The following is a 54,970-nucleotide window of genomic DNA, read 5'->3' as shown; positions in this document are numbered from 1 at the left end:
ATGGTGCTTCATCACGCCCGGCACCTCGTGCGTGACGTTGTGCAGCCATTGCTGGCCCAGCAGGAAGGCCTGCGCCAGCATCGAAAAGGGCGGTCGTTGCCAGCCTTCGTGGCGAAAGCGGGCGTCGCCCGGCAACGGGCGGATCGCAGGGGGCGTCTTCGGGTCGATGGCCGTGGACAGAAGCCACGTCATAAGCCGCCCGGTCTTGCGCCCCGCCTTCCACAGAAGCTCGGCCCGCTTGCCCGGCGCCTGGGCCAGGTGGAAGGCCCAGTCAAAACCCGCAAGCGCCAGCGATCCCGGAGAAATGCCGCCCGTCAGCTGCCCGCCAAGCGCCTCTCGCATCCGGTCCATCGCCTGGAACGCCGCAAGGCCCAGCGACGCGTCCTGATCGACCGGGGGCATCACCGCAGGCATGGCAATGGAGTCGGTCTGGTCGGGCATCTCGGTCCTTGGTGGGTCGGGGTCTGCGGGTTATCCTTACGGGGTCCAGCATCGGGTGATCTTGACCTGAGTCAAGGTTCGCTGCCGGATCATGGCCTTACCATCCAGATTTCATCAGACAGGATCACGGACATGAAAGACGACAAGATCGCGAAGCCGGAAACGGCCGTTCTGCCGGATTCTCCCGGAATGAACCTGCCCCACGTTCTTCTCTGGCCGTTGCGGATGCAGGAAATGCTGTGGCGGGAAACGCTTCTGACGATGGCGCGGATGGCAGAACTGCGGGCCGAATGCCTGCGCAGCATGGCCCAGGTCAGCCTGCCCATGGATGCCGCCGCCATCCAGAGCGACTATGCCCGAAAGCTGATGGAGGTTGCCGGGGAGGAAGGCAACCGCCTTGCCCGCGCCATGAAGGCCGCCGTGCCGGCAATGCACAAGGCCGCCTGATCCGCAGGCCGAAATGCCCGTGCGGCCCCTTGCCGGGGTTCATCGCGGGTGGTCCCTGAGCCGGCCCCCGCGCCCTGCAAGGAACGACAAAAGCCCGATGCCCGACCCGAGCGCCCTTGACGACGCCCATGCCCGTCCCGCTTCCGAAGTCCTGACCGTCCTGGATGCCACCGCCACCGGGCTGACCGCATCCGAGGCTGCGGCCCGCCTGTCCCGCCACGGCCCCAACAGCCTGCCCGGCGCCAGGCCGCGCCCGTCGATCCTGCGTTTCCTGGCCCAGTTCAACAACGCGCTGATCTATTTCCTGCTGGCCGGGGCGGGGGCCGCCGCCGCCCTGGGCCATTTCGTCGATGCCGGCGTGATCCTGGCCGTGGTGATCGTGAACGCGGTCGTGGGCTTCCTGCAGGAAGGCAAGGCCGAAAGCGCGCTGAACGCCATCCGCAGCATGATCGCGCCCAAGGCCAGCGTGCTGCGGGACGGGCGGCGAATCAGCGTCGGCATGGCCGACCTGGTCCCCGGCGACGTGGTCCTGATCGAGGCGGGCGACCGCGTGCCCGCCGACCTGCGCCTGATCGCCGCGCGCAACCTGCTGGTGGACGAGGCGATCCTGACGGGGGAATCCGTGGCATCGACCAAGGAAGTCGATCCCGTTGAGGCAGGGGCGGCCCTGGGCGACCGCCGGTCCATGGCCTTTTCCGGCACGCTTGTCGCGGCGGGCCAGGGCAGCGGCGTGGTAACGGCAACCGGCACCGCGACCCAGATCGGCCGCATCAGCACCCTCCTGCGCGAGGTCGAGACGCTGACGACGCCGCTGCTGCGCCAGATCAACGCCTTTGCCCGTCGCTTCACGCTGCTGGCGTTCGTCGGCGCGGCGCTGATCTTCGCCTTTGCCGTCTCGCTGCGCGGCTATGCCTGGGACGAGGCGCTGATGGCGGTGGTGGCGCTTGCCGTGGGGCTTATCCCCGAAGGGCTGCCCGCCGTCATCACCATCACGCTGGCCATCGGCGTGCAGCGCATGGCCGCCCGCCGCGCGGTGATCCGTCGGCTGCCCGCGGTGGAAACACTGGGTGCCACATCCATCATCTGCTCCGACAAGACCGGCACCTTGACCCGGAACGAGATGACCGTGGGCCGGGTGGTGACGGCCGACGGCGTGACTGTGGTTCAGGGCGCGGGCTATGACCCAAAAGGCCATGATTTCAACCCTGTCCCTGCCGTGCGCGATCTGTTGCGGGCGGGCTTGCTGTGCAATGATGCCGAACTCCATCCCGGCACCTGGAAGGTGGAAGGCGACCCGATGGAGGGCGCGCTGATCGCCGCCGCGATGAAGGCAGGGCTGGATCCGGCGACCGAACGCGCGGCCCGGCGGCTGGACGCAATCCCGTTCGATGCCCAGCATCGCTTCATGGCGACGCTGCACGACGTGCCGGGGCGGAACCGGGTGATGCTGGTCAAGGGCGCGCCGGAACGGATCCTGGCGATGTGCACGGACCAGGCCTCGGGTGCGGGCGCGCAGCCGTTGGATCACGCCTATTGGACCAACCGCATCGCCGAAACCGGACGCGAGGGCGAGCGCGTGCTGGGTTACGCGACCAAGCCCATGCCCGACGGCACCGCCAGGATCGACTTTCCCGACGTGCGGGACGGACTGACCTTCCTGGGCATCACCGGCTTCATCGACCCACCGCGCCCCGAGGCCATCGCCGCAATCGCCGAATGCCACGGCGCGGGCATCGACGTGCGCATGATCACCGGCGACCATGCCGAGACCGCCACGGCCATCGCCCGCCAACTGGGCCTGGCGCCCGACCCGCAGGTGCTGACCGGCAAGGATCTGGACGCGATCCCCGATGCCGATCTTGCCGGGGCCGTCGCCCGCACCCAGGTCTTCGCCCGCACCAGTCCCGAACACAAGCTGCGCATCGTCCGCGCGCTGCAATCCCAAGGCAACGTGGTCGCGATGACCGGCGACGGAGTGAACGACGCGCCCTCGCTGAAGCAGGCGGATGTCGGCATCGCAATGGGCATCAAGGGCACCGAGGCCGCCAAGGAAGCGGCCGAGATCGTGCTGATGGACGACAACTTCGCCTCGATCGTGGCGGCGGTGCGGGAAGGGCGCACCGTCCACGACAACATCCGCAAGGTCATCGCCTGGACCCTGCCCACCAATGGCGGCGAGGCGCTGACTGTGGTCACCGCGATCCTGCTGAACTTCGCGCTGCCGATGACGCCAGTGCAGATCCTGTGGGTCAACCTGATCCTTGCCGCGACGCTGGGCCTTGTCCTGGCCTTCGAGCCGTCCGAGCCCGGCGTCATGGCGCGCGCGCCCCGCAAGGCCGATGCGGGGCTGCTGACGCCCTTCATGGTCTGGCGCATCGTCTTCGTGTCGCTGCTGTTCACAGCCATCTCACTGGCGGTCTTCTTCTGGGCCCTGAACCAGGGCCGCGACATCGCCGAGGCCCGGACGGTGGTGGTGAACACGCTGGTGGTGCTGGAAATCTTCTATCTGTTCAACATCCGCTATCTGCACATGACCTCGTTCACGCTGACGGGGGTCAAGGGCACCGGGCCGGTGCTGGCGGCCATCGCCCTGGTGGTGACGGGGCAACTGGCCTTCACCTATCTGCCGGTGATGCACAGGATTTTCGATTCCCGCCCGCTGGGCCTTCTGGACGGCCTCGCGATCATCCTGATCGGCGCGATGACCCTGGGCGTGCTGGAGATCGAGAAGCACCTGCTGCGCGACCGCTTCGGCCCGGCATGACGCGCGGCGGCAGGAACGCGGGCGGCGATGACGAATGCCCGTCCCGGACGTCTGCCTTGGCTGTCACAGCGAACAGATCGCCGGACTTTTCGGCCTCTGCCCCGGCGGCAGCCACGGCTGCATCACAGATCCTTGCAGAAGGCGTCGTAGAGGGCGGCCATCAGCACCTCGAGGTCGGGATCGCTGATGCGGTAGAAGATGGTCTGGCTTTCGCGGCGGGTGTCCACCATCTGGGCCTCGCGCAGCTTGGCCAGGTGCTGGCTCAGCGCGGATTGGCTGAGGCCGACCGCCTGCTGCAGCGCGCCGACCGAGCGCTCGCCCTTGGTCAGCTCGCACAGGATCAGCAGGCGCTTGGCATTGGCGACAAGCGCCAGCCGCCCGGCCACGTGATCGGCGCGGTCCTGCAGGGCGCGGGTCGCCTTGTCCCCGTCTTGTATATTAGCATTGACTGATTTAGACATGGTTAATATATAGACCTGGCGGGCGGATCAAGCAAGCGTCGCCGCAAGTCACGGAGGAAGTGCATGGAGATCGGGATCGAGACCGCGTTCACGCCCTTGGCTTCGCTGCTGGGCGGGGTGCTGATCGGGCTGAGCGCGGTGATGGTGATGGGGCTGTTCGGCCGCATCGCAGGCATCGCCGGCATTGCCCAGGGGGCGATGGCGCTGTCCGGCGCGGCGAAGGACCGCGACTGGCGGTGGGCCTTTCTGGCCGGGCTGATCGTCGCGCCGCTGGCGGTGATGGCCGGGGGCGGGACGGTGGCGCAGACCGTCCCCGACAATCTGCCGGGCATGGCCCTCGCCGGGCTGCTGGTGGGCACGGGCACGGCGCTTGGTTCGGGCTGCACCTCGGGACACGGGGTCTGCGGGCTGGCGCGGCTGTCGGGCCGGTCGCTGGCGGCGGTCGCGACCTTCATGGCGGCGGGCTTTGCCACCGTCTTCGTGCTGCGCCATATCTGGGGGGCTGCGTGATGCGGGTGCTGTGGGGCTTTCTGTCGGGGCTGGTCTTCGGGCTGGGGCTGGTGATCTCGGGCATGGCCAACCCGGCCAAGGTGCTGAACTTCCTGGACCTGACCGGGACCTGGGACCCCAGCCTGGCCTTCGTGATGGGCGGGGCGACGCTGAGCGCCTTTGTGGGCTACAGGCTGGTCTGGCGGCGCAGCGCGCCGGTCCTGGACCGGGCCTTCGACATTCCCAAGACCCGCGCCATCGATCGGCCGCTGCTGGTGGGGGCAACGCTGTTCGGGATCGGCTGGGGGATCGGCGGCTTCTGCCCCGGCCCGGCCTTCACCGCCCTGCCCCTTCTGGCGCCGGGCACGCTGGTCTTTCTGCCGGCGATGCTGGCAGGCCTGTGGCTGGGCGCGCGGATCAAGACAGGCGGCCATCTGCAAGCCAAAGGAGCGACGTCATGAGCACATCCAGGCTGAAGGAGCGGGTCGTCCGCCACTCGCCCTCGACGGGCGCGGGCAGCCCCGATGTCTGGGGCATCTATGAACCCGACACCGGATCGATCCAGTATGTCTGCGCCGATCCCGCGACGAAACAGGCCGCGCTGATCGACGTGGTCTGGAACCTCGACACCCACAACTATCGCTTCTCGACCGAAAGCATGGATCAGGTGCTGGACCTCGTGCGGCAGAACGGGCTGACGGTGCAGTGGATCCTCGACACCCATCCCCATGCCGACCACGTGATGGCCTCGGCGCATCTGAAGAAGCGCACCGGCGCGCCCGCAGCCATCGGCGACAAGGTGCGCGATATCGCCCGCCTCTGGGCCGGGCTTTACAACCTGCCGGGTGCCTTCGACCCCGCCCGCGACTTCGACCGCCTGTTCGCAGACGGCGAGACCTTCCGCATCGGCGATCTGGAAGCGCGGGTGATGCTGTCGCCCGGCCACACGCTGGGTTCGGTCACCTATGTCTGCGGCGACGCGGCCTTTACCCATGACACGCTGATGCAGCCCGATGTCGGCACCTCGCGCGCCGATTTCCCGGGGGGCGACACCGCCGAACTGTGGGATTCGATCCAGGCGATCCTGGCCCTGCCAGGGGACACGCGGCTGTTCGTGGGCCACGACTACGGCACCGAGACTCGCGACGAGCCGCAGTGGGAGGCGACGGTGGATGAACATCGCGCGGGCAACAGGCACGTCAAGGACGGCACCCGGCGCGAGGACTGGATCGCCCTGCGCGACAAACGCGATGCCACCCTGCCCCTGCCCGACCGGATCCTTGCCGCGCTGCAGATCAACCTGCGCGGCGGCCGCCTGCCCGCCCCCGAGGACGACGGCCACAGCTACCTGAAGATCCCGATCAACAGGTTCCCCGACACCGCAAAGCCATGAGGGATCCGGCCGCCGAGGCGCAGGGTCGCGTGCCGACCGCCCTGCCCGGGCAGGACGCACCGACCCGTGATCAGCCGCGGCGTCGGCTTCCTATGCGTGTTCGACCTCGACGCCGATGACCGCCACGCAGTCGCCGGGCTTGACGATTCCAGGAAAATGCCGCGCCATCATCAGGCCGGATCGACGCGCACAAACCGTGACGGGCGGCAGGCCGGTGCGGGTCACGGGAAAGATGCGGGCGACAGGCTGGCCGCAGGTGACGCCATCCCCCAGGTCGGCCAGGAACTCGATCAGCCCGCCATCTTCGGCGAAGGTGAAGCAATCCTCGTCCGGCATGTCCAGCCATTGTGTAGGTTGGAGCTCTATCTCACCTTTCATCACGCCCGCCGCGACCAGCATGTTGCGCAAGCCGCGCTTGGCGATACCCGCGGTGCGCGCCGTCGCCGTGCCGCCGCCGCCCAGTTCGGTCGTGACGAAGGTCTTGCCCATGTCCTCGGCAGCGGTGTCGTACATGCCAACGGCGTCGATCTCGAGCATTCTTACCGACCAGGGGGCGCCAAAAGCGCGGACCAGATCGAAGGACTGTGCCTCCTGCCGCTTGTCAGGCAAGACGTGGGCCGCGCAATAGGGAAGGAAATCCAAGGTCTTGCCGCCCGAATGGAAATCCAGAACCACGTCCGCCATGGGCAGCAGCACACGCTGGAAATAGTCCGCGATCTTCTGTGTCACCGTGCCGTCCGGGCGGCCCGGAAAGCTGCGGTTCAGGTTGCCCTTGTCGATGGGCGATGTCCGCGTCCCCGCGCCGAAAGCCGGATAGTTCATCGCGGGCACGATGATGATGCGGCCGGTTACCTGATCGGCCCTGATGGTCGAGGCCAGATCGAACAGCGCGATCGGGCCTTCGTATTCGTCGCCGTGGTTCGCGCCCGTCAGCAGCGCGGTTGGCCCCTCGCCGTTGTTGACGACAGTGATGGGGATCATGATCGATCCCCAGGCCGCGTCGTCGCGAGAATAGGGCAGCCGCAGGAAGCCGTGGCTGACCCCGGCGGCCGAGAAATCCACCGTCGCCGTGATGGGCGAAGGCGTCAGCTGCATCTGCAACATGACCCTAGTCCTTCACGAACAGCTTGCGCGGGACCGAGGCCAGCAGTTCCGGCGCGCCTTCGGTGATGACGATGGATTCCGTGATTTCCAGCCCCATCTCGTCCGACCACAGGCCGGTCATGAAATGGAAGGTCATGCCCGGTTCCAGCACCGTCCTGTCGCCGGGACGCAGCGACATGGTGCGTTCGCCCCAGTCGGGCGGATAGCTGACGCCGATGGGATAGCCGGTGCGCCCGTCCTTGGTGATGCCGTATTTCTTCAGCACGGCATAGAACGCGCCCGCGAACTGTTCGCAGGTATTGCCGGCGCGCGCTGCCTCCAAGCCTGCCTCCATGCCTTCCAGCACAGCCTGTTCGCCATCCAGGAAGACCTGCGGCGGCTTGCCCAGGAACACGGTCCGCGACAGCGGCGCGTGATAGCGGTTATGGCAGCCGGCGATCTCGAAGAAGGTGCCTTCGCCCGCGCGCATCGGCCGGTCGTCCCAGGTCAGATGCGCGGCTGCCGCCTCTCTCCCCGAGGGCAGCAGCGGCACGATGGCCGGATAGTCGCCGCCGAAGCCGTCCGTCCCCCGGATCCCTGCGTCATAGATTTCGGCCACGAGGTCGCATTTGCGCATCCCCGGCTCGATCTTCTCGAAGATGCGTTCGTGCATCTTCGTGACGATGGCGCCCGCCTTGCGCATGTAGTCCAGTTCCGTGGCCGATTTCACCGCCCGCTGCCAGTTCACCAGTCCCGTGGTGTCGCTGAACCGCGCATCGGGCAGATGCTTTTGCAGCGCGGCAAAGGCGGCGGCGGTGAACCAGTAGTTGTCCATCTCGACGCCGATGCGCCGTGTGCCCCAGCCCTTGTCCGTCAGGATCTGCGACAGCAGGTCCATCGGGTGCTTCTGGGTGTTCATGACGTAATCATCGGGATAGCCGATGATGTTGGCCTCGGACAGATAGGCCGTGAACCGCGCGCCCACCGCGTCCATGGCGCGACCGAAGAAGATCGGCTCGCCATCGGGCGGCACGACCACGCATTGATGGACATAGAAGGACCAGCCGTCATAGCCGGTCAGCCAGTTCATGTTGCTGGGATCGGTGACGATCAGCAGATCGACGCCCTTTTCCTCCATCGCCCGGCGCGTGCGGGCCAGACGCTGGGCATATTCCTCGCGCGTGAATTTCAGTGCGACATCTGTCATCGGGGTTGCTTTCAGAAGGTAAAGTCTTGGCCAGCCCCCGCCCAGGCCGCGCGGGCCAGGGCAAGGGTGGCGATGGCGGTGTCCTGGATGCCGGTCCCGGTCAGGTCGGCCAGGGTGATCTGCGCGTCGTCGCTGCGCCCCGGCGCCTGACCGGCCAGGATCTGCCCCAGTTCGGGGAAATCGCCGTCAAGCCCCGCATGGGCCAGTTCGCCCAGGGCACGGGTCTGCGACAGCCGGTCGGCCACATAGCGGGCGGCGGCGATCAGGCGCGGGGCGATCTCGTTCTTGTGCTCGGCGTCCGATCCCATGGCGGTCACGTGGGTGCCGGGCGCGACGCGGTGCAGGATCGGCGCAGTGGCGGGCGTTGTGGTCACGACGATGTCGGCCCCTGCCGTCGCGTCGTCCACCGTCGCGGCGGCGGTAACGGGAATGGACAAGGCGGCGGTCATCTCGGCCGCAAAGGCCTGCGCCTTGGCGGGGTCGCGCGCCCAGACGGTTGCGCCGGTCAGCGGACGCACCAGCGACAGCGCCTGCAACTGCATCCGCGCCTGCATCCCCGCGCCCAGGATCGTCGCCCGCACGGCATCCTTGCGGGCAAGCGCGTCGGCGGCAACGGCCCCCGCGGCGGCGGTGCGCACATCGGTCAGCCAGCCGTTGTCCAGCAGCAGCGCCTCGACCAGCCCGGTCGTTGAGGACAGCACCACCATCATGCCGTTGGTGGACGGCAGGCCAAGCGCCGGATTGCCGAAGAAACCGGGCGAGATCTTGATCGCGAAATGCGACAGGCCCGGCACATAGGCGGTCTTCACGTCCACTTCCCCCCGATGTTCGGGGATGTCCAGCCGCAGGATCGGCGGCATGGCCACCGGCGTCGTCGCAAGGGCCACGAAGGCGTCGCGGATGCAGGCCACGGCCCCGGCGTCAAGCGGAACAAGCGCGCGGAGGTCGGCCTCGGTCAGGATCTTCACCGGCGGTCTCATGCGGCCTCCGATGCGCCCGCCATGACGCGGGCATGCAGGGCGGGGTCGATGTTGGCCCCCGACAGGATGGTGACGACCGGGCCGCGCGGCGTGATCTTTCCGGCCAGCAGCGCCGCCGTTCCGACCGCCGCCGCGCCTTCGACGACATGGCCCGCGCGGCCCAGGTGGCGGATACCTTCGGCGATTTCCACCTCGGTCAGCAGGATCACCTGATCCAGCAGGTCGCGGCACAGCGGAAATGTCACGCGGTTTCCCAGCCCGATCCCGCCACCCAGGCTGTCGGCCAGGCTGGCGGTTTCCACGACCTCGACCGGGTGTCCGGCGCGGATGCTGGCGGCCATGGCCGCGCCGTTCTCCATCGTCAGGCCGATCACGCGGGTCCGGGGCGACAGCGCCTTGATCGCCAAGGCGATCCCCGCCGCAAGGCCGCCGCCGGACAGCGGCACCAGCACCGCCTCGGGGGCGCCGATTTCCAGCCCGATGGTCCCCTGCCCCGCCACCACGTCGGGATGGTCGAAGGGCGGGATTGCGGTCATCCCCTCATGGGCCACGGCGCGGGAAACCTCGACCATCGCGTCGTCCTGGCTGTCGCCGACGATGCGCACATCGGCCCCCAAAGCGCGGATCGCCTGGATCTTGTTCGCGGGCACCAGCCGGGACAGGCAGACCGTCGCCCGCACCCCAAGCGCCCGCGCCGCATGGGCAAGCGCGCGCCCGTGATTGCCGGTCGAGGCGGTGATGACGCCCCGCGCCAGCCGGTCCCGGTCCAGCGACCGGATTGCATTGGTCGCGCCCCGCAGCTTGAAGGCGCCGGTGGTCTGGCGGTGTTCGCATTTCAGCCAGACCGGGTGGCCCAGCCGCGCGGACAGCACCTGATCCTCGACCATCGGGGTCTGCGCGACATGGCCCGCAATGCGGGCGGCGGCGGCGCGGATGTCGTCTGGGGTGACGCTCATGACAGCCTCATCAATTGGCCGGGCAGCGCGGCCCCGGCATCGCCGCAGGCCCGCAGCGCGGCCCAGAGCGTCGCCAGATTGGCCGAGACGACCGGCAGGCCCACCGCATCCTCGATCCGGGCCGCAATCCCGGCGGCGCGGACGGCGGTGCAGGCGATGAACAGCGCCTGACTGCCTGGCGCCACGGCGGCGCGGGCGGCTTCGATGATCGTGGCATGGGACAGGCGGGCCATGGCACGATCGTCGGTCATGTTCAGGCAGGAAATACCCCGCAACGCGAAGCCGCCGCCCTCGAAGCAGTCGGCCATGGGCCGCGTCGTCTGCGGTGTATAAGGGGTCAGCAGCGTGATCCGGTCCGCGCCAAGCGCCCGCAGCGCCGCGAACCCGGCCGAGATGGGCGTGATCGCCCGCGCCCCCGGCTTGCCCGCGTCGATGGCCGCGCGCACGCGGTCGTCGCCGATCACCACGGATGCCGAGGTGCAGGAATACACCACCGCGTCCAACCCCTCATCCGGCAGGATAAGGGCGGCGGCCCGCGTCACGTCGCCCGCCATCGCGGCCAGGGTTTCCGGCGTCACCGGATTGGCGAAGGGGATGCGTGTCGCATAGACGCCGATGCCGCGCGGCGGCAGGGTGGCGAAATCGACCTCGGTCGTGTGGTCGGTCGCCAGCGTCACCAGGCCAACGCGGCGGGGCAGCGGGCGGTCGTCCAGCGTAAGGGGCAGGTCCAGGATGGTCACTTGCCGACCCCTCCGTAACGGCGTTCCAGCCACCGCAGCCCGACCACGGAAATCACGCTGACGATCAGGAACATCACGCCGACCATCGTCATCGGCTCGACATAGCGATAGGAACTGTTGGCGACGGACCGGGCCTGGTTCATCAGTTCCAGCACGGTGATGGCCGACAGAAGCGGCGTTTCCTTGAACATCGCCAGCAGATAGTTCGCCATGGCCGGGATCATCGGCGGGACCGCCTGCGGCAGGATCACGTGGATCCAGGCCTGGCGCGTGGTCAGGTTGGTGGCCTTGGCGGCTTCCCACTGCCCGCGCGAGACGGCTTCGATCCCGCCGCGATAAACCTCGGCGGTATAGGTGGCGTAATGCAGGCCCATGCCGATCACCCCGGCGGTCAGCGCCGGCAGGCGGATGCCCAGGTCGGGCAGGACGTAGAAGATGAAGTAAAGCTGCACCAGCAGCGGGGTGCCGCGGATGAATTCGACCACGAAGCCCGTGCCGCGCGACACCAGACGGCTGGGCGACCGGCGCAGGATCGCGAAGACCAGCCCCAGCACCGCCGCCACGATGGCGCCCAGGACGGTGGCAAGGATGGTGATCCTGAAGCCGTCCAGAAGCTGCGGAAGGATCGACCAGGCAAATTCCCAATCCCATTCCATCAGCGCACCCCGTCAAGGCCGCGCGTCACGCGCCGTTCAAGCCGCCGCATCCCGAAAGAAATGGCCGAGGACATCGCGAAATACAGCACCAGGATGGTGATGAAGGGCAGCAGCGTGTTGCCGGTCTGCGACCGCACGATCTGCGCCTGGAAGGTCATGTCGGCCAAGGAAATCAGCGACACGACCGCCGTCGCCTTCAGCAGTTCGATCGCGTTGTTTCCGAAGGTCGGCAGCATCAGGGGCAGGGCCTGGGGCAGGATCACGTGGCGCATCCGCTGGAAGCGCGTCAGGTTGACGGCGATGCAGGCCTCGGTCTGGTCGCGCGGCACGGCCAGGATCGCGCCGCGCACGACCTCGGCCCCATAGGCGCCGACATTCAGCCCAAGCGCCAGCACCCCCGCCTGCATCGGCGTCGGCGCCCAAAGCCCCGTCATCGGCAGCACGAAGTAAATCCAGAACAGCTGCACGAAGATCGAGGTTCCGCGGAAGAACTCGATATAGACCGTCGCCAGCCACCGCAGCACGGCATGGCGGGAAAGGCGGCCCAGCCCGGCCAGAAAGGCCATAACCAAGGCCAAAGCCGACCCCATCAGCGTCAGCTGGATCGTGGTCCAGGCCCCCTGAAAGATCAGCGTCAGATATCCAGACCAGTCGCCCATGCGCTGATGCCTGCCTTTCCTGTCTGCGGTCAAAGGGCGGGGCGCGCGGCCCCGCCTGTCAGGTCACTGCTGGGCGCAAAGCGTCTCGCGATTGGTCGAGATCGCCGCCTGGGCCGAGAAGCCGTAGGGTTCGATGATCTTCGCGAACTCGCCCGATTCCTTCAGCTTGGCCAGTTCGGCGTCGAAGGCGTCGCGCAGGTCGGTGTCGCGCTTGTTGAAGGCCGCGCCGTCGCAGTAAACGGGGGCGCCCACGACCGGCGCGAACACCTCGAGCTTGTCGTCGCCCGATTTCGCCAGCAGGTCGTTCAGCGACAGGACCGGCAGCGAATAGGCGTCGATGCGGCCGTCCTGCACCATCTTCAGCCCCGACTGCGGGTCGGGCACCACGATCAGCCGGTCACGCGGCACGCCCGCGTCAAGGGCCAGCTTTTCCTCGGTCCCGCCACCGGGCGCGCCCAGACGGGCTTCGGGGTCCTTGGCGAAATCCTCGTAGGACTGGAAGCCCTTGGGGTTGCCCGCGGGCACCAGCAGCGCCTCGGCATCGCACAGGATCGGCTCGGAATAGGCGACCGCGTCGCAGCGTTCGGGTTTCATGAACAGGCCCGCCGTGATCGCGTCCACACGACCCGCCTGAAGGCTGGGGATCATGGCGCCGTAATCCAGGATCGAGGCCTCCAGATCCTCGACCCCAAGCGCGGCGAAGACGGCGCGGGCCACGTCAGGGGCGGCCCCGGAAACCTTGCCGGAGCTGTCGATGGCGGTGAAGGGCGGTTCGTTGCCGATGGCGATGCGGACCGTTCCGGCTTCTTTCAGATCCTCCAGCTTGTCGGCAAGCGCGGGGATTGGGGCTGCCAGAAGAACGGCAGCGATCAGGCATGTTTTCATCGTTCTCTCCAGTTGGGTGTGCATCACACGCGCTGTCCGGCGGCGATGATCTTGCGCAGGAAGGACTTCGTGCGGTCCTCTTGCGGCGCGGTGAAAATCTGGTCGGGCGGACCTTGTTCGACGATGCGGCCCTTGTCGAAGAACAGCACGCGGTCGGCGAAGTCATGGGCAAAGCCCATCTCGTGCGTGACCAGCAGCATGGTCATGTCGGTTTCGCGCGCCAGGCGTTGCATGACTTCCAGCACTTCCTCGACCAGTTCGGGATCAAGCGCCGAGGTCACTTCGTCGAACAGCATGATCTGCGGTTGCAGGGCCAGGGCGCGGGCAATGGCCACGCGCTGCTTCTGGCCGCCCGAAAGCTGGCTGGGCATGTAGTCGGCCTTGTCCGCAAGCCCGACCATGTCCAGCAATTCGCGCGCCCGGCGTTCGGCATCCGGGCGCTTCTCGCCCTTGGTGAGGATCGGCGCCATCGTGATGTTCTGCAGCACCGACTTGTGCGGGAACAGGTTGAAGTGCTGGAAAACCATGCCGATATGGCGGCGCATCCTGTGCAGGTGGGCCTCGTCTGCGGAAACCTCGGCGCCGTTCCTGGTCATGTGGTAAAGCGGCTCGCCACAGACTTCGATCCGGCCGCCCGAGATATCCTCCAGCGTCATCAGGATGCGCAGGATCGTCGTCTTGCCGGACCCCGATGGACCGATCAGGGCCAGCTTCTCTCCTTTCATCACATCGAAGTCGAGGCCGTCGATGACGGTCAGCGTCCCAAAGGATTTCCGAAGGTTCTGGATGCGGATGATCGGCTGGTCCAAGATGTCCCCCTGGCTGTCAGCGCGACCTTTGCCTCTGGATTATATCAGGTCAATACAGAAAATAATATCATATCAATTTTTTGGGGCCGCTTTGACTATCCGATCAGCGGAAGCAGCGGCTCGGCCATGCTGCCAAGGCTGTCCTTCACCAGCGAAAGACCCCGGCGCAGGTCGCCGGCACTGGTGGAGCCAAGGGCGATGCGTACCGCATCCCGCCGTCCCCGGTCGTCTATGCGAAAGGCGCCGCCCGATGCCACCGCAACACCGCGACGCCGGGCCTGCGCCACGAAATCGTCTTCGTTGCTGCCGGGGGGCAGTTCCAGCCAGAGGTGCAGGCTTTGCGGGTGGGTGTGGAAGGATGCGTCGCCCAGAACCTCTTGCGCGATCTGGTGGCGTTCGCGCAGGGCCTCGCGTTGACACAGGATCAGCCGGTCCACGGTGCCGTCGCTGATCCAGTGGCTGAGCAGTTCCGCCATTGCAGGCGTCGCCATCCAGTTCGTGACCAGATGGCGGTTGGCCGTCGCAAGGGCGATGCGCGGCGGGGATACCAGCCAGGCGACACGCAGGCCCGGCAGGGTCGATTTGGTGAAGCCGTTGACATAAAGGACGCGTTCAGGCGCCAGGGCAGCCACGGGCGGCGGACGATGCTCGATCATCTTGTTCAGCATGTCGTTCTCGATGATCTGGATGTCGTGCCGCCGGGCCACCTCGACCACTTCGCGGCGGCGTTCCAGACTGCTGACAATGGCCAGGGGATTGATCGCGGAAGGCTGCAAGTAAAGCGCGTGGAGGCTGTTCTTGCGGGCCAGTTTATCCAAGGCGTCCGGCAAGATGCCATCGCGGTCGAAGGGCAACCCTTCAAGGTGCAGGCCCAGGTATTTCGACAAGGGAATGAGAAGATGATGCGTCAGGGTGGCGGCCGCGATCGTCCCGCCGACCGGAACCGCGCTCATCACCGCGGTCGTGATGGCCGAGGTTGCGCCGTCCGTGATGGTGATGTTGTCGGGCGCCACATCCAGGCCGTTCCGCCCCAGCCAGTCCGCCGCAACCTGCTTGTGCCGGGGCATGACCGAACTTGGCCGAAAGGCCAGGGCCGCCGATTCCGTCAGGTTGTCCGCCACCCAGTGCAGGCCCTTGCGGAATATCTCGACATGCCTGCGTTCGGTGACCGGCTTCAGGATCGACAGGTCGATCAGCGCCGCCTCTCGCTGGGCAAGATAGGGCGCGCGATTTTCTGCCGCCGGGGGAAGCACGAAGGAGCCGCGCCCGACCTCTCCGACCACAAGGCCGCGGCGGATGAGTTCCTCATAGGCACGCGAAACGGTCTGGACCGACAGTCCAAGATCGTCTGCAAGCTTGCGATGCGGCGGAAGGCGCGCGCCCGCCGCCAGGATGCCTTTTGCAATCGCCTGCGCGAACTGGTCGGCCAGGGACTGATAAGCGGGACGACGCAGGGTAGCGGGATTGGGAAGCCAGGAGGTCATGTCGATCCACGCCGAAGATGCATGGATCATAATGACATGATCTCCCCGACAATGACCAGAGATGTAATTCAGATCATATCGGGATTGTAATGAAATTGTGCTGCATTCAGGTCGGCCAGCGTCCGTGCGGGGCGGCTGCTGCCCGGTCGATGCAGACGACCTTGGGCTGGGTCATGTCTTCATAGGCAAAGCGGACCCCCTCACGCCCAAGGCTGCCGTGCTTGAACCCGCCAAAGGGCATCGCGTCGAAGCGATAGTCCGACGAGTCGTTCACCATCACGCCCCCCGCTTCGATCCGCCTTGCGGCTTCCAGGGCCAGGCCCAGATCCGATGTGAAAATTCCCGCGTGCAGGCTGAAGTCGATGGCGTTGGCCATCTCGATCGCCGCATCGAAGCTGTTGAACGGCTCCAGCGTCACGATGGGGGCGAATGCCTCCTCGCACCAGATGGCCGCATGATGGGGCACATTCTCCAGGACGGTCGGCGCATAAACGGCGCCATCGCGGCGGTGCCCGATCAGGACGCGCGCACCAAGGGCGACGGCTGCGTCCACCGCGGCCTCTGCACGTTCGGCCGCAGCCTCGGAAATCAGGGGACCCACATCGGTCGTCTCCATCAAGGGATCGCCTGCGACAAGCCGGGCGGTGCGGGCGACGAAACGGTCGCGGAACGTGTCATAAACCTGCCGTTCGACAAGGACCCGCTGCGTGCCGATGCAGTTCTGCCCTGCGGCCCAGAAGGCGCCGGAAACCGAGGCTTCGACCGCGTGATCCAGATCGGCGTCCGCCATGACGATGACGGGCGCATTGCCGCCCAGATCCATCGCCAGCTTCTTCAGCCCTGCGCCGCGGGCGATCGCCTCGCCGGTGCGGAAGCCCCCGGTGAACGAGACCATGCGCACCTCGCGCGCGGCGACCAGGGCTGCGCCCAGGTCCGGCCCGCCGACTGCCGTGGTGACCACCTCCTCTGGCAGGCCGGATTCAATCAGCGCCAGCACCAGCGCCAGCGCCGACAGCGGCGCCAGTTCCGAGGGCTTGAGCAGGACGGCATTGCCCCCCGCAATGGCCGGGCCCAGCTTGTGGGCGACGAGGTTCAGCGGATCGTTGAACGGCGTGATCGCCAGGATGATCCCCAGGGGTTCGCGGCTGAACCAGCCCATGCGGCTTTCGGATCCGGGATAGGCGTCAAACGGGACGACCTCGCCCGCATTGCGGCGGGCTTCTTCGGCGGACAGCTTCAGGGTATTGACGCAGCGCCGGACTTCCTTCCGGGCCTGGCGGATGGTCTTGCCGGCCTCTGCGGTGATCTGCCGGGCATGGATTTCCAGATCCGCCCTTATGCGGTCAGCGGCACTTTCCAGGATCTCGGCACGCTTGTGGCGCGGCAGGTCGCGGGCCACCGCTGCCCCGCGCCGGGCCCGGTTCATCAGCATGTCGATATCCGCCGCCAAAGTCTGTGCGACGGCACCGACGGGCAAGCCGGAAAAGGGATTGCGAACGGTGATGTCGTTGGTAGCGAAAGCGGAAATGGAGTTCACCATCGGCTCCTGTGACCTGTCAGAGGGCTGCAAGGCATCGACTGCGGGTTCGAACGAACCGCAGGACGGGGAATGGTCAGGGACGCCGCGGCGCCCCTGCCGGAAATCATCTGCAATCAGGCGAGCGCGGTTTCGCCCGCAAGCTCGTTCATGACCTCGCGCGCGGCCTCGGCGGCCAGGCCGACGATCTGGTCCACCTCCTTGGGCGTGACGACCAGCGGGGGCGCAAAGCCCAGGATGTCGCCATGCGGCATGGCACGGGCAATCAGGCCACGGGCGCGGGCGGCAGCCGAAATCCGCGCACCCACCTTCAGGCCCGCGTCGAAGCGGGTCTTCTTGTCGCGGTCGGCAACGAACTCGACCGCTGCCATCAGGCCGACGCCACGCACCTCGCCCACGATCGGCATCTGGGCAAAGGCCTTGCGCAGTTCCGATTGGAAGTATTCGCCGGTGGTCCGGGCATTGCCAGGCAGATCCTCGCGTTCGACGATGTCCAGCACGGCATTGGCGCAGGCCGCGCCGATGGGATGGCCGGAATAGGTGTAGCCATGCGAGAAGGCTCCGATCCGGTCCGCCGCGTCCTCCATGACCTGATAAACCCTCTCGCTGACGATCGAGGCGGAAAGCGGGACATAGGCAGAGGTCAGGCCCTTGGCGACGGTGATCAGGTCCGGCTCCATGTCGTACTTGATGCTGCCGAACATGGCGCCGGTGCGGCCGAATCCGGTCACCACCTCGTCGGCGATCAGCAGGACATCATATTTGCGCAGCACCGCCTGGATCGCGGCCCAATAGCCTTCGGGCGGAGGAGTGATGCCGCCGGTGCCCAGAACCGGCTCGCCGATGAACGCCCCTACCGTATCGGGGCCTTCGCGCTGGATCAGGTCTTCAAGCTCTTGCGCGCGGCGGGCCGAGAACTGCAATTCTGTCTCGCCCGGCTCGGCGCCCCAATAGTGATGCGGCGCGCCGGTGTGCCTGATCATGCCCATCGGCAGGTCCATGTGGTCGTGATAGAAGCTCATGCCCGTCATGGAGCCGGAAATGACCGAGCAGCCGTGATAGCCGCGTTCACGGGAAATGATCTTCTTCTTGTTCGGCTTGCCCCGCAGGTTGTTGTAATACCAGACCAGCTTTGCCTGGGTTTCGTTGGCGTCCGATCCCGACATGCCATAGAACACCTTGCTCATCCTGCCGGGGGCCATGCGGACAAGCCGGTCGGAAAGGCGCGCAAGTTCCTCGGTCGTATGGGCCGCGTAGCTGTGGTAATAGGCCAGCTGATACGCTTGGCGGCTGATGGCCTCGGCCACCTCGTCGCGGCCATAACCGATGTTGACGCAATACAGCCCGGCAAAGGCGTCGATCAACTGGTTGCCCTTGGCGTCCTGGATGCGGATGCCCTTGCCGCCGGTGACGATCGTGGGATCGCCCGCCTTGCCCGTGGCGAAGTCCTTCAGCTGCGTGAAGGGATGCAGGACGCTGCGGCGGTCCATGTCGGCAATTTGGCGTATGTCGAGGCTCATGTGAAATCCTTGCTGTCAGACCCTCGGCCCCATAAGGCCGGATTTGACCCATGGTATCGCCTTGTCCGGCACAGTAATCTGCGAACTATCCTCTCACGCGATGAAAAACATCTTCTTTTGGTATTCTTGTGCAGGATTTCCTCATCATGAATCTGGATAGCATTGACCGCCGCCTTCTCCAGGCGGTTCAGGAAAACAACCGGCTCCCGACCGAGCAACTGGGCGAACTTGTCGGCCTTTCCGCAACGGCCTGCCAGCGCAGGCTCAAGCGGCTGCGGGCCGAAGGCGTCATCGAGGCGGATGTGGCGATCATTGCACCCGAAGCCCTTGGCCGCCCGGTGCAGGTGCTGGTCCAGGTGTCCCTGGAGCGCGAGCGGGCCGACATCATCGACCGCTTCAAGGCCGCGATCAGGAAAACGCCCGAGATCATGACCGGCTATTATGTGACGGGCGAGGCGGACTTCATCCTGGTCGTGACCGCACGCGACATGGCGGATTACGAGCAGTTCACGCGCCGCTTCTTCTATGAGAACTCCAACATCAAGGGCTTCAAGACCATGGTCGTCATCGACCGGGTCAAGGCAGGCTTTACCCTGCCCATCGACTGAACCCATCAGGCCGGACGCCCCAAGCTTCCCAGGAAAGCAGGAAGAAGACATCCGCGCCTTTCCAGGATGGCATTCCCGGAAAGGATGTCATCTTCGTTCTGCTATTTCGTGGCTACCATCATCGTCTCAAGGTGAATGTCCGCAGGTCATGGTTGAAAGTCCCGCCGCCCGGACCATCCTTGCAGACCTTGAATGCAGAAACGGCCAGCCCCGGGGGAGCTGGCCGTTTCTGAATCGGTGGTGCCGGTGAAGGGACTCGAACCCCCGACCCCATCATTACGAATGACGTGCTCTACCAGCTGAGCTACACCGGCATCTGGTGACGCGCCCGATAGCAGGTTCCCCGGCGGGGGAAAAGGGGGCGCGGCATATTTTCTGCACGCCCCCAGGGGATATCAGTCAGGGACGCGTCTTCCCCTCGGTCCACTCGGCATCCTCGGGCGGCAGGACATCCGGGCGGACCAGGACAGGTTCAGGACGGTCATCCCTGTCGAAGGGACGCTCGGGGGCAGGCTTGTGTGTTGCGGGAGGGGCATCCTGCGGGGCCGGCATGGGCTGGACCTCGACCTTGACGGGCTCCGGGGTCACAGGTGCCGGTTCGGGTGTCGTGACGGTGCTGACGGGTTCGATCATCACGTAATCGCGTTCACGCGGCACCATTCCGGGCGCCACGTCCGCGACCTCGACCCGGCGGGTTTTCGGCGCATCGGGCTTGCGCTTCGCAGCCGGGGGCGGCGGTGCAATCTCGGGCGCGGGATCGGCGATGGTCGCATCTTCCGCCGTGTCAGACCCGTTGGAGCGGGATTTCGGTGCGCCGACGAGCAGGGGCAGCATCTCGGCGCCCTTGGTTGCCGTGGCGACGGCCCGGACCTTGTCGGGTTCCCGCCAGGTCAGGGTGTCGAAGCCGCCGCAACTGTCACAGACTGGCGCCCAGTCGGACATCACGTTGTGGCACTTGTCGCAGACCCATTGCGGCCCCCGCGAGGCCGTCAGAGCGCGCGCCAGATAGCCGCGCACGACGCTGTCGTCGGCCCCTTCGCCGCGTTCCACCGCCGCCATAATCGACAGGGTCCGAACGGTCGGATGCTTTTCCGCCAGATCGCCAAGCGCGCGGCGGGCGCCCGGAAAATCCTCGGCCGCCAGCAGCAGTTCGGCCCGCAGCAGGCGCGATTCCTCGTCGTTGGGGTTCTTGGCGATCAGCCGCTCGAAGCGCGTCAGCCGGGCCGACGGCGTCTCGTCCGGCACGATCTCGGCATAGGCTGCCGCGATATCGGGATGCGGGCGCACCGACCAGGTCTTTTCCAGCACGCGCGAGGCGTTGCGGTAATCCTTTTGCGCGATATAGCTGCGCGCCGCCAGCACTGCCGCCGGGATCAGGTCGGGCGAAGCCTTGTTGGCGGAAATCGCGGCTTCGCGCGCGCTGATGGAATTGCCGTGGGCCAGGACCTCGCTGGCTTCCTGCAGTGCCAGCACGGCGTCGCGGCGGATATGCACGTCCTTGGGCAGGTCGCCCTGGCGGCGCTTGTCCTTCAGCAGCTGCCGCGCGCCCTTCCAGTCATGCTCGCGCATTTCCAGGGTCAGCAGCGTGTCCTGCAATTCGCGGTGCTTGGGCTTCAGGGCATAGGCCTTTTGCGCCAGCAGCAGCGCCGTCGCGGTGTCGCCTTCGTCGATCTTCTGGCGCATCAGGCCCCGGATGCCGACAAACCGCGTGCGGTCGTCTTCCAGCAGCGTGCGATACACCTGACCCGCGCGCGCCTTGTCGCCCGCCACCTCGGCCGCCTGGGCGGACAGCAGGTTGGTGATATGGGGCATGTTCAGGTATTTCTCGGCCTTGGCGGCCTTGTCCTGGGCCAGCTTGCCTTCGCCCGACGCGACGGCCAGCATCCCCTCGCCCAGGGCCTGATAGCCCTTGCGTTCGCGGGACCGCGCGAAATAGCGGTCGATGGCGGTTTCATCCCCGGCCAGAAAGCGGAGAAAGGCCACAAACAGCCCCAGCAGCTTGAAGACCAGCCAGGCCAGGACCATCAGGATCAGCAGCGCCACGACCGCCTTGACGGGTGTCAGCGCGTATTCGGTGCCGGCATATTCCAGGCGTAGCATCTGCCCGGTTTCCGACAGGCGCATGGCGCCCAGGGAAACAAGCAGCACGAAGGCGAAGAAGAACAGGATTTTCAACAGGGACAGCAGCATTGCCCGGACCTCAGTTTGCAGGGGCGGACAGGTCGGACAGGGCCGCCTGCGCGTCGCGATAGGCGGTAGCCCCGGCCAGCCATTCGGCCATGGCGGTGGCGGTCTTGCCCGGTTCCGGCAGCGCCTCGATTTCCGTCACGGCATCACCGATGCGGCCTTCCTCGACCGCCGCGTTGGCGCGCGACAGGATCGCATCGGGGTCCGTGCCTTCGCGCGGCTCGACCGATCGGGCGCCGGTCTGGGCGCGGATGAAGTTGCCGAACAGGCTGCCATTGCCCGCCGCGCTGTCCTGGCGCAGGGATGCGCGCAGGGCCGCCCGCGCCGCTTCAGGGAAGGACGCCTGCAGGCTGTCCAGGCTGGGAACCTCGCGCGTCAGCGCCTCGGGCGCCTCAAGTCCCGCGCCTTCCAGGGTCTGGCGCGCCTCGTCCGGGGTCACGCCCCGGTCAAGGGCGGCTTGCAGCGCCGCAACGGCGGCGACGGCTTCGGCCCGGCGGGTGCTTTCCGCGGCGGCTTCCTGCAACTGCTGCGCCTCGGCCTGGGCTGCGTTGATCCGGGCCTGCGCGGCCTGGGCTGCGGTCTGAAGCTGCTGCTCCAGCGTGTCGGCCTGCTCGGCCAGGGTCTGCACGCGCGCGGCAATGTCGGGGTCGATCTGCGGGCGGGCGGCCAGTTCCTGGATCCGCGCAGCCTGCGATTCGACCTGCTGGCGCAGCGCGGCCAGATCCTCGGCCGAAGGGCCGGCGGGTGTCTCCGGGGCCGCGGGGGCCTGGGCTATTTCGGCGCGCAGGGCGTCGATCTGCTCAGACGTCGCGGCCTGGGCGGCGGCCACAGCCTCGCTGCGGATGGCAGCGACATCGATCTCGGGGGCTGCCGTGGCGACAACCTGGGATTCGGGCTGTTCGGGCAGCCAGCCTGCGGGCAGGTGCGGCAGCGCCCAGATGGTCGCGGCCGATCCCAGTCCCGCTGCAACCACCCCGCCCAGGAACACGGGCCAGAAGCCGGTCTTCCGCACGGTCACCTTCTGCGCCGGGGCAGCGGTCGAGACCGGAGTCGAGACCGTGGCCGTATCCAGTGCCGGGGCATCGCGCACAACGGGTTCGGCTGGCTTGTCCTCGGGGGCATCCTGGGCCTTGCGCGCAGCGGGGGGGTGCTGGTCCGTCCCATCCCCCAGCAGGGTGGATTCCACCGGCCTGATCTCGGTCCCCGACCCGGCAGGGGCGGCAGGTTCGCCCGGGGCGATGTCGGTCTGGGCGATGATGCCCGGTTCGGCCGGATTCTTCTTCAGCATCAGGGGCGGCGTGTCCTGCGCAGTCTCGGAAGGGCTGGAGCTTTTCGTCTTGTTTGGCTTTTTCACGTCTTGTCCCCGTCTCGCGGCAGCAGCATAGCCGCGTCTGGCCTGCAGCCTAATAAGACCGCGGCTGCTTCTCAACCCGCCCTGCGCATCATTGTTCCGCCAAGGCAAGCCGGCGAATGGCCGCAACCATGGCCGCAGCCTCGGGCCGGTCGGCCACCTCGTGGCCGGTGGAAGGCCCATCCCAGGCAGCCAAGGTCGCGTCGCTGATCGCCACCGGCCACAACGCCGCCCTTGCGCCCCGCGCGGCATCCGAGGCAAGCCGGGCGCTGCGTGGCGAAAACAGCGGCAGCACCACAGGCGCGTCACCCGCCAGCAGCGCTCGCGCCCGGTCGGACAAGGGCAGGGCCTGCTGGTCATAGACAATCACCCCCGGCACCGGCAGGCGCTTGGCCAGATGGCGGCCATGCGGGTGGATCAGCGGCACGTCTGCCGCCTTGATCAGCGGGAAAAGACCCTCGGCAAAGCCGTTTCCTTCGCGCACGTCGAACCCGGCCTCGCGCGCCATCTGCGCCGTGTGCCCGCCCACGCACAGCGCCAGCCGCCCGCGTCCAGGCCCCGCCGAAGCCACAGCATGGGCCGAGGTGAAGACCAGCCCCGGCGCCGCGTGCAGGGGCGCGCTGTCGTGATCCACGGCCTTGATTTCCAGCAGCGGAGAGATCACGGCATCCCAGTCCGGCAGCATCGCCGCGAAGCGTCGCGAATCTTGCAGCGGGCGTGTCAGCAACAGGACAGGCCGCGCGGGACTGGACATTGGCAAACCCCATGACCGATGCTAGGGCCTAACGCCTAAGCGCCATTCCCCCGCCCGGCAAGAGCATGGACGACCACCAGATTTTCCTTGGCATCGAGAGCAGTTGCGACGACACCGCCGCCGCCCTGGTGACGGGCGGCCGTCGGATCCTGTCCTCGGTGGTTCACGGCCAGACCGCGCTGCATGCCGATTTCGGCGGCGTGGTGCCGGAAATCGCCGCGCGCGCGCATGCGGAACGGCTGGATCTGGCGGTGGAACAGGCGCTCTCGCAAGCAGGGGTCGCGCTGTCCGACGTCACGGCGGTGGCGGTCACGGCGGGGCCGGGGCTGATCGGCGGCGTGATGGCGGGCGTGATGTGCGCCAAGGGCATCGCCGCGGGCGCAGGCCTGCCGCTGATCGGCGTAAATCATCTGGCGGGCCACGCGCTGACCCCGCGCCTGACCGACGGGATCGGCTTTCCCTATCTGATGCTGCTGGTTTCGGGCGGGCATTGCCAGTTCCTGCGCGTGGACGGCGCGCAGGATTTCACCCGCATTGGCGGCACCATCGACGACGCCCCGGGCGAGGCTTTCGACAAGCTGGCCAAGCTGCTGGCCCTGCCCCAGCCAGGCGGTCCTTCGGTCGAGGCCGAGGCCGCGACCGGCGATCCCGACCGCTTCGCCCTGCCCCGTCCGCTGCTGGACCGGCCGGGCTGCGACATGTCGTTCTCGGGCCTGAAGACCGCCGCGCTGCGTCTGCGCGACCAGTTGATTGCGGAACAGGGCGGCTTGCGGCAGGGGGATCGCGCCGACCTCTGCGCCGCCTTCCAACAAGCCGTGGCCGAGGTTCTGGCCGAAAAATCCCGCCGCGCCCTGGCCGCCAGCCCTGTCCCCATCCTGGCCGTCGCGGGCGGCGTGGCGGCCAACCGCACCATCCGCGCGGCGCTTCAGCAGGTCGCGCAGGATGCGGGCGCCCGCTTCCTGGCCCCGCCCTTGGCGCTTTGCACCGACAATGGCGCGATGATCGCATGGGCCGGGGCCGAACGCTTTGCCCTGGGGCAGCGCGACGGCATGGACCTGGCCGCCCGCCCCCGCTGGCCGCTGGACGGCAGCGCCGCGCCGATGCTGGGCGGCGGCAAGAAGGGGGCCAAGGCATGAGCATCGCGATCCTGGGCGCGGGCGCCTTTGGAACGGCACTGGCGGTGGCGCTGTCGGCGAACGGCCCGGTGACGCTCTGGGCGCGGGACACAAGCTGGGGCCGCGACAATCCCCGCCTGCCCGGCGTGGTGCTGCCCGGCGCCGTGCGCATCACCGACGACCTGCACGCGGCCACGAAGGCCGACACGCTGCTGCTGGCCCTGCCCGCGCAGGCGCTTGGCGGGTTTCTGGCCGACCGCGCGGCGCTTCTGGACGGCAAGAACCTGGTCAGCACCGCCAAGGGCATAGATCTGTCCCGGCTGACAGGACCATCCGTTCTGCTGGCCGATGCCTGCCCTTCGGCGACAGTCGCCGTCCTGACCGGCCCGTCATTCGCCGCCGATATCGCGCGCGGCCTGCCCACCGCCCTGACCCTGGCCTGCGCGGATCCCGTGGCGGGCAAGGCCTTGCAACATGACCTGTCCACGCCTGTCCTGCGGCTTTACCGAACCACCGACGTGATCGGCGCGGAACTGGGCGGCGCGCTGAAGAACGTCATCGCCATCGCGGCGGGCGTGGTCATCGGCGCGGGCCTGGGCGACAGCGCGCGCGCCGCCATCATCACCCGCGGCTTCGCCGAGATGACCCGCCTTTCCGCCCGGCTGGGCGCCCGCCCGGAAACGCTGACCGGGCTGTCGGGGCTGGGCGATTTGACGCTGACCTGCACCTCGGCGCAGTCGCGCAACTTCCGCTTTGGCCAGGCGCTTGGTGCCCATCAACCCTTCGACGCCGACACCACCGTGGAAGGCGCGGCCACCGCCCGCGCCGTCGCCGCCCTGTCGCAGCGGATCGGCTGCGACATGCCCATCGCCGCCATGGTCGCGGCCCTTGCCGAAGGCAGGGTTTCCATCGAAAACGCGGCCGAGATGCTGATGACCCGCCCCCTGAAGGAGGAATGATGCCCCTGTTCGCCGTGATCTGCCGGGACAAGCCCGGCGCCCTGCAAACCCGTCTCGACACGCGCGAGGCGCATCTGGGCTTCATCCGCGACAGCGGGATCGTCCGCATGGCCGGCCCGCTGATCCAGGACGGCGAGATGCGCGGATCGCTGCTGATCCTGGAAGCCGACGACCTGGCCGCCGCGCAGGACTGGGCCGCGAACGACCCCTACAAGTCGGCCGGGCTGTTTGACAGCGTGGAAGTCATCGAATGGAAGAAGGTGATCGGCTGATGGCCTATTGGCTGTTCAAATCCGAACCCGACGTCTTCAGCTGGGACGACCTGGTCGCCAAGGGCGACGCGGGCGAGGAATGGGACGGGGTGCGCAACTATCAGGCCCGCAACTTCATGCGCGCCATGAAGGTGGGCGATCTGGGCCTGTTCTATCATTCCAACATCGGCAAGGAAGCCGTGGGCATCGTCCAGGTCATCGCCGAGGCCCATCCCGACAGCACGGCCGATGATCCGAAATGGGAATGCGTGGACATCAAGGCCCTAAAGCCCCTGCCCCGGCCTCTCTCGCTGGATCAGGCCAAGCAGGAACCGGCGCTGAGGGACATGGTGCTGGTCAACAATTCGCGCCTTTCGGTGCAGCCCGTGACCGAGGCCGAATGGGCCGCGATCCTGAAGCTGGCGGGACTGTGACGGGTCCTTCATTCTGGCAGAAATATCCCACGGGGGACCGGGGGTGTGAAACCCCCGGCCTTCCGCTTCATCTTGGCGCGCCGCCGGTCTAAGGTCCGCGCCGAAACAACCAGGGGAAACCACTCATGAGCCAACGCCTGCACCTTGTCTTCGGCGGCGAATTGATCGACCCGCAGGGCACCCAATTCCGAAACACCGACGACATCCACATCGTCGGCATCTTCCCGAACTACCAGTCCGCCTATGACGCCTGGAAGGCCGAGGCGCAGCGGACGGTGGACAGCGCCCACACCCGCTACTTCATCGCGCACCTGCACCGCCTGCGGGACGAGGAAGCGGCCGCCAGTTCGACCGAGGAACTGGAAGTCAGGGACTGATCGGGCCGAACGGGCGCAGGCGCATGATCAGGGGAACCGGCATCGGCCAGCTTGGCCTTTGGTGGCAGCGCCGCCGGGTCGCGCAAGCCGATACCCCCCTGCCCGACATCCCACCGGGCGCAGGCCCCCTGCTTCTGGTCCAGGTCGCGCCTGAAGCCCGTGCGGCCTTTGGCCAGGTCCAGCGGCGCCTGATGCGCGGCAGGCCGGATCTGCGCATCCTGGACGCGGGCGATCCCGCGCCCGCCGCGGCCGAGACGCTGATGCAGGCCGGTACCGCCGCCCTGCTGCTGCTGGGATCGGACCTGCCCGCCGCGCTGATCCAGGCGGCGGCCCGCCGCGACCTGCCCATCTTCCTGGCCGAAGGACGCTTTGCGTCCGACGACCTCGGCTGGGCGCTGCGGGCCAGTGCGCGCCGCGCCCTGCTGCGCCAGATGCGCGCGGTCCTCGTGACCGATCCGGCCAGCCATTCGGTCGTCCTGCGCATGGGCGTCGACCGCAGGCGCGCGACAATGACCGGGCCGGTTGCCGAGATCCGCGACCCGCTGCCCTGTTCCGAAGCCGAGCGCAGCACCCTGGCCCAGCTTCTGCGCGGCCGCCATGCCTGGCTTGCCGCATCCGTCCCCCCGTCCGAGGAACACGCCGTGCTGGCCGCCCATCACGCGGCCCTGGCGCAATCCCACCGCGCCTTGCTGTTCCTGGCCCCCCGCGACCCCGATCGGATCGATCCCCTGGCCGACGAGATCGAGGCCAGCGGCCTTGTCGTCGCGCGCCGGTCGCTGGACGAGGATCCGACCGACGATGTCCAGGTCATGCTGACCGACGGCCCAACCGAAATGGGGCTGTGGTATCGCCTGGCGCCCGTCACCTATCTGGGCGGCACCCTGTCGGGCGATGACGCGGCCGCGCGCCACCCCTTCGAGCCCGCCGCCCTGGGATCGGCCATCGTTCACGGCCCCCATACGGAACGCCATGCGACCGAATGGCAGCAGCTTGGCGGCGCGGGCGCGGCGCGGCAGGTCAACTCGGCCGAGGATCTGGCCGCCGCCATCGCCGAACTGTCCCAGCCGGATCTGATCGCCACGCTGGCCAGCAACGCCTGGACGGTCAGCACCGGCGGGGCGGATGTCACCATGCGGATCTGCGCGCCCGTCCTGGACGCCATCGGAAAGGCCGAGCCATGAGACGCGCCCCTGCCTTCTGGTATCAAGACCCGCCTGCTTTCACCGCGCGCCTGCTGTCGCCGCTGGGCGCGGCCTATGCGCGCGCCACCGCCCGGCGGCTGGCTGGTGGGGCGCGCGCGCGGGTGGGCGTGCCGGTGATCTGCGTGGGCAACCTGAACGCGGGCGGCACCGGCAAGACCCCCACCGTCGTCCATCTGCAACAGGCGCTGCAGGCGCGCAGCATCGCCGCCCATGTTGTGTCGCGTGGCTATGGCGGCAGCGCGGAAGGCCCCCTGCGGGTGATCGAAGCCCGCCACGAGGCCGCGCTGACGGGGGACGAGCCGCTGCTGATGGCGGCGTTCGGGCCGGTCTGGGTGGCCAAGGACCGTCTGGCGGGCGCACGGGCGGCCGTTGCAGACGGCGCGCAGGCGATCATCCTGGACGACGGCTTCCAGGATCCGGCCTTGGCCCATGACCTGTCGCTGGTGGTCGTCGATGCCGCCAAGGGCTTCGGAAACGGTCTGTGCATTCCCGCCGGACCGCTGCGCGAACCCGTCGCCGCCGGTCTTGCGCGCGCCGACCTGCTGCTGTCCATTGGCCCGCCGGATGCGCAGGCGCGCTTTGCCGCGCCCCCGAACGCCCCGCCGCATCTGCGCGGGCATCTGGCGCCCCTGCAAATGGGCATGGACTGGCAAGGCCATCGCGTCCTGGCCTTTGCGGGCATCGGGCACCCCGAAAAGTTCTTCGCCACCCTGGCGACCCTGGGCGCCGACCTGGTCCGGGCCGAGGCGCTGGAGGATCACCAGCCCTTCACCCCCGCCCTGCTGACCCGGCTGGAAACCGAATCGCGGCTGCTGGGCGCGCAGCTTGTCACCACCGAAAAGGACGCGGCCCGCCTGCCCCGGTCCTTCCGGCCAAGGGTGATGACCCTGCCGGTGCGGCTGGCCATCGAGGATCCGGCGCCCCTGGACCAGGCGCTTAACCGGCTGTTTCCGCGCCCCTGATCTTTGCAATCGGGCGCACAATCCCGATATAGGGCGGGACGGGCCACCGCGGCCCCAGGGAAAGGACAGGCATGTCGCAGAAGGCCATTCAGCGGCTCAGCTTCTATCTGCTGGTTCTGGTGACGCTTTATGCGTCCTTCGGGGCGGGGTAAGGTCATGGCAAAACGCTTTGGCGGGCGCTATTCGCCCGGCCTTGGACCGCAGGACGGCAATCTCAACCCCGTGCCCGCGGCGCCGATCCGGCACCCGCTGGCCGGGCGCCCCAAATACGTCACCTTCGCGGCCCTGCCCTTTCTGTTCGGCGCCTTCTTCCAGGAACCGGCGGGCATGGCCGGCAGCCTTGCGGCCTTCGGCGTGATCGCCAGCGCCATGTGGATGACCGGCGAAGGCCTGGCCGCCGAGGCCGCCTATCAGGTGCGCCGCGTCGCCCGCCGCCCGGCCATCCCGCGCAAGCTGTTCGGCAGCGTCATGACCGGGCTGGGCCTGGGCCTGGGAATGGCCGAACCGGGCAGCCTGGCCGGGGCGGGCGTCGTCGGTGCCACCGGCATGGTGCTGCACTGGCTGGCCTTCGGCGCGGATCCCATGCGCGACAAGGGCATGTCCGGGACCGAGGGGTTCCAGGGCGAACGCGCCCAGAAGATGATCGAGGACGCCGAGGCGCATCTTGATCAGATGCGCGATGCGATCCGCCGCCTGGACGACCGCTGGCTGGAGGCGCGCGTGGATCGCTTTGCCGCGACGGTCGGCGACCTGTTCGACCGGGTGCGCAGCAATCCGGGCGATCTGTCCGCCGCCCGTCGCTATCTGGGCGTCTATCTGATGGGCGCCCGCGACGCGACGGTGAAGTTCGCCGACCTGTATCGCCAGACCCAGGATCCGGCGACACGGTTGTCCTATGAGACCTTTCTGGACGATCTGGAAAAGGATTTCAGCGCCAAGTCCCGACGATTGCTTGAAGGGGGGAAGACCGACCTGGAGATCGAGATCTCGGTCTTGCGCGAACGGTTGGCGCGCGAAGGCGTGCGGGCCAGCGAACCGGCGGCCCTTGATGCGCCGCGCACGGAAACCGCGCAGTTCCTTGACGGCCTGCTGACCCCCGATCGGGACAAGGCGCGCTGATCCTCCGATGCCGCGTTTTGCGTTGAAGATCGAATATGACGGGCGCCCCTTTGCCGGATGGCAGGCGCAGGCCGACCAGCCGTCAGTCCAGACGGCCATTGAAGGGGCCCTTGCCCGGCTGGACGCGGGTTTCGCGGCAGGTGCGCGGATCGCGGCTGCGGGGCGCACGGATGCGGGCGTCCATGCCACCGCGCAGGTCGCCCATGCCGATCTGGCGCGTGACTGGGATCCCTTCCGGCTGGCCGAGGCGCTGAATTTCCATCTGAAGCCCGCCCCCGTGGCGGTGCTTGCAGCCGCCCGCGTTCCCGACGATTTCCACGCCCGCTTTTCCGCCACCGAACGGCGCTATCTGTTCCGCCTGCAGGCCCGCCGCGCGCCTGCAACGCATGACCGGGGCCTGGTCTGGCAGGTGCTGCACCCGCTGTACGCTGATGCCATGCGGCAAGGGGCGGCGCATCTGGTGGGGCGGCATGATTTCACGACCTTCCGGTCCTCGATCTGCCAGTCGGCCAGCCCGGTGAAAACCCTGGACGAGATCCATATCAGCGAGGTCGAGATCCCCCACGGGCGCGAATACCGGTTTCACCTGCGGGCGCGGTCGTTCCTGCACAACCAGGTCCGCTCGATCGTCGGGACATTGGAACGGGTCGGCGCGGGTTCCTGGTCCCCGGACCGGGTGGCCGATGTCCTGGCCGCGTGCGACCGCGCGGCCTGTGGGCCGGTCTGCCCGCCGCATGGCCTTTACCTGTGCGGCGTCGGCTATCCGCAGGATCCGTTCGCCTGACCGGTTCAGTCCCGTCCCATTGCGCGGTGCAGATCGGACAACCCCTGGTCCACCGTGAAGGCAGGCAAGAACCCGAATGCGGACCGTGCAGCGTCTCCGGCGCCCCTCGATACGCGGATGTCGCCCTTGCGTGCCGGGACGTGCCTGATGGCCACCAACCCCTCAGCGCAGACGGCATCGATCCTGCGGGCCAGATCGATCACGCTTGTCGCCTTTCCGGTGCAGAGGTTGAAGCAATGCGCACCGGGTTGAGTGGTGATGAACGCAAAGGCATCCAGCAAACCGCTGACCACGTCATTGACATAGATGAAGTCGCGGACCTGCTGGCCGTCGCCATAGACCGTATGGGGGCGCCCCTCGCGCACATCGGAAAAGAACTTGGAAATGACGCCCGCATAGGGCGACCGGGGATCCTGCCGGTCGCCATAGACGTTGAACAGCCGCAAGCTGACCGAGGGCAGCCCCCGCGTTGCGAACAAGGCGCGCAGGTGAAGTTCGGCGGCCAGCTTGTCCGCTCCATATGGCGAAACAGGAAGGGCCGCATCCGTTTCCCGGCAGAACTCGTTCGGCGAATCCCCGTAAACGGCGGCGGTTGAGGTGAAGACGACAGGCAGGTTGCCATTCCGTTGCGCCGCCAGGAATACGGTCAGCGCACCATCCAGATTGATCCGATGCGCGCCCATCCAGTCGTCGATGCAGGCCTGCACTGAAACCTGTGCCGCCAGGTGGAAGATGCCGTCGGTTCCCGCCGCCAGCCGGTCCACCAGCGGTCCGTCGAGGATGGTGCCCTGCACCAGGCGCGCGCCCTTGTGAATGTTTCGACGCTGCCCCGATGAGAGGTCGTCAAGGATCACCACCTCATCGCCCCTTGCGATCAGACGGTCGACCAGATGGCTTCCGATGAAGCCGGCTCCCCCGGTAATAAGAAACTTGCCCACTGCGACTATCCCCCGCCTATCGCGTCTGCAGGACGGGAAAATATCCTTTTGTCGAAAATCCCGTAAGTTGCAGCAACTGTCAGCTGCCGCGATTGCCTCTGCGCGGCCGCGCGCCCTTGCCCAACACGACGACCAGGGTCTGCCACATGATCCAAAGATCAAGCGCCATGGTGCGATTCTTCTGATAAATCAGGTCGATCTTCAGCTTGGTCGGCAGACAGCGGCGGGCATAGGCGCGCTCGGTTTCCTCTGCGCTGCGGCAGCAGGACAGTATCTTGCCCTCGTGCTGGTGATAAATCAGGGTGGCGAGGCCGGTCACGCCAGGCCGGTTCTTAAGGACCTGGCTATAGACGGCGGGGAAACGATCGACATATTCGCGGATTGTGGGACGCGGGCCGACAAAGCTCATGTCGCCCTTGAGGATGTTGAACAGCTGCGGCATTTCGTCGATGCGGCTGCGGCGGAGGAAATGGCCCAACGGCGTGATCCGCCAGTTCTTGTGTGCGCCAGTCACACCCGAATCCTTGTCTTCCTGCAGCATTGTGCGGAACTTGAGATGCAGGAAAGTCTCGGTCGGAGTGCGCATCCGGGGGGCAGCATAGAAGATCGGCCTGCCCTGCACCACCAGCAGCAAGACGGCCACGACAGCCATGACCATGGACAGCGGGACCAGCAGGATCAGGGCAAGAACGATATCGAACAGGCGCTTACGACGAGGCAACGGCTTCACGTCGGCCAGATTGGCCTGCTGCATAAGCCAGGTCAGGCTGGTGGCCGGAAGATACGCTGCCTTGGTCTTGTCCCAGTCATGGTGGATCGTCACGATGCCTGCCCTGCAACAATTAACTCTTTTCTGCCCGGTAGCATAGGACGGCACATATGAAAACCGCCCCCCGCGGCAATCCGCCGAATGACTTGCGCGACCATGGCAAAGGGGTCACTGTCGGCCCGGAACGGCAATGCAAGGGCGATGATGCGGAAATTTCTTGTCATGCTGGACGACAGCCGGGAATGCCTGAACGCGATGCGCTTTGCCGCGATGCGGGCGTCCAATTCCGGCGGCGCGGTGACGGTGCTTGCGGTCGTCCCCCCCGACGAGATCCAGCATGGCTTCGGCGTGGCCGAGGTGATGCGCGCCGAAGCCTATGAACGGATCGAGGCGCATTTCGAGGTTTTCGCCAAGTGGATGAGAATGCGTCCTAAAGTCGAACCGGAACTGGTCATCCGCGAAGGCGACCCGGCCGAGCAACTGCTGGCCTATCTGCACGAGGACCCCGAGGTCGGCATCGTCGCCATGGGCCTGGGATCGGACCGGTCGGACCAGAACCCGGTGCTGACGCGGCTGCTGCGCGACGCCGCATCGCTGCCCTGCCCCATCACCATCGTGCCCGCCGACATCTCCAAGGAACGGCTGGAAGCGATCACCTGATGCCGCCCGCTTGACCCGCAGGCCCCGCATCGCCATATCCCGTCCAAAGGAGCCTTGGCCAAAATGTTCATCCAGACCGAAACCACACCGAACCCCGCGACGTTGAAGTTCCTTCCCGGCGACATCGTTCTGGAAACCGGCACCGCCGATTTTCCCGACGCGCAGTCCGGCACGAAATCCCCCCTGGCGCGACGCATCTTTGCCGTGGACGGCGTGACGGGCGTTTTCCTGGGCCGCGACTTCGTGACCGTGACCAAGGCCGACGACCAGCCCTGGGATCACCTCAAGCCGTCGATCCTGGGCGCGATCATGGAGCATTTCCAGTCCGGCGCCCCCGCCATCGAGGGTGTGGCGGAACAGTCGGGCCATGCCAGCCATGACGGCCCCGATACCGAGATCGTCACCCAGATCAAGGAACTGCTGGACACCCGCGTCCGTCCGGCGGTGGCGCAGGACGGCGGCGACATCACCTTCCACGGTTTCGACCGGGGCATCGTCTATCTGCACATGCAGGGCGCCTGCGCGGGCTGCCCCTCATCCACCCTGACGCTGAAGATGGGGATCGAGAACCTGCTGCGTCATTACATCCCCGAGGTGGTCGAGGTCCGGCCCGTTGCCTGACCCCATCGCCCTGGGCTTCGACACATCGGCCGCGCATTGCGCGGCCGCTTTGCTGCGGGGCGATGCCGTCCTGGCGGAAGCATCCGAAGACATGACCAAGGGGCAGGCGGAACGGCTTTTTCCGCTGCTGGACGGATTGCTGGCCGATGCTGGCCTGTCCTGGCAGGATCTGGCCGTGATCGGCGTGGGGATCGGACCGGGCAACTTCACCGGCATCCGCATCGCCGTCGCCGCGGCGCGCGGGCTGGCGCTGTCGCTGGGCATTCCGGCGGTCGGCGTCACGGCGACCGAGGCCGCCGCCTTCGGCTTGCCCCGCCCCTGCCGGGTGGTGCTGCCGCTGCGTGCGGGTCAGGTCGTGTGGCAGGATTTCGGCGGGCTGGAATCCCGCCCGCAGCAGGAACAGTCCGACATGCTGCCGCCCGGCCCCGCCCCGGCGATGCCCATGCTTCCGACCGCCGTGGCGATTGCCCGCATTGCCCTGCAACGCCACGCCGATCCCGGCCCGCGTCCTGCCCCGCTTTATCTGCGCCCCGCCGATGCCGCGCCCGCGCGCGAGGCAGCCCCGCTGATCCTGCCATGACCCCTGACGGGCTTGCTGCCCTGCACGCCCGCTGCTTCGTCCACCCTCGCCCATGGAGCGGCGCGGAGTTCGCCGATCTGCTGAACAGCCCCCATGCCTTCCTGCTGACCCGCCCCCAGGGCTTCCTGCTGGGGCGCACCGTCGCGGACGAAGCCGAGCTGCTGACGCTGGCCGTCGCCCCCGAGGCCCGCCGCCGGGGGATCGCCCGCGACCTGCTGGCGGAATTTGCCGCCACGTCACAAGAACGCGGCGCCACCCGCGCCTTTCTGGAGGTCGCCGCCGACAATGGCACCGCGCGGGCGCTCTATCGTGCGGCAGGCTGGGGGGAATCCGGGCGCAGGCGGCGTTACTATGGTCCCGATCTGGACGCGATCGTGATGACCCTTGCGTTGCCGCCTGTCCAACAAGGCGGTTGACCGACCGCAGTCGATGCGCCCTAATCGGGCCATCTCGCAGGCGGCTTGAATCGCCTGCAAACAACAGGATGAGGTTTCCTTATGTCCCTGACGAAATCGCTGCTTGCGGGCGTGGCGCTGACGGCCCTGACGGGTGCCGCCGCCTTGGCGGAACCGGCGCTGATCTTCGACCTTGGCGGCAAGTTCGACAAGTCCTTCAACGAAGCCGCCTTCAACGGCGCGCAACGCTGGGCCGAGGAAACCGGGGGCACCTACAAGGAACTGGAGATGCAGTCCGAGGCGCAGCGCGAACAGGCGCTTCGCCGCCTGGCCGAAACGGGCGCCAATCCCATCGTGATGACCGGCTTCGCCTTCGGCGACGTGCTGAACCAGGTGGCCCCGGACTACCCCGACACCGATTTCGCCATCATCGACATGGTCGTGGAACAGCCCAACGTCCAATCCATCGTCTTCACCGAGGAACAGGGCAGCTACCTGGCCGGGATCATGGCCGCGATGGCGTCCAAGTCGGGGACGGTCGGCTTCATCGGCGGCATGGACATCCCGCTGATCCACAAGTTCGAATGCGGGTTCGCCCAGGGCTTCAAGGCCGCCAGGCCCGACGGCACGGTGCTGATCAATTATACCGGCACGACGCCCGCCGCCTGGAACGACCCGGTCAAGGGAGGAGAGCTTGCCAAGGCCCAGATCAGCCAGGGCGCCGACGTGATCTATGCCGCGGCGGGCGGCACCGGCATCGGCGTCCTGCAAGCGGCCGCCGACGAGGGCATCCTGTCGGTCGGCGTGGACAGCAACCAGAACCACCTGCACCCAGGCAAGGTCCTGACCTCGATGGTCAAGCGCGTGGACAATGCGGTCTATGACGCCTTCAAGAACGGCGTGGAGCCGGGCGTCAAGGTCATGGACCTGGAGGCGGGCGGCGTCGACGTGGCCATCGACGACAACAACAAGCCGCTGGTCACCCCCGAGATGCAGGCGGCCGTGGACGAGGCCAAGGCCAAGATTGCCAGCGGAGAGATCACGGTCCACGATTACATGACCGACAACACCTGCCCGGTCCAGTAACGTGGCGGCCATGACGCAGACACAGGGGCGGCTGGAAACGGCCGCCCCTGCGGCCATCGAACTGCGCGGCATTTCCAAGGCCTTCGGTCCCGTGCAGGCCAACCGCGACATTCACCTGCGCGTCGAACGCGGCACGATCCACGGCATCATCGGCGAGAACGGCGCGGGTAAATCGACGCTGATGTCAATCCTCTATGGCTTCTACAAACCCGACGCGGGCGAAATCCTGGTGGGCGGGCGTCCCCTGACCATTACCGACAGCCAGACCGCGATCCGCGCCGGCATCGGCATGGTGTTCCAGCATTTCAAGCTGGTCCCGAACTTCACCGTCCTGGAAAACATCATCCTGGGGGCCGAGGAAGGCCGTCTGCTGCGCCCGTCCCTGTCCAAGGCGCGCGGCGTGTTGCGGCAACTGGCCCAGGAATACGAACTGAACGTCGATCCCGACGAGGTGGTGGAAAACCTCTCGGTCGGCCACCAGCAGCGGGTCGAGATCCTCAAGGCGCTGTATCGCCAGGCCGACATCCTGATCCTGGACGAACCGACTGGCGTTCTGACCCCGGCCGAGGCCGACCACCTGTTCCGCATCCTGGAAGGCCTGCGGGCCGAGGGCAAGACGATCATCCTGATCACCCACAAGCTGCGCGAGATCATGGAGATCACCGACACCGTATCCGTCATGCGGCGCGGCGAGATGGTGGCATCCGTCAAGACTGCGGAAACCAGTCCCGAGGAACTGGCCGAGTTGATGGTGGGGCGCAAGGTGCTGCTGAACGTCGAGAAGGCGCTCGCGCAGCCCGGCAAGCCCGTGCTGGAGATCCGCAACCTGCGCCTGGTCGATGCGGCGGGCGTCGAACGGCTGCGGGGCATCGATCTGGACATCCGCGCGGGCGAGATCCTGGGGATTGCCGGCGTGTCGGGCAACGGCCAGACGCAGCTTCTGGAAATCCTGGGCGGCTATCCCCCAAAGGGCAGCACCGTATCGGGCGAGGTGCGGGTGAACGGCGCGCCCCTGCCCTTGGGCGGCGCAGCCTGCAACGCGGCCGAACGCCGCCGTCAGGGATTGGGCCACATTCCCGAAGACCGGCAGGCCGAGGGGCTGATCATGGATTTCTCGGCCTGGGAAAACGTCGCCTTTGGCTATCACGACGCGCCGGAATACGGGCGCGGCCCGCTGATGGACCGCGTGGCCATCCGCCGCGACGCCGAAGGCAAGATCGCCCGCTTCGACGTCCGCCCGCCCAGTTGCGACCTGGCCGCGCGCAACTTTTCCGGCGGCAACCAGCAGAAGATCGTGGTGGCCCGAGAAATCGAACGCAATCCCGACCTGCTGCTGATAGGCCAGCCGACGCGCGGTGTGGACATCGGCGCGATCGAATTCATCCACAAGCGCATCGTGGAACTGCGCGACGCGGGCAAGGCGATCCTGCTGGTGTCCGTGGAACTGGACGAGATCATGTCGCTGTCGGACCGCATGGCCGTGATGTTCGACGGCCGCATCATGGGTGAACGCCTGCCGGGCGACACCACGACCGGCGATCTGGGCCTGCTGATGGCAGGCGTGGACGCCGCACCCCAGACCCAAGACAATCCTTCCCGAGAATCCTGAATGACGCCTGCCCGAATTGCCTGCCTTGTTTCCCTTGCCTTGGCTGCCGGATGCAGCAGCGGCGCGATGCCCCGGATGCCCAAGATGGACATCTGGCCCGATGGCGAAGCCCCTGACCGCCTGATCATGGCCGCCGAGGCCCGCGCCCAGACCCGCGCCCGCAATCCCGACGGCAGCTGGGCCGTGGCCGATCCTGTCCGGGAATCGGACTATGAAAACGACTTTGCGGCCAACTGCGTGACCGCCGCGCAGGGCACCGCCTGCGCCGACCACGCCCCGGTCGAGATGCCTGCCGAGGCCGCGACCGCGCCCCAGGTCACGGGCCGCGTGGCCATCGCCTTTGCGACGCTTGCCGACGGCAGCCGCTGCACCGGAGAGGCGCGCCAAGGCGCCACGCGGGCCGAGGAAAACCTGCTGGTCGTGCGCGGCTTTCCCGGCGCGGGCGGCGCGGTCCCCCGCGCCCGCAGCCTGGCACGCATGGCGGGCAATGGCGATCCGATCACCTGGGACCAGATCGCCGATCCACGCGCCTTCCTGGCGCTGTGCCAAGGCATGAAAGGCTGAGCCGATGGAAAAGATGCCGAAATGGGCCGATGTGTTGCTGACACCGCTGATCTCGCTGGTGCTGGCGATGGCGATTTCGGCGCTTGTGATCCTGGCCATCGGCGAAAGCCCGGCCGAGGCGCTGACCACGATGATCGACGGCGCGCTGGGGTCCAGCTATGGCTGGGGCTTCACGCTGTATTATGCCACGAACTTCATCTTCACCGGGCTTGCGGTGATGGTCGCCTATCACGCCAGCCTGTTCAACATCGGCGGCGAGGGCCAGGCGGCGATGGGCGGCCTGGGCGTGGCCCTGGTGCTGCTGTCCCTGCCCCTGCCGCATTGGGCGCTGGCCCTGCCCGCCGCCATGATCGGGGCCGCAGCGTTCGGCGCGGCCTGGGCGCTGATCCCCGCCTGGCTCCAGGCAAAGCGCGGCAGCCATATCGTGATCACCACGATCATGTTCAACTTCATCGCCGCCGCCGCGCTGAACTATATCCTGGTGAACCTGTTGCGCCCTGTGGGCAGCATGGACCCGGCCTCGGCCCGCTTTCCCGAATCCACGCACCTGCCCAAGCTGTCCGACATGGCCTTGGCCCTGGGTTTCGAATGGGGCGACAACACCCCCGTCAACATCAGCTTCTTCGTGGCCGTGATCGCCTGCATCCTGGTCTGGCTGCTGATCTGGCGCACCCGCCTGGGTTTCGAGATCCGCGCCTTCGGCAAGTCCGAGCCCGCCGCGCTTTACGCGGGCATCAGCCCCGTCCGCATCACCATCATCGCCATGCTGATCTCGGGCGGGCTTGCCGGGCTGATGGCCATCAACAACGTGATGGGAGAGGCTGAGCGCCTGGTCCTGAACGCGGTCGAAGGCGCGGGCTTCATCGGCATCGCAGTCGCGCTGATGGGCCGCAATCACCCGCTGGGCGTCTTCCTGGCCGCGTTGCTGTTCGGCTTCCTGTATCAGGGCGGTGGCGAACTGGCGCTGTGGACCTCGATCCCGCGCGAACTGATCATCGTGATCCAGGCGCTTGTCATCCTGTTCACGGGCGCCTTGGACAACATGGTGCGGGTGCCGCTGGAACGGATGTTCATGGCGATGCGGAAAAGGGGCGCATGATGGATCTGAACACCGTCCTGCAAATCCTGGACAGCGCGGTGCGTCTGATGACGCCGCTGCTGCTGGCCTGCCTGGCCGGGCTTTATTCCGAACGCGCGGGCGTCTTCGACATCGGGCTGGAAGGCAAGATGCTGATGGCGGCCTTTTCCGCCGCCACGGTGGCCGCGCTGACCGGCAATGTCTGGCTGGGCTTGCTGGCGGGCCTGCTGGGCGCGCTGATGCTGTCGGCGGTCCATGGCATCGCCTCGATCACCTTCCGGGGCAACCAGCTGATTTCCGGCGTGGCGATCAACTTCCTGGCCTCGGGGCTGACAGTGCTGCTGGGCCAGAAGATCTTCGGCCTGGGCGGGCGCACCCCCAGCCTGACGCCGGGGGCCGAACTTGAGGCGCAGGTCAACCCGTTCCGCACCTGGCTGTCGGGCGTGACCGGACCCGATGGCGCGGCGGCCCTGACGGCCACGCCGCGCTTTGGCGAAATCACCCTGCCGCTGGCCGAGACGCTGCGGGGCGTGCCGGTGATCGGCCCGCTTTATGCCGAGGTGATCTCGGGCCACACGATCCTGGTCTATGTGGCCTTCGGGATGGTGCCGCTGACCTGGTGGGTGCTGTATCGCACGCGCTTCGGGCTGCGGCTGCGGGCGGTCGGCGAAAACCCCGCCTCGGTCGATACGGCGGGCGTGTCCGTGACGCGGTTGCGCTTTGCCGCCGTGGCGATCGCCGGGCTGCTCTGCGGGCTGGCGGGGGCTTACCTTGCGACCGGGCTGTCGGCGGGCTTCGTCAAGGAAATGACCGCCGGGCGCGGCTTCATCGCGCTTGCCGCGCTGATCTTCGCCAAGTGGCGGCCCTGGGGGGCGCTTGGCGCGACCTTCCTGTTCGGGCTGCTGGAAGCCGTCGCCAACCGCTATCCGAACCTGGATCTGGGCATCGTCACCGTGCCGTCGATGTTCATGAACGCCCTGCCCTATATCCTGACCGTGATCATTCTGGCGGGCTTTGTCGGCCGCGCCATCCCCCCGCGCGCGGGAGGAGAACCCTATGTCAAAGAGCGTTGAGCTTGCCCGCATCATCCGCGCCCGCGCGGGCGATGCCGCCCCGGAATATGGGCTGATCCTGGGATCCGGCCTGGGGCACCTGTCGGGCACCGTAGATGGCGTGGCGATCCCCTATGACGACCTGCCGGGCTTTCCCCATGCGGGCGTGTCGGGCCATGTGCCGCAGCTGGTGATCGGCCAGCTGGAAGGCCGCCGCGTCGCCGTGTTCGGCGGGCGGTCGCATTACTACGAATCGGGCCGTGCCGATGCCATGCGCCTGCCGCTGGAGGTGCTGGCGGCCCTGGGCACCCGCAAACTGATCCTGACCAATGCCGCCGGATCGCTGCGCCCCGACATCCCGCCCGGCGACCTGATGATGCTGAACGACCACATCGCCTTCGCAGGAACCAACCCGCTGATCGGAGAGGTGACCGACGCCCGCTTCGTGCCCATGACCGACGCCCATGATAGCGCCATGCGTGCAGCCCTGTCCGCCGCCGCCGTTGCCGAGGGGATCGCCCTGCCCCAGGGCGTCTATTGCTGGTTCTCGGGCCCCAGCTTCGAAACCCCCGCCGAAATCCGCGCGGCCAAAATCCTTGGTGCCGACGCCGTCGGCATGTCCACGGTGCCGGAAATCATCCTGGCCCGCTTCCTGGGCATCCGCTGTGCGGCCATCTCGGTCGTCACCAACATGGGCGCGGGTCTGTCGGACGAATCGATCAGCCACGACCACACCAAGGCCATGGCCCCCCTGGGCGCCGCCAAGCTGGAACGCATCCTCCGCCGTTTCCTGCGCAACGCCTAAGCTTCTTCTTCACCCAAATATCCCCGCCGGAGGCTCCTGTCTCCGCCACCGGTGCAGGGGCTTCAGGCCAGGCGCGCCAGTGCCGCCTCGACCTGTCCCGCCGCTGCCTCCAGGTCATGCAGGTCGTCCAGCGTGACGACCGCCTGTTCACGCTCGGCATAGCGCAGCCGGTGCTTTAGATAGCGCGGGTCGTAATGGTCGCGCAGCAGCCCCTCGGCCAGGCCGCGCCAATCGCGCGCCGCGACCGCAGCCTGCCAGGCCTCGATCCGCTCTGCGGGATGCAGCGGCGACAGCGCGGCCACGATCGCCTCGACCCGGGCGGGGTCCTCCACCATGTCCTCATAGGCGCCTGCGGTATAGGCCGCACGGGCGGCGACCGGCACCTCCAGCCGCAGCCGGGGTGCGGCGCAGATCGCCTGCCACATGGCCTTGGGCACCGTCACGCGACCGATGCGGCTGCTTTCGGCCTCGACCAGGACTGGGCGGGCGGGATCCAGGGCTTCCAGCGACAGGGCCAGCCGCCCTTCGAACAGCTTCTGGCTGGGCTGGCCCTCGGGGTGGCCGCCGAACAGGCTGCCGCGATGGTTGGCGAGGCCCTCCAGGTCGATCACCTGCCAGCCGCGCGCGGCCAGCCGCCCCAGGATTGCCGTCTTGGCGCTGCCGGTATTGCCGTCCAGCACGATCACGGGCGCGGCGACGGGCTGGTTCTGCACCCGGTCCACCACCAGCGCGCGCCAAGCCTTGTAGCCGCCGTCGATCCGGTCCACCCGCCAGCCGATCTGCGACAGGATGGTCGTGAAGCTGCCCGACCGCTGCCCGCCGCGCCAGCAATAGACAAGCCCCCGCCAGCTTCCGTCGCGGTCGGCCAAAGGCCCGGCGATATGGCGCGCCGCATTGGCAGCCACCAGGGCGCCGCCGATCTTGCGGGCATCGAAGGGGGAAACCTGCTTGTAGATGGTTCCGACGCGCGCCCGTTCGGCATCGTCCAGCACGGGCAGGTTGATCGCGCCGGGCAGGTGATCCTCGGCAAACTCGGCGGGCGACCGCACATCGATGATGTCGTCGAACCCAGCCATGGCAGGGTCCGCAACCTGTGTCAGTCTCAGGGGCACATCAATAGACGTAGACGGGCGTTCCGACGGGCACCTGGTCATACAAGGCCATCACCGCCTCGTTGCGCATCCGCAGGCAGCCGTTCGATACGGCGCGGCCGATGGATCCCGGCTCGGTCGTGCCGTGGATGCGGATCGCGGTGTCCTGGCCCTTGTCGTTGTAAAGATACAGCGCCCGTGCCCCCAGCGGGTTCTGCGGACCGCCGGGCATCCCGTTGGCCCATTTTGCGTATTGCTGGGGCTTGCGCTTGATCATGTCCGGCGTGGGCGTCCAGGACGGCCATTCGACCTTGCGGCCCACGGTCGCGCGGCCCTTCCAGACCAGTTCGGCCGTGCCCACGGCCACACCGTAACGAACGGCCCGGCCCGGTGCGATGACATGGTAAAGGAAGAAGTCCTTGCTGACCACGACGATGCTGCCGACCTCGAAATCCTCGCGGATGGCGACTTCGGTCGGGGCATAGGGATCGCGGGCCTGTTGTGGGGCGGCTTCCTGCGAGAAGGCCAGCGAGGGGGCGAAATAGGCGGCGGCCATCAGCGGCACCGCCAGCGACATCATCTCACGGCGATTCATGGTGATCCTGTGGGTCTGGTGTTCTTCTGCTCTCGCCCCGCCATAGCAAGGGACGGCCCCTTGTTGCAACTCACGACGGCGTTTCGGCGGGAAATAGCCCTTGACCCCGATCCTTCTGGCACACATCTGCTGGATATGGTTTCCGTGCGCCCCCCCTGCTGCCATGCGAAGCGCCGCCCGCCGCGGCGGCCCGCGCATCTGTGCAGGGGTCGGGGCGATCGGGCCTGCCGCTGCCACCAGGATGCGCGCCCAGGCCTGGCACGCCCCCTTTGCGCCCCGCGCCGTGATCCGCGCGCGCTGATCGCCGCGCAGTTCCCCCGCCGGGCGCCCCTGCGCCCCCAGGCGCCGCCCCGTTTCCTGAACCCGTCCCTTGGCACGAATTCAGGAAACAAGCATCATGACCGTTCAATCATCTGACCTGCCCGTTCCGGGCGACCTGATCACCACCCGCCTGTCCGTCGAAGGCATGAGTTGCGCCGCCTGTTCCGGCCGCGTCGCGCGTGCCCTGTCAGCCCGTCCCGGCGTCGCGGACGCGCAGGTCAACCTGCTGGCAGGAACTGCAAGCATCCGCCACGCCGCCACCCTGTCCCCCGCCGACCTGGCCGAGGTCGTGACCAGGCTGGGCTATCCGGCGACCGTTCCCCAGGACGCCGCTCCGGTCACCAGGACCGACGAGGCCGCGACCCTGAAGCGCGCCTTCCTGACGGCGCTTGTCCTGACCCTGCCGGTCTTTGCGGCGGAAATGGGCGGCCATCTGGTTCCCGCCTTTCACCACTGGCTGCACGCGCAGGTCGGCACCGCGCCGCTGAACTGGATGCAGATGGTCCTGACGGCGCTTGTCCTGGCCGGGCCGGGGCGGCGGTTCTTCACCACCGGCATTCCCGCCCTGCTGCGCGGCGGACCCGAGATGAACAGCCTTGTCGCGCTTGGCTCCGGGGCGGCGTTCCTGTTCTCGGCGGCAGTGGTGCTGGCCCCCGGTGTGATCCCGCCCGCGTCCCGCCATGTCTATTTCGAAGCTGCGGCGGTCATCGTCACCCTGATCCTGATGGGCCGCTGGCTGGAAGCCCGGGCCAAGGGCCAGGCCGGCGCCGCGATTCGCGCGCTGATCGAACTGGCCCCGGATCGTGCGACCATCCTGCGCGACGGCAAGCCTGTCCCCGTGGCCGTGGCCGATCTGTGGCCGGGCGATCTGGTGCTGCTGGCGCCCGGCGAACGGGTGGCCGTCGACGGCGTCGTCACCGAAGGCCGGGGTCATGTGGACGAATCCATGCTGACCGGCGAGCCCCTGCCCGTCGAGAAATCCCCCGGCGACCCGGTGACGGGCGGCACGGTGAACGGCACCGCCGCGCTGACCTATCGCGTGACCGCCACGGGCGCGGAAACCACGCTGTCGCGGATCGTCGCGATGGTCGAGGGCGCGCAGAACGCCCGGCTGCCGGTGCAGGCCCTGGTGGATCGCATCACCCGCGTCTTCGTGCCCGTGGTGATCGGGCTGGCGGCGCTGACCTTCGCACTGTGGCTGGTCTTCGGCCCCGACCTGGCCCATGCGGTTGTCGCGGGGGTTGCCGTGCTGATCATCGCCTGCCCCTGTGCGATGGGGCTGGCCGTGCCGGTGTCCATCATGGTCGGCACCGGGCGCGGCGCGCAACTGGGCGTGCTGTTCCGGCGGGGCGAGGCCCTGCAGCGCCTGTCGAACGCCCGGCTGATCGCCTTCGACAAGACCGGCACCCTAACGCGCGGGCGCCCGGAACTGGTCGCGATCCAGACCGACGGCATTGCCGAGAACGAGGCCCTGCGCCTTGCCGGCGCCGCCGAGGCGCGGTCTGAACATCCCCTTGGCGCGGCCATCGTCGCCGGTGCGGCCGCACGCGGGCTGGACCTGCCCCCGGCAAGCGACATCCAGGCCACAGCCGGGCGCGGCCTGTCGGGCGTGGTCGAGGGGCGCCGGTTGCTGATCGGCAACCTGCCCGCCCTGTCCGACGCCGGGATCTCCCCTGCCCCCGCCCTTCGCACGGCGGCCGAGGAAGCCGCGGCGCAAGGCGCGACCCCGGTCCATCTGGCCGTCGATGGCCGCCATGTCGCCAGCTTCGCCCTGGCCGACCCCATTCGCGACAACGCGCCCGACCTGATCGCGGCCCTGCACGGCATGGGCCTTAAGACGGCGATGCTGTCCGGCGACGTTCCGGGCACTGCGGGCGCCGTGGCCCGGCGGCTGGGGATCGACGACGTGCGGGCAAGCCTGATGCCCGGCGACAAGCTGGAGGCGATCCGCGACATGGGCGCAGGTTCCGTCTTCGTGGGCGACGGGATCAACGATGCCCCGGCGCTTGCGGCTGCGGAAACCGGCATCGCCATCGGCACCGGCACCAGCATCGCGATCGAATCAGCTGATCTGGTGCTGATGTCCGGCGATCTGGCAGGGGTGCCGCGCGCCATCCGCCTGTCGAGAGCGGTCATGCGCAACATCCGCCAGAACCTGTTCTGGGCCTTCGCCTATAACACCGCGCTGATCCCCATCGCCATGGGCGTGCTGGTGCCCTTCGGCGGGCCGCAACTGTCGCCCATGCTGGGGGCCGGGGCCATGGCGCTGTCTTCGGTCTGCGTGGTGGGCAACGCCCTGCGCCTGCGGGGCGTGCGATGATCGGGCGGCGGGGCGTCCTGGCCGGGGCAGGCGCGATTGCCCTGGCTGGGGCTGCCCCGCCGCGACCCCGCGTGCTGGCCTTCGGGGACAGCCTGTTCGCAGGCTATGGCCTGGCGCAGGATCAGGGGATGGTGCCCCAGTTGCAGGCCTGGCTTGACCGCGACGAAACGCCCGCCACGATCATCCCGGCGGCATTGTCGGGCGAAACGACTTATGGCGGGCGGGTGCGCATCGGATTTTCGCTGCGCCGCCACCGTCCCGATGCCGTCATGGTGGAGCTTGGCGGCAACGACATGCTGCTGGGCTGGTCCGCCGCTCGGGCCGAGGCGAACCTGGACGCAATCCTGACCCAGGCCGGGGCGGACGGCCGCCCCCTGCTGCTGGTCGGGCTGAACCCCATTCCAGGCGAAGCCCGCTGGAGACAGGCCTGGCGCGCCATCTGGCCGCGCCTGGCCGCCCGTCACGACGCGGTGCTGCTGCCCAGCCTTTACGCCCCGCTTGCCGCCCTGCCCAAGGTTCGGCACCGCGACTATCTGCTGGCTGACGGCATCCATCCGAACGCCGCTGGCGTCCGGCTGATGACGGCCGCGCTTGGACCGAAGGTCCGGGAAATGCTGGCGGGCTAGTGGCCCTGATGGCCTCCGTGGCTTTCCTCGGCACGGTCGTTGTCCAGCACCGCCTCGACCGGATGGGTGCCGCAGTCTCCGAAATCCAGCGTCAGGGCGACGGTGTCACCTTCGGCCAGAGGCTTGGTCAGCCCCATCAGCATCACATGGTCGCCGCCCCGCGCCAGGGCATGTTCGGACCCGGCCGGGATGGCGATGCCGCCCTCGACCTTCTGCATCTTCATCACGCCGTCCACCTCGGCATGGGTATGCAATTCGACCACTTCGGCCGCGTCCGACGACACGCCCGTCAGGCGGCATTCGGCATCCTGTTGGTTTTCCACCACCATGAAGGCGGCGGCGGTCTTGGGATTGGTGCTGCGCACATAGGCGTCGCGGATCATCAGCCCGTCATCGGCAAGCGCGGCTGCGGGGGAAAGGACCGCCAGGGCGGCCAGGGTCATGCGGATCATCTGTGTTGTCCTTCGTGTCAAACGGTTCTGATTGCGGAAAACCGTGACCGAGGAGGATCGCGCGCCGCGGGCCGGGGGGATTGCTGGTCCCGCAGGGGCAAGGCCGACACGGAGCGCGCCAGCGTGCCGAAGCCGCGGATGACAGGTCCATCCAAGGGCGCATCTTGCAGCGCGGCCAGCAGGGCCAAGGCCATGTCCGGGCAGATCTGCAGGGATCGGGGCGCATCCGGGTGATCGACGACCACGACGCCATGGCCGGTGCAAAGCACGACCTGTTCGGCGGGGATAACGGTGCCGCGCGCCCCGCCCAGGCCGATGCCGGTGATGGCAAGGCACAGAATCAGCGCAAGATGGACCGGGTGTCGCATGGGGGGACCATCAGCCAAGCGGCGGACGAAGGCAACCGACATGCAAAAGCCCCGCCGTGGAAACGACGGGGCATAATGCCGCAGTCAATCGGCTGGATCAGGCCTGGGGCGCGTCGGCCTTGGCGATCTCGCGCTTGATCTTCAGGGCACGGTCCGACAGTTCGGCATCCTTCGCCTTGGCCAGGAAGGCGTCCAGGCCGCCCCGGTGATCGACCGAACGCAGCGCCGCGGCCGAAATGCGCAGCGAATAGCTGCGGCCCAGGGCGTCGGACATCAGCGTGACCTCGTTCAGGTTCGGCAGGAACCGGCGACGGGTCTTGTTGTTGGCGTGGCTCACATTGTTGCCGGTCATCGGGCCTTTGCCGGTCAGTTCGCAGACGCGCGACATGGTGTTGATCCTTCGTCTTTGCTATGCGGGCGGTCCCGGCAGGGGGTTCCGGCCCAAAGTGAAAGGGCGCCGCGAGGCAGCGCCCGGAATTCCGTTTGCGCGTCCCTAATGGAAGCCGCGCGGGCCGTCAAGCCGGAATCACCCCCCTGCCGTTTTGCCTTGGTTCAAATATCCTCGGGGGGTCCGGGGGGCGAAGCGCCCCCGGCGCTCGCGGGACGCAATCAGGCATAGCCGCGCTCGATCGCGATCAGCTTTTCCTTGCGCCACAGCCCGCCCGCATAGCCGGTCAGGGTGCCGTCCGCGCCGATCACCCGATGGCAGGGCACCACAAGGGCGATGCGGTTCGTGGCATTGGCGCGGGCAACGGCGCGGATGGCCGTGGGACGCCCGATGGCGGCGGCCAATTGCAGATAGCTGCGCGTCTCGCCCGCCGGGATCGCTTGCAGCGCGCGCCAGACCTGCTGCTGGAAAGGCGTGCCGTGCAGGGTTACGGGCACCTCCAGACGCGGCGCCCGGCCCGCGAAATAAGCCGCCAACTGCGCCTCGGTCAGGTCGTGGACGGGTGTGCGGCCCAGGCCGACGCGACCGTCCACATGCGCGGACAGGCGGCGCAGGCCTTCGGGCAGCGCCTTGCGGCCGATGAACTCCAAAAGATGCAGCGCCTGGTCGTCGGCAATGGCAATCATGCCGCCCAGGGGCGTGTCGATCCAGTCGGCCAGCAGGTCCGACCCCTGCCGCAACTGGTGCGGCGCATGGCCGAACAGCCGCGCGAAGGCCGCCCGGAAGCCTGACGCCGAATTGAATCCCGCGTCCAGCTGCGCCTCGATCATCGCCGATCCTTTCACCAGGCTGGACATGCCGCTGCGCAGCCGTGCCGCGCGCGCCATCTCCAGGAAGCTTTGCCCGAAATGCCGCTTGAAGGCCCGCCGCACGGTCGAAGGGTCATGTCCAAGCGCCAGCAGGTCGGATTCGGACCAGCGGCGGTCCGGGGTTTCCTCCAGCCGGGCCAGCAGGTCGCGGACCAGCGGATCGCCTTCGGCAGTCGCGCCAAGCGGGTGACAGCGCAGGCAGGGGCGAAAGCCTGCGGCCTGCGCGTCCTTCGCGGATGCGAACCAGCGGCAGTTCCTGGCAAGCGGCTTGCGGGCCGGGCAGGTCAGGCGGCAGAAGATGCCGGTGGTGGCAACGCCCACCAGGGCGCGCCCTTCCCAGGCGGGGTCGCGCGCCACAAGCGCGGCATAAAGCGTATCGTGATCAGGCAGGTCCAGCATGTCGTTCACCCTATCCATGCCTTCGATCCTACCCGATTCGCGGGGCAGCACGGGCCGCAAAATCGGGCGTCTATTTCTGCGCCGCCAGCCAATCCAGCATGTCCTGCGCGGCTTCGGCGGGAACGGCATGACCATGGGCCACGGCATCGCCCAACTGCATCAGCCGGTCCCGCGCGGCGGGCGTTTCCAGCTGCGCCAGCAGGCCCGCGCGCACATCGGCCAGAAACCAGTGCCGCGCCTGTTCGGCCCGGTTGGCCGCGAAATGCCCCTGCGCGCGCCGCCATTCGGCCAAGGCCTGCATGTCGTCCCACGCCTTTGCCAAACCATCGCCGGTCGCAGCGGATACCGGCAGCGCCTTGGGAAATCCTTGCGGGTCCTGTGGGCGCTTGCGCAACAGGCGCAGCGCGCCCGCGTAATCCGCGACCGTGCGCCGGGCGGTGCCCAGCAACTCGCCATCGGCCTTGTTGACCAGGATCAGGTCGGCCATCTCCATGATGCCACGCTTGACGCCCTGCAATTCGTCGCCCCCGGCCGGCGCCAGCAGCAGCACGAACAGGTCGCACATCTCGGCTACCAGCGTTTCGGATTGGCCGACGCCCACCGTCTCGATCAGCACCACGTCGTAACCCGCCGCCTCACACAGCCGGATCGCCTCTCGCGTGCGGCGCGCCACGCCGCCAAGCTGGGCATTGGACGGCGTGGGCCGGATGAAGGCCATGGGGTTCCGGGACAGCGTCTCCATCCGCGTCTTGTCGCCCAGGATCGACCCGCCCGACCGCGTGGACGAGGGATCGACCGCCAGCACCGCCACGCGCAGGCCCTGTTCGGTCAGCATGGTCCCGAAGGCCTCGATGAAGGTGGACTTGCCGACGCCGGGGGTGCCCGACAGACCGATCCGCAGCGCCTGGCCGTCGGGCAGGTCCGCCAGCAGCGCCACCGCGCGGGCGCGATGATCGGGCCGCGTCGATTCGATCAGCGTGATCGCCCGCGACAGCGCGCGGCGGTCCTTGGCAACCAGGGGTTCCAGAAGCTCGTCCATGAGGAAGGGATAGGGGGCCAGGGGGCGATTGCCAAGCCACCGCCGCCACCCGATAATGCCGCCATGATCCGCTTCCTTGCCGCCCTTGCCCTGATGACGCTGCCCGCCGCCGCCGACCCCCTGCGCCTGCTGATGGTCGAGAAGGACGGCTGCATCTATTGCGAGGCCTGGGACCGCAACATCGGACCGGGCTATGCCGCATCAGACGCCGGTCGCGCCGCCCCGCTGATGCGCGTGGACATCCACGGCCCCTATCCCGACGGGCTGGCCCTCGCGCGGCGCCCTTTCGTCACGCCCACCTTCATCCTGCTGGACGGCGGGTCCGAGGTCGGGCGCCTGGAAGGCCACATGACGGCGGCGCAGTTCTGGCCCGCCTTGTCCTCCCTGCTGGACCGGGTCCGCTGAGCGGGCTTTCCCACGCCCCGCGCATCGGCTAGTCACCGGGCAACGCTTTCAGTCCAGGTGACGATCATGCATGACATCCGTGCCATCCGGGAAAACCCCGCAGCCTTTGACGCCGCCCTGTCGCGCCGCGGTCTTGCCGCCATGTCAGACCGCATCCTGTCGCTGGACGCCGACCGCCGCGCCCGCATCGTCGCCGCCGAGACGGCCCAGGCCGACCAGAACCGCGCCAGCAAGGACGTGGGCGCCGCCAAGGCGCGCGGCGATGACACCGAGTTCGACCGCCTGCGCACCATGATCGCGGAAAAGAAGGCCGACGTGACCCGGATGCAGGCCGAGGCCTCGCTTCTGGATGGTCGGCTCCGCGATCTGCTGATGGAGATCCCGAACCTGCCGCTGGACAGCGTGCCGGACGGCCGAGACGAGAACGACAATGTCGAGCTGCGCCGCTGGGGCAACCCGCGCGCCTTCGACTTCACCCCGCGCGAGCATTTCGAGATCGCGGGCGTGCGTCCCGGCATGGATTTCGAAACCGCCGCAAAGCTGTCGGGCAGCCGCTTCGTTGTCCTGAAGGACGGCGTGGCGCGCATCCACCGCGCGCTGGCCCAGTTCATGCTGGACCTGCATGTGACCAAGCACGACCTTCAGGAAACCTGGACCCCCGTCCTGGTGCTGGAGGACATGATGGTCGGCACCGGGCAACTGCCGAAATTCGGCGAGGACAGCTATCTGACCCGCGAAGGCTATTGGCTGATCCCCACGTCCGAGGTCACGCTGACCAATACCGTCAACGGCGATCTGGTGGATCACGCCAGCCTGCCCCGCCGCATGGTCGCGCACAGCCAATGCTTCCGGTCCGAGGCCGGCAGCGCGGGCCGCGATACCACCGGGATGCTGCGCCAGCACCAGTTCGAAAAGGTCGAGATGGTCTCGATCACCGATGCCGACACGGGCGTGGCGGAACATGACCGCATGACCCGCTGCGCCGAGGCGGTCCTGGAGGCGCTGGAACTACCCTATCGCACAATCGTCCTGTGCACCGGCGACATGGGCTTTGGCGCGCGGATCACCCATGACCTGGAAGTCTGGCTGCCCGGCCAGGACAAGTATCGTGAAATCAGCAGCGTCAGCTATTGCGGGGATTTCCAGGCGCGGCGGATGAACGCGCGTTATCGGTCCGACAGAACCGGAAAGCCGGAATTCGTCCATACGCTGAACGGATCGGGCCTGGCCGTGGGACGGACGCTGATCGCGGTGCTGGAAAACGGCCAGCAGGCCGACGGGTCGGTGGTCCTGCCCGCCGCGCTGCATCCCTATCTGGGCGGGGCGACGACCCTGACCGCCGAAGGCAAGCTGGCCTGATCGGCCCAACTTTCCGCCTGGCACAGAAACTGCCCGCCGATCGCTGCGTTGTCCTGCATGGCACGCGCAGCGGACATCCTTTACCTGGGATCGGTGACAATGTTCGTTGCCAGCGGGTTACTGCTTTCAACCATGGGGCGTCCCGCCCTGCAAATCGCCGCGCCTACATTGTCTCCGGGACTGGGCTACGAGGCTTTTGGGGGCAATCCGGCAGGGCCGATCGCGACGTTGCCGCAGCTTTATGTCCAGCCGCAGACCCCGCTGATGTGGGCCTTGCTGATTGCATTGTGGTTGCTGCTGCTGCTGGACGGTCTTGGGCAATACTTGGATCCGTCCGACCATGGCCCCCATCCTGCCTGGCATCCTCTGACCTTGGCCTTGGCTGTGGGCGCGGCCTGGCCCTGGCTGGCCGATCTGCACAAGCCGCTGGCCACACTTGGCGCGCTGCTGATGCTGACTGCGGCCCTGTCGGGGGCGATCCGCGGGCGGGGCCAGCGCCGCCCTGCCCTGGGCTTCCTGGCGGGGTGGAGCGTCGCGCTTGGCACCGGCACCGTCGCCACGCTGATCGGCGCGCCCCTGGAGTTGACCACGCCGCAGACCGCGATCCTGGCGATCCTGCCCGGCGCTGTCATCGGCATGATCGCCCAGGAACGGCTGGGCCGAACGCTGGGATTCTCGCTGGCGATCATCTGGGCCTTCTGCGCAGTCGCCATTTCCACCATGGGCAGCAATCCGGGTGTCGCCCTGGCCGCGATCATCGGGATATCGGGGATGGGCGTCGTGCTGGTGCGGGCTGCAACCTAGGCGCCCTTGGGCTTCTGCCGGTTCTTGTGCTTGGACAGCGCGCCAGACTGGCTGATCTTGTTTGCCTTTTCCTTGTAGGGGTTGTCACCCCCCTGGTCGCGGAAGAACAGCCGGATCGGCGTGCCGGGCATGTCGAAATCCTGCCGCAGCCCGTTGACCAGATACCGCTGATAACTGTCAGGCAGCTTGTCGGTATGCGTGGCCTTCACCACAAAGGCCGGTGGCCGGGTCTTCACCTGGGTCATGTAGCGCAGCCGGATTCGCCGCCCGCCCGGCGCGGGGGGCGGGTGGCTTTCGGTCATCGCCCCAAGCCACTGGTTCAGCCGCGCGGTGGAAATGCGGCGGTTCCAGACCTCGTGCGCCTTCAGGATCGCGGAATGCAGCCGGTCCAGCCCCTTGCCGGTGCGCGCGGACACGGTGACCAGCGGCGCACCCTTCAACTGCGGCAGAAGCTTTTCGAAATTCGCCCGCAATTCGTTAAGCTTCTGGGGCTTGTCGTCTTCCAGATCCCACTTGTTCGCGGCGACGACGACCGCTCGGCCCTCGGTTTCCGCGAAATCGGCGATGCGCAGATCCTGCTGCTCGAACGGGATGGCCACGTCCAGCAGGACCACCACGACCTCGGCAAAGCGGACGGCGCGCAGGCCGTCGGCCACGGAAAGTTTTTCCACCTTGTCCGTGACCTTGGCGCGCTTGCGCATCCCGGCGGTGTCGAAGATCCGCATGGGCGTGCCCATGAAGGTCGTCGCGACGCTGATCGAATCGCGGGTGATTCCCGCCTCGGGTCCGGTCAGCAACCGATCCTCGCCGATGATCTTGTTGATCAGCGTGGACTTGCCCGCATTGGGACGCCCGATGACGGCCAGTTGCAAGGGACGCGCGGCGGATGGGCGCCAGTCCTCGGCCCCTGCCCCGCTTTCGGCATCCTCGTCCGAGATGTCGATGTCGGTTTCCGCCGCCACCGGCGACGGGCGCTCGGCCTCGATCTGGTCGGACAGCGGGACCAGGGCACGGTAAAGATCGTCCATGCCTTCGCCATGTTCGGCGCTGATGCGCAAGGGTTCGCCCAGGCCAAGGCCATAGGCCTCCATCGCGCCCGCCTCCCCAGCCCGGCCCTCGGCCTTATTCGCGGCGACGATCACGTGTTTCGCGCGCTTGCGCAGGATGTCGGCGAAGTATTCGTCGACCGGGGTGACGCCCACGCGGGCGTCGATCACGAACAGGCAGATGTCGGCCTCGTCCACGGCCCGTTCGGTCAGGCGACGCATCCGGCCCTGAAGGCTGTCATCATCGGCCATTTCCAGGCCGGCGCTGTCGATCACGACAAAGCGCAGGTCGCCAAGACGCGCCGCGCCTTCGCGCAGGTCGCGCGTAACGCCCGGCTGGTCGTCGACCAAGGCCAGTTTCTTGCCGACGAGGCGGTTGAACAGGGTCGATTTGCCAACATTGGGCCGACCGACAATGGCGAGGGTGAATGTCATCTGAATGCGTGCAATTGGCCGTTGCGCGAGACGACATAGATCGTCTGGCCCGCAACGGCGGGGGCGGTGGCGGCACCACCGGGGATTTCGGCCTGGCCCACCAGGGCGCCGGAATTGGGGTCGAACACCCGCATCACCCCGTCCGAAGAGACGACGAACAGGCGCCCCCCCGCCAGGACCGGGCCGAAATGTGCGTGGATGCGGTCCTGCCTGCGGACACGCTCGGTCGTGTAATAGGGAAGCTGGACGCGCCAGATCGCGCCGCCGGTCGCGGCGTCCAGGCGGATCAGCTCGGCCTGGTCGTTGACGGCGAAGACCGACCCGCCCGCCACGACGACCGGGCTGTTGGCCCCGTCCTTGGCCGACCACGCCTGGATCCCGCTGTCCAGTTCGACCGCGTTGATGCGGCCCGACGACGTGCCGCCATAGACGATGTTGCCCGAGATGACCGGATCGCCGGTCACGTCGCGGATATTGGCGATGGCGCGGCCGATCCGCAGCCCACCGATCTGCGCGGTCCACAGGGTCGCGCCGGTTTCGCGGTCGGCTGCCAGAAGCTGGCCCGAGGCGAAGGGGAAGATCACCGTGCTGCCCTGGATCGCCGGAACCGACACGCCCATCACCCCCGCGGTCGAGGGCGTGCCCGAGGTCTGCCACAGCACCTTGCCGTCGGACGCGCGCACCGCCCAGCCGATGTCGTTGCGGCCCAGGACATAGACAACGCCGTTCTGCACCGCCGGACCGCCGCCGATCGGCGCATCGACCCGCTGGCGCCACAGCACCCGGCCAGACGCGGCGTCAAGCGCGACCAGTTCGCCAAAGCCGCTGGTTGCATAGACCCGGCCCGCCTCATAGGCCAAGCCGCCGCCCGACACGCTGTCGCGCGTTTCCAGCGCGGGGGCGATGTCGCTGGTCCAGGCGGTTGCTCCGCCGGTGGTGGTGGCCGTCACACGCGTGCGGCTGTCCAGCGTGAAGACCAGCCCGCCGCCCACGACCGGGTCGGCGCTGATGCGGTGGCGCTTGTCGCTGCCTTCGCCGATATTGGCCGTCCAGATGCGGGTCGTGCCCTGCCCCACGGTCAGGTGGCCCGGCTGATGCGCGGCATTGCCCGCGCGGTGGGTCCATTCGGCATTGGTGACGGGCGCCGCAAGCCGCAGCGCGGTCGAGGTGACGGGTGCCGGGCCTTCGATCGCCGGCCCGTCGGGCGAGGTCACGGCCAGCGGGTCCAGCCGCTGCCCCGGCAGGATCACTTCCCGTTCGCCGCAGGCTTGCAGGCCAAGGGCGGCCGCCAGGGCCAGGGTCAGTCGCAGCGTGGCGGTCATTCCTCGCCTCTCCCTCGTATCGTTCGGTGGCCCGCTGGATCAGCCCGCGGGCATGTTTTCGGATGGTTCCGGCTCGACGCCCAAGGCGATCATCATCTCGGACAGGCGGAGGCGCAAGGCCTCGGTCATGCCGTCCTTTTCCTGGATCTGGCGGATCAGGTTTACGGCATCTTCCGTCCGGCCCGCCCCGATCAGGGCGATGGCCTTCTGTTCCAGCGCCAAGAGTTCGAACGGAGCGCCCGCACGCGACAGCCGGGACAGGATTTCGTCGCGCTGCGCGGGATCCATCGTCTCGCCCTGCAGCATGACCAGCTTCAATTCGGCCAGGTCGTGCAGCACCGTGCCCGCGGCGGCATCGCC

59 protein-coding genes and 1 tRNA gene (2 of these 60 only partly in view) are annotated in these 54,970 nt (G+C 67.8%); 30 read left to right on the top strand and 30 right to left on the bottom strand.

Annotated features, from left to right (window positions below; translation table 11 throughout):
* Positions 1–441 carry the 5' end (the start) of a PHA/PHB synthase family protein gene (locus tag RAH32_RS11950; protein WP_306608161.1) on the bottom strand. It extends 1,350 nt beyond the left edge of the window, so only the first 441 of its 1,791 coding nucleotides appear in the window; it begins with the start codon at positions 439–441; the stop codon falls past the left edge of the window.
* 132 nt (positions 442–573) lie between these two features.
* Between RAH32_RS11950 and RAH32_RS11945 the strand changes: the two genes are divergently transcribed.
* Positions 574–888 (top strand): hypothetical protein, encoded by a 315-nt coding sequence (locus RAH32_RS11945; protein WP_306608160.1) that lies wholly within the window; start codon positions 574–576, stop codon positions 886–888.
* Positions 889–985: 97 nt separating this feature from the next.
* Positions 986–3,652, top strand: coding sequence for a cation-transporting P-type ATPase (locus tag RAH32_RS11940; protein WP_306608159.1), 2,667 nt, complete (start codon positions 986–988; stop codon positions 3,650–3,652).
* 122 nt (positions 3,653–3,774) lie between these two features.
* On the opposite strand, the gene RAH32_RS11935 is transcribed toward RAH32_RS11940, so the two are convergent.
* Complete coding sequence (locus tag RAH32_RS11935; RefSeq protein ID WP_306608158.1) at positions 3,775–4,113, bottom strand: ArsR/SmtB family transcription factor; 339 nt, start codon at positions 4,111–4,113, stop codon at positions 3,775–3,777.
* A gap of 63 nt (positions 4,114–4,176) precedes the next feature.
* On the opposite strand from RAH32_RS11935, the gene RAH32_RS11930 reads away from it, so the two are divergent.
* The 3 genes from RAH32_RS11930 to RAH32_RS11920 are packed head-to-tail and all read left to right on the top strand — an operon-like array spanning position 4,177 to position 5,995.
* The gene (locus tag RAH32_RS11930) at positions 4,177–4,623 is read left to right on the top strand and encodes a YeeE/YedE family protein (protein WP_306608157.1); all 447 of its coding nucleotides are present in this window, start codon (positions 4,177–4,179) and stop codon (positions 4,621–4,623) included.
* Positions 4,623–5,063 (top strand): DUF6691 family protein, encoded by a 441-nt coding sequence (locus RAH32_RS11925; RefSeq protein ID WP_306608156.1) that lies wholly within the window; start codon positions 4,623–4,625, stop codon positions 5,061–5,063. The genes RAH32_RS11930 and RAH32_RS11925 overlap by 1 nt, the downstream gene beginning before the upstream one ends.
* Entirely contained in the window at positions 5,060–5,995 is a 936-nt protein-coding gene (locus RAH32_RS11920) for an MBL fold metallo-hydrolase (protein ID WP_306608155.1), read from the top strand. Before RAH32_RS11925 ends, RAH32_RS11920 begins: the two co-directional genes overlap by 4 nt.
* A gap of 90 nt (positions 5,996–6,085) precedes the next feature.
* Here RAH32_RS11920 and doeB read toward each other — a convergent pair whose 3' ends face one another.
* From doeB to RAH32_RS11860, 12 genes are all read right to left on the bottom strand, one after another.
* Entirely contained in the window at positions 6,086–7,099 is a 1,014-nt protein-coding gene (doeB, locus tag RAH32_RS11915) for a N(2)-acetyl-L-2,4-diaminobutanoate deacetylase DoeB (RefSeq protein ID WP_306608154.1), read from the bottom strand.
* Between the two features lie 4 nt (positions 7,100–7,103).
* Entirely contained in the window at positions 7,104–8,285 is a 1,182-nt protein-coding gene (gene doeA / locus RAH32_RS11910; RefSeq protein WP_306608153.1) for an ectoine hydrolase DoeA, read from the bottom strand.
* A gap of 11 nt (positions 8,286–8,296) precedes the next feature.
* Positions 8,297–9,265 (bottom strand): cyclodeaminase, encoded by a 969-nt coding sequence (locus RAH32_RS11905; protein ID WP_306608152.1) that lies wholly within the window; start codon positions 9,263–9,265, stop codon positions 8,297–8,299.
* Positions 9,262–10,221: a hydroxyectoine utilization dehydratase EutB gene (eutB, locus tag RAH32_RS11900; RefSeq protein ID WP_306608151.1), complete on the bottom strand. Its 960-nt coding sequence runs from the start codon at positions 10,219–10,221 to the stop codon at positions 9,262–9,264. Before eutB ends, RAH32_RS11905 begins: the two co-directional genes overlap by 4 nt.
* Positions 10,218–10,961, bottom strand: coding sequence for an aspartate racemase/maleate isomerase family protein (locus RAH32_RS11895; RefSeq protein ID WP_306608150.1), 744 nt, complete (start codon positions 10,959–10,961; stop codon positions 10,218–10,220). The genes eutB and RAH32_RS11895 overlap by 4 nt, the downstream gene beginning before the upstream one ends.
* Positions 10,958–11,617 carry an ectoine/hydroxyectoine ABC transporter permease subunit EhuD gene (gene ehuD, locus RAH32_RS11890; RefSeq protein WP_306608149.1) on the bottom strand — a complete coding sequence of 220 codons (660 nt, stop codon included), beginning with the start codon at positions 11,615–11,617 and terminating at the stop codon, positions 10,958–10,960. Before ehuD ends, RAH32_RS11895 begins: the two co-directional genes overlap by 4 nt.
* Positions 11,617–12,276 carry an ectoine/hydroxyectoine ABC transporter permease subunit EhuC gene (ehuC, locus tag RAH32_RS11885; protein ID WP_306608148.1) on the bottom strand — a complete coding sequence of 220 codons (660 nt, stop codon included), beginning with the start codon at positions 12,274–12,276 and terminating at the stop codon, positions 11,617–11,619. The genes ehuD and ehuC overlap by 1 nt, the downstream gene beginning before the upstream one ends.
* A gap of 63 nt (positions 12,277–12,339) precedes the next feature.
* Positions 12,340–13,161 carry an ectoine/hydroxyectoine ABC transporter substrate-binding protein EhuB gene (ehuB, locus tag RAH32_RS11880; protein WP_306608147.1) on the bottom strand — a complete coding sequence of 274 codons (822 nt, stop codon included), beginning with the start codon at positions 13,159–13,161 and terminating at the stop codon, positions 12,340–12,342.
* 23 nt (positions 13,162–13,184) lie between these two features.
* Positions 13,185–13,970, bottom strand: coding sequence for an ectoine/hydroxyectoine ABC transporter ATP-binding protein EhuA (ehuA, locus tag RAH32_RS11875; RefSeq protein ID WP_306608146.1), 786 nt, complete (start codon positions 13,968–13,970; stop codon positions 13,185–13,187).
* Positions 13,971–14,065: 95 nt separating this feature from the next.
* On the bottom strand, positions 14,066–15,454 hold the full coding sequence (ehuR, locus tag RAH32_RS11870) for a MocR-like ectoine utilization transcription factor EhuR (RefSeq protein WP_306608145.1): 1,389 nt from the start codon (positions 15,452–15,454) through the stop codon (positions 14,066–14,068).
* A gap of 106 nt (positions 15,455–15,560) precedes the next feature.
* Positions 15,561–16,994 carry an aldehyde dehydrogenase family protein gene (locus RAH32_RS11865; protein WP_306608144.1) on the bottom strand — a complete coding sequence of 478 codons (1,434 nt, stop codon included), beginning with the start codon at positions 16,992–16,994 and terminating at the stop codon, positions 15,561–15,563.
* Between the two features lie 113 nt (positions 16,995–17,107).
* Positions 17,108–18,511: an aminotransferase gene (locus RAH32_RS11860; protein WP_306608143.1), complete on the bottom strand. Its 1,404-nt coding sequence runs from the start codon at positions 18,509–18,511 to the stop codon at positions 17,108–17,110.
* Between the two features lie 146 nt (positions 18,512–18,657).
* Here RAH32_RS11860 and RAH32_RS11855 point away from each other — a divergent pair, with 146 nt between their 5' ends.
* Positions 18,658–19,119, top strand: a complete 462-nt coding sequence (locus RAH32_RS11855) for an Lrp/AsnC family transcriptional regulator (RefSeq protein ID WP_306608142.1) — start codon at positions 18,658–18,660, stop codon at positions 19,117–19,119.
* A gap of 238 nt (positions 19,120–19,357) precedes the next feature.
* Here the strand turns inward: RAH32_RS11855 and RAH32_RS11850 are convergent.
* From RAH32_RS11850 to RAH32_RS11835, 4 genes are all read right to left on the bottom strand, one after another.
* Positions 19,358–19,433, bottom strand: a tRNA-Thr gene (locus tag RAH32_RS11850).
* Between the two features lie 85 nt (positions 19,434–19,518).
* Positions 19,519–21,309, bottom strand: a complete 1,791-nt coding sequence (locus tag RAH32_RS11845; RefSeq protein WP_306608141.1) for a heme biosynthesis protein HemY — start codon at positions 21,307–21,309, stop codon at positions 19,519–19,521.
* Between the two features lie 10 nt (positions 21,310–21,319).
* Positions 21,320–22,594, bottom strand: a complete 1,275-nt coding sequence (locus RAH32_RS11840; protein ID WP_306608140.1) for a COG4223 family protein — start codon at positions 22,592–22,594, stop codon at positions 21,320–21,322.
* Between the two features lie 154 nt (positions 22,595–22,748).
* On the bottom strand, positions 22,749–23,411 hold the full coding sequence (locus RAH32_RS11835; RefSeq protein ID WP_306608139.1) for a uroporphyrinogen-III synthase: 663 nt from the start codon (positions 23,409–23,411) through the stop codon (positions 22,749–22,751).
* Between the two features lie 65 nt (positions 23,412–23,476).
* Between RAH32_RS11835 and tsaD the strand changes: the two genes are divergently transcribed.
* From tsaD to truA, 9 genes are all read left to right on the top strand, one after another.
* Positions 23,477–24,547: a tRNA (adenosine(37)-N6)-threonylcarbamoyltransferase complex transferase subunit TsaD gene (gene tsaD / locus RAH32_RS11830; RefSeq protein WP_306608138.1), complete on the top strand. Its 1,071-nt coding sequence runs from the start codon at positions 23,477–23,479 to the stop codon at positions 24,545–24,547.
* A complete protein-coding gene (locus RAH32_RS11825; RefSeq protein WP_306608137.1) occupies positions 24,544–25,485 on the top strand; it encodes an NAD(P)H-dependent glycerol-3-phosphate dehydrogenase in 942 nt (313 codons plus the stop codon). Before tsaD ends, RAH32_RS11825 begins: the two co-directional genes overlap by 4 nt.
* Positions 25,482–25,757, top strand: a complete 276-nt coding sequence (locus RAH32_RS11820) for a YciI family protein (protein ID WP_306608136.1) — start codon at positions 25,482–25,484, stop codon at positions 25,755–25,757. The genes RAH32_RS11825 and RAH32_RS11820 overlap by 4 nt, the downstream gene beginning before the upstream one ends.
* Entirely contained in the window at positions 25,757–26,170 is a 414-nt protein-coding gene (locus RAH32_RS11815) for an EVE domain-containing protein (RefSeq protein WP_306608135.1), read from the top strand. Before RAH32_RS11820 ends, RAH32_RS11815 begins: the two co-directional genes overlap by 1 nt.
* Positions 26,171–26,295: 125 nt before the next feature.
* Positions 26,296–26,547, top strand: a complete 252-nt coding sequence (locus tag RAH32_RS11810; RefSeq protein WP_306608134.1) for a DUF4170 domain-containing protein — start codon at positions 26,296–26,298, stop codon at positions 26,545–26,547.
* A 23-nt stretch (positions 26,548–26,570) separates the two neighbouring features.
* A complete protein-coding gene (locus tag RAH32_RS11805) occupies positions 26,571–27,728 on the top strand; it encodes a glycosyltransferase N-terminal domain-containing protein (RefSeq protein ID WP_306608133.1) in 1,158 nt (385 codons plus the stop codon).
* The gene (gene lpxK / locus RAH32_RS11800) at positions 27,725–28,711 is read left to right on the top strand and encodes a tetraacyldisaccharide 4'-kinase (RefSeq protein WP_306608132.1); all 987 of its coding nucleotides are present in this window, start codon (positions 27,725–27,727) and stop codon (positions 28,709–28,711) included. Before RAH32_RS11805 ends, lpxK begins: the two co-directional genes overlap by 4 nt.
* 156 nt (positions 28,712–28,867) lie before the next feature.
* Positions 28,868–29,830, top strand: coding sequence for a 5-bromo-4-chloroindolyl phosphate hydrolysis family protein (locus RAH32_RS11795; RefSeq protein WP_306608131.1), 963 nt, complete (start codon positions 28,868–28,870; stop codon positions 29,828–29,830).
* A gap of 7 nt (positions 29,831–29,837) precedes the next feature.
* Entirely contained in the window at positions 29,838–30,614 is a 777-nt protein-coding gene (gene truA, locus RAH32_RS11790; RefSeq protein WP_306608130.1) for a tRNA pseudouridine(38-40) synthase TruA, read from the top strand.
* Between the two features lie 5 nt (positions 30,615–30,619).
* On the opposite strand, the gene RAH32_RS11785 is transcribed toward truA, so the two are convergent.
* Entirely contained in the window at positions 30,620–31,552 is a 933-nt protein-coding gene (locus tag RAH32_RS11785) for an NAD-dependent epimerase/dehydratase family protein (RefSeq protein ID WP_306608129.1), read from the bottom strand.
* Positions 31,553–31,631: 79 nt separating this feature from the next.
* Complete coding sequence (locus tag RAH32_RS11780; protein ID WP_306608128.1) at positions 31,632–32,375, bottom strand: sugar transferase; 744 nt, start codon at positions 32,373–32,375, stop codon at positions 31,632–31,634.
* 150 nt (positions 32,376–32,525) lie between these two features.
* Here RAH32_RS11780 and RAH32_RS11775 point away from each other — a divergent pair, with 150 nt between their 5' ends.
* From RAH32_RS11775 to RAH32_RS11730, 10 genes are all read left to right on the top strand, one after another.
* Positions 32,526–32,981 (top strand): universal stress protein, encoded by a 456-nt coding sequence (locus RAH32_RS11775; protein WP_306608207.1) that lies wholly within the window; start codon positions 32,526–32,528, stop codon positions 32,979–32,981.
* Positions 32,982–33,044: 63 nt separating this feature from the next.
* Entirely contained in the window at positions 33,045–33,602 is a 558-nt protein-coding gene (locus RAH32_RS11770) for a NifU family protein (protein ID WP_306608127.1), read from the top strand.
* Positions 33,595–34,182, top strand: a complete 588-nt coding sequence (gene tsaB, locus RAH32_RS11765) for a tRNA (adenosine(37)-N6)-threonylcarbamoyltransferase complex dimerization subunit type 1 TsaB (RefSeq protein WP_306608126.1) — start codon at positions 33,595–33,597, stop codon at positions 34,180–34,182. Before RAH32_RS11770 ends, tsaB begins: the two co-directional genes overlap by 8 nt.
* Positions 34,179–34,598 (top strand): ribosomal protein S18-alanine N-acetyltransferase, encoded by a 420-nt coding sequence (rimI, locus tag RAH32_RS11760; protein ID WP_306608125.1) that lies wholly within the window; start codon positions 34,179–34,181, stop codon positions 34,596–34,598. The genes tsaB and rimI overlap by 4 nt, the downstream gene beginning before the upstream one ends.
* Positions 34,599–34,679: 81 nt before the next feature.
* Positions 34,680–35,663: a BMP family lipoprotein gene (locus RAH32_RS11755; RefSeq protein ID WP_306608124.1), complete on the top strand. Its 984-nt coding sequence runs from the start codon at positions 34,680–34,682 to the stop codon at positions 35,661–35,663.
* Positions 35,664–35,673: 10 nt separating this feature from the next.
* Positions 35,674–37,272 carry an ABC transporter ATP-binding protein gene (locus RAH32_RS11750; protein WP_306608123.1) on the top strand — a complete coding sequence of 533 codons (1,599 nt, stop codon included), beginning with the start codon at positions 35,674–35,676 and terminating at the stop codon, positions 37,270–37,272.
* A gap of 84 nt (positions 37,273–37,356) precedes the next feature.
* Positions 37,357–37,836: a hypothetical protein gene (locus tag RAH32_RS11745; RefSeq protein WP_306608122.1), complete on the top strand. Its 480-nt coding sequence runs from the start codon at positions 37,357–37,359 to the stop codon at positions 37,834–37,836.
* Positions 37,837–37,840: 4 nt separating this feature from the next.
* Positions 37,841–38,935 (top strand): ABC transporter permease, encoded by a 1,095-nt coding sequence (locus RAH32_RS11740; protein ID WP_306608121.1) that lies wholly within the window; start codon positions 37,841–37,843, stop codon positions 38,933–38,935.
* Positions 38,935–39,987: an ABC transporter permease gene (locus RAH32_RS11735; RefSeq protein WP_306608206.1), complete on the top strand. Its 1,053-nt coding sequence runs from the start codon at positions 38,935–38,937 to the stop codon at positions 39,985–39,987. The genes RAH32_RS11740 and RAH32_RS11735 overlap by 1 nt, the downstream gene beginning before the upstream one ends.
* On the top strand, positions 39,971–40,771 hold the full coding sequence (locus RAH32_RS11730; protein WP_306608120.1) for a purine-nucleoside phosphorylase: 801 nt from the start codon (positions 39,971–39,973) through the stop codon (positions 40,769–40,771). The genes RAH32_RS11735 and RAH32_RS11730 overlap by 17 nt, the downstream gene beginning before the upstream one ends.
* A 62-nt stretch (positions 40,772–40,833) precedes the next feature.
* On the opposite strand, the gene mnmH is transcribed toward RAH32_RS11730, so the two are convergent.
* Complete coding sequence (mnmH, locus tag RAH32_RS11725) at positions 40,834–41,883, bottom strand: tRNA 2-selenouridine(34) synthase MnmH (protein WP_373429707.1); 1,050 nt, start codon at positions 41,881–41,883, stop codon at positions 40,834–40,836.
* Position 41,884: 1 nt separating this feature from the next.
* Positions 41,885–42,457, bottom strand: coding sequence for a L,D-transpeptidase (locus RAH32_RS11720; RefSeq protein WP_306608118.1), 573 nt, complete (start codon positions 42,455–42,457; stop codon positions 41,885–41,887).
* A 397-nt stretch (positions 42,458–42,854) separates the two neighbouring features.
* Between RAH32_RS11720 and RAH32_RS11715 the strand changes: the two genes are divergently transcribed.
* Together RAH32_RS11715 and RAH32_RS11710 are read left to right on the top strand one after the other, a co-directional pair.
* Positions 42,855–45,098, top strand: a complete 2,244-nt coding sequence (locus RAH32_RS11715) for a heavy metal translocating P-type ATPase (protein ID WP_306608117.1) — start codon at positions 42,855–42,857, stop codon at positions 45,096–45,098.
* Positions 45,095–45,724 (top strand): arylesterase, encoded by a 630-nt coding sequence (locus RAH32_RS11710; protein ID WP_306608116.1) that lies wholly within the window; start codon positions 45,095–45,097, stop codon positions 45,722–45,724. Before RAH32_RS11715 ends, RAH32_RS11710 begins: the two co-directional genes overlap by 4 nt.
* On the opposite strand, the gene RAH32_RS11705 is transcribed toward RAH32_RS11710, so the two are convergent.
* From RAH32_RS11705 to meaB, 5 genes are all read right to left on the bottom strand, one after another.
* Positions 45,721–46,176, bottom strand: a complete 456-nt coding sequence (locus RAH32_RS11705) for a copper chaperone PCu(A)C (RefSeq protein ID WP_306608115.1) — start codon at positions 46,174–46,176, stop codon at positions 45,721–45,723. The two genes, RAH32_RS11710 and RAH32_RS11705, sit on opposite strands and share 4 nt — an antisense overlap.
* A gap of 17 nt (positions 46,177–46,193) precedes the next feature.
* Positions 46,194–46,544, bottom strand: a complete 351-nt coding sequence (locus tag RAH32_RS11700) for a hypothetical protein (protein ID WP_306608114.1) — start codon at positions 46,542–46,544, stop codon at positions 46,194–46,196.
* Positions 46,545–46,641: 97 nt separating this feature from the next.
* A complete protein-coding gene (gene rpmB / locus RAH32_RS11695; protein ID WP_103173374.1) occupies positions 46,642–46,932 on the bottom strand; it encodes a 50S ribosomal protein L28 in 291 nt (96 codons plus the stop codon).
* Positions 46,933–47,153: 221 nt separating this feature from the next.
* The gene (locus RAH32_RS11690) at positions 47,154–48,218 is read right to left on the bottom strand and encodes a bifunctional transcriptional activator/DNA repair enzyme AdaA (protein ID WP_306608113.1); all 1,065 of its coding nucleotides are present in this window, start codon (positions 48,216–48,218) and stop codon (positions 47,154–47,156) included.
* A 52-nt stretch (positions 48,219–48,270) separates the two neighbouring features.
* Positions 48,271–49,239, bottom strand: coding sequence for a methylmalonyl Co-A mutase-associated GTPase MeaB (gene meaB / locus RAH32_RS11685; protein ID WP_306608112.1), 969 nt, complete (start codon positions 49,237–49,239; stop codon positions 48,271–48,273).
* 63 nt (positions 49,240–49,302) lie between these two features.
* On the opposite strand from meaB, the gene RAH32_RS11680 reads away from it, so the two are divergent.
* The 3 genes from RAH32_RS11680 (at position 49,303) to RAH32_RS11670 (ending at position 51,807) form a co-directional block, all read left to right on the top strand.
* Positions 49,303–49,644 carry a thioredoxin domain-containing protein gene (locus tag RAH32_RS11680; protein WP_306608111.1) on the top strand — a complete coding sequence of 114 codons (342 nt, stop codon included), beginning with the start codon at positions 49,303–49,305 and terminating at the stop codon, positions 49,642–49,644.
* A 66-nt stretch (positions 49,645–49,710) separates the two neighbouring features.
* Entirely contained in the window at positions 49,711–51,003 is a 1,293-nt protein-coding gene (gene serS / locus RAH32_RS11675) for a serine--tRNA ligase (RefSeq protein ID WP_306608110.1), read from the top strand.
* 57 nt (positions 51,004–51,060) lie between these two features.
* Positions 51,061–51,807 (top strand): hypothetical protein, encoded by a 747-nt coding sequence (locus RAH32_RS11670; protein ID WP_306608109.1) that lies wholly within the window; start codon positions 51,061–51,063, stop codon positions 51,805–51,807.
* On the opposite strand, the gene der is transcribed toward RAH32_RS11670, so the two are convergent.
* The 3 genes in view from der to RAH32_RS11655 are tightly spaced (at most 39 nt apart) and all read right to left on the bottom strand, a layout consistent with a single transcriptional unit that may run on beyond the window.
* Positions 51,804–53,288: a ribosome biogenesis GTPase Der gene (gene der, locus RAH32_RS11665; RefSeq protein ID WP_306608108.1), complete on the bottom strand. Its 1,485-nt coding sequence runs from the start codon at positions 53,286–53,288 to the stop codon at positions 51,804–51,806. The genes RAH32_RS11670 and der overlap by 4 nt on opposite strands.
* Complete coding sequence (locus tag RAH32_RS11660; protein ID WP_306608107.1) at positions 53,285–54,610, bottom strand: outer membrane protein assembly factor BamB family protein; 1,326 nt, start codon at positions 54,608–54,610, stop codon at positions 53,285–53,287. The genes der and RAH32_RS11660 overlap by 4 nt, the downstream gene beginning before the upstream one ends.
* A 39-nt stretch (positions 54,611–54,649) precedes the next feature.
* Positions 54,650–54,970, bottom strand: partial view of a hypothetical protein gene (locus tag RAH32_RS11655; RefSeq protein WP_306608106.1) — the 3' end only. The gene runs 348 nt beyond the window's last position; only the last 321 of its 669 coding nucleotides appear in the window; the start codon falls outside the window, past its right edge; its stop codon occupies positions 54,650–54,652.

Origin of the sequence: Paracoccus yibinensis, from assembly GCF_030846195.1 — a bacterium.
Taxonomy (GTDB): domain Bacteria; phylum Pseudomonadota; class Alphaproteobacteria; order Rhodobacterales; family Rhodobacteraceae; genus Paracoccus; species Paracoccus yibinensis.
The sequence above is the reverse complement of the archived record's forward strand: the minus strand, read 5'-3'. Positions and strand labels throughout refer to the sequence as shown.

Bases quoted from the DNA above. Each gene is read 5' to 3' on its own strand.
- RAH32_RS11945 (WP_306608160.1), top strand. From the start codon at position 574: ATGAAAGACGACAAGATCGCGAAGCCGGAAACGGCCGTTCTGCCGGAT.
- RAH32_RS11940 (WP_306608159.1), top strand. From the start codon at position 986: ATGCCCGACCCGAGCGCCCTTGACGACGCCCATGCCCGTCCCGCTTCC.
- RAH32_RS11935 (WP_306608158.1), bottom strand. From the start codon at position 4,113: ATGTCTAAATCAGTCAATGCTAATATACAAGACGGGGACAAGGCGACC.
- RAH32_RS11930 (WP_306608157.1), top strand. From the start codon at position 4,177: ATGGAGATCGGGATCGAGACCGCGTTCACGCCCTTGGCTTCGCTGCTG.
- RAH32_RS11925 (WP_306608156.1), top strand. From the start codon at position 4,623: ATGCGGGTGCTGTGGGGCTTTCTGTCGGGGCTGGTCTTCGGGCTGGGG.
- RAH32_RS11920 (WP_306608155.1), top strand. From the start codon at position 5,060: ATGAGCACATCCAGGCTGAAGGAGCGGGTCGTCCGCCACTCGCCCTCG.
- doeB (WP_306608154.1), bottom strand. From the start codon at position 7,099: ATGTTGCAGATGCAGCTGACGCCTTCGCCCATCACGGCGACGGTGGAT.
- doeA (WP_306608153.1), bottom strand. From the start codon at position 8,285: ATGACAGATGTCGCACTGAAATTCACGCGCGAGGAATATGCCCAGCGT.
- RAH32_RS11905 (WP_306608152.1), bottom strand. From the start codon at position 9,265: ATGAGACCGCCGGTGAAGATCCTGACCGAGGCCGACCTCCGCGCGCTT.
- eutB (WP_306608151.1), bottom strand. From the start codon at position 10,221: ATGAGCGTCACCCCAGACGACATCCGCGCCGCCGCCGCCCGCATTGCG.
- ehuD (WP_306608149.1), bottom strand. From the start codon at position 11,617: ATGGAATGGGATTGGGAATTTGCCTGGTCGATCCTTCCGCAGCTTCTG.
- ehuC (WP_306608148.1), bottom strand. From the start codon at position 12,276: ATGGGCGACTGGTCTGGATATCTGACGCTGATCTTTCAGGGGGCCTGG.
- ehuB (WP_306608147.1), bottom strand. From the start codon at position 13,161: ATGAAAACATGCCTGATCGCTGCCGTTCTTCTGGCAGCCCCAATCCCC.
- ehuR (WP_306608145.1), bottom strand. From the start codon at position 15,454: ATGACCTCCTGGCTTCCCAATCCCGCTACCCTGCGTCGTCCCGCTTAT.
- RAH32_RS11865 (WP_306608144.1), bottom strand. From the start codon at position 16,994: ATGGTGAACTCCATTTCCGCTTTCGCTACCAACGACATCACCGTTCGC.
- RAH32_RS11860 (WP_306608143.1), bottom strand. From the start codon at position 18,511: ATGAGCCTCGACATACGCCAAATTGCCGACATGGACCGCCGCAGCGTC.
- RAH32_RS11855 (WP_306608142.1), top strand. From the start codon at position 18,658: ATGAATCTGGATAGCATTGACCGCCGCCTTCTCCAGGCGGTTCAGGAA.
- RAH32_RS11845 (WP_306608141.1), bottom strand. From the start codon at position 21,309: ATGCTGCTGTCCCTGTTGAAAATCCTGTTCTTCTTCGCCTTCGTGCTG.
- RAH32_RS11840 (WP_306608140.1), bottom strand. From the start codon at position 22,594: ATGCTGAAGAAGAATCCGGCCGAACCGGGCATCATCGCCCAGACCGAC.
- RAH32_RS11835 (WP_306608139.1), bottom strand. From the start codon at position 23,411: ATGTCCAGTCCCGCGCGGCCTGTCCTGTTGCTGACACGCCCGCTGCAA.
- tsaD (WP_306608138.1), top strand. From the start codon at position 23,477: ATGGACGACCACCAGATTTTCCTTGGCATCGAGAGCAGTTGCGACGAC.
- RAH32_RS11825 (WP_306608137.1), top strand. From the start codon at position 24,544: ATGAGCATCGCGATCCTGGGCGCGGGCGCCTTTGGAACGGCACTGGCG.
- RAH32_RS11820 (WP_306608136.1), top strand. From the start codon at position 25,482: ATGATGCCCCTGTTCGCCGTGATCTGCCGGGACAAGCCCGGCGCCCTG.
- RAH32_RS11815 (WP_306608135.1), top strand. From the start codon at position 25,757: ATGGCCTATTGGCTGTTCAAATCCGAACCCGACGTCTTCAGCTGGGAC.
- RAH32_RS11810 (WP_306608134.1), top strand. From the start codon at position 26,296: ATGAGCCAACGCCTGCACCTTGTCTTCGGCGGCGAATTGATCGACCCG.
- RAH32_RS11805 (WP_306608133.1), top strand. From the start codon at position 26,571: ATGATCAGGGGAACCGGCATCGGCCAGCTTGGCCTTTGGTGGCAGCGC.
- lpxK (WP_306608132.1), top strand. From the start codon at position 27,725: ATGAGACGCGCCCCTGCCTTCTGGTATCAAGACCCGCCTGCTTTCACC.
- RAH32_RS11795 (WP_306608131.1), top strand. From the start codon at position 28,868: ATGGCAAAACGCTTTGGCGGGCGCTATTCGCCCGGCCTTGGACCGCAG.
- truA (WP_306608130.1), top strand. From the start codon at position 29,838: ATGCCGCGTTTTGCGTTGAAGATCGAATATGACGGGCGCCCCTTTGCC.
- RAH32_RS11775 (WP_306608207.1), top strand. From the start codon at position 32,526: ATGCGGAAATTTCTTGTCATGCTGGACGACAGCCGGGAATGCCTGAAC.
- RAH32_RS11770 (WP_306608127.1), top strand. From the start codon at position 33,045: ATGTTCATCCAGACCGAAACCACACCGAACCCCGCGACGTTGAAGTTC.
- rimI (WP_306608125.1), top strand. From the start codon at position 34,179: ATGACCCCTGACGGGCTTGCTGCCCTGCACGCCCGCTGCTTCGTCCAC.
- RAH32_RS11755 (WP_306608124.1), top strand. From the start codon at position 34,680: ATGTCCCTGACGAAATCGCTGCTTGCGGGCGTGGCGCTGACGGCCCTG.
- RAH32_RS11750 (WP_306608123.1), top strand. From the start codon at position 35,674: ATGACGCAGACACAGGGGCGGCTGGAAACGGCCGCCCCTGCGGCCATC.
- RAH32_RS11745 (WP_306608122.1), top strand. From the start codon at position 37,357: ATGGACATCTGGCCCGATGGCGAAGCCCCTGACCGCCTGATCATGGCC.
- RAH32_RS11740 (WP_306608121.1), top strand. From the start codon at position 37,841: ATGGAAAAGATGCCGAAATGGGCCGATGTGTTGCTGACACCGCTGATC.
- RAH32_RS11735 (WP_306608206.1), top strand. From the start codon at position 38,935: ATGGATCTGAACACCGTCCTGCAAATCCTGGACAGCGCGGTGCGTCTG.
- RAH32_RS11730 (WP_306608120.1), top strand. From the start codon at position 39,971: ATGTCAAAGAGCGTTGAGCTTGCCCGCATCATCCGCGCCCGCGCGGGC.
- RAH32_RS11720 (WP_306608118.1), bottom strand. From the start codon at position 42,457: ATGAATCGCCGTGAGATGATGTCGCTGGCGGTGCCGCTGATGGCCGCC.
- RAH32_RS11715 (WP_306608117.1), top strand. From the start codon at position 42,855: ATGACCGTTCAATCATCTGACCTGCCCGTTCCGGGCGACCTGATCACC.
- RAH32_RS11710 (WP_306608116.1), top strand. From the start codon at position 45,095: ATGATCGGGCGGCGGGGCGTCCTGGCCGGGGCAGGCGCGATTGCCCTG.
- RAH32_RS11705 (WP_306608115.1), bottom strand. From the start codon at position 46,176: ATGATCCGCATGACCCTGGCCGCCCTGGCGGTCCTTTCCCCCGCAGCC.
- RAH32_RS11700 (WP_306608114.1), bottom strand. From the start codon at position 46,544: ATGCGACACCCGGTCCATCTTGCGCTGATTCTGTGCCTTGCCATCACC.
- rpmB (WP_103173374.1), bottom strand. From the start codon at position 46,932: ATGTCGCGCGTCTGCGAACTGACCGGCAAAGGCCCGATGACCGGCAAC.
- RAH32_RS11690 (WP_306608113.1), bottom strand. From the start codon at position 48,218: ATGGATAGGGTGAACGACATGCTGGACCTGCCTGATCACGATACGCTT.
- meaB (WP_306608112.1), bottom strand. From the start codon at position 49,239: ATGGACGAGCTTCTGGAACCCCTGGTTGCCAAGGACCGCCGCGCGCTG.
- RAH32_RS11680 (WP_306608111.1), top strand. From the start codon at position 49,303: ATGATCCGCTTCCTTGCCGCCCTTGCCCTGATGACGCTGCCCGCCGCC.
- serS (WP_306608110.1), top strand. From the start codon at position 49,711: ATGCATGACATCCGTGCCATCCGGGAAAACCCCGCAGCCTTTGACGCC.
- RAH32_RS11670 (WP_306608109.1), top strand. From the start codon at position 51,061: ATGGCACGCGCAGCGGACATCCTTTACCTGGGATCGGTGACAATGTTC.
- der (WP_306608108.1), bottom strand. From the start codon at position 53,288: ATGACATTCACCCTCGCCATTGTCGGTCGGCCCAATGTTGGCAAATCG.
- RAH32_RS11660 (WP_306608107.1), bottom strand. From the start codon at position 54,610: ATGACCGCCACGCTGCGACTGACCCTGGCCCTGGCGGCCGCCCTTGGC.